The organism is Mediterraneibacter sp. HA8405 (assembly GCF_056148955.1).
This window is the reverse complement of sequence record NZ_CM148758.1, coordinates 1,843,560-1,901,230: the sequence shown is the minus strand read 5'-3', so window position 1 is coordinate 1,901,230 and position 57,671 is coordinate 1,843,560. Positions and strand designations below refer to the sequence as shown.

Here is a 57,671-nt window from a genome sequence, read left to right as displayed (position 1 = left end):
TCAGGCGACGCACTGAATGCCAGGCTGGAAACATACAACCGACTTCAGTCTGATTTTGAAGCCAAAAACGGATATGCCTGCGAAAGTGAAATTACAGGTGTTCTAAAAGGCCTGGGATTTTCCGAAGACGCCTTTTCCAAACAGACTGACACGCTTTCCGGCGGACAGAAAACGAGAGTTTCACTCGGTAAGCTGCTTTTGAAAAACCCGGATATCCTGCTTCTTGACGAGCCCACCAACCATCTGGATCTGAACTCCATTGCATGGCTGGAAAATTATCTGATGAATTATCCGGGAGCTGTTCTAATTGTCTCCCATGACCGCTATTTTCTGAACCGGGTCGCCACAAAAGTAATTGAAGTCGAACGCGGACACATTCAGATGTATATGGGAAATTATAAGGCTTATTCAGAAAAAAAGCAGATGCTGCGGGACGCCCGTCTGAAAGAATACCTGAACCAGCAGAGAGAAATCCGGCACCAGCAGGCCGTCATTGATAAACTCCGCTCCTTCAACCGGGAAAAGTCCATACGCCGGGCAGAAAGCCGGGAAAAAATGCTCAGTAAAATGACGCCGGTAGAAAAACCTCTGGAAACTTCCGGAGAAATGTTCTTTTCACTTGAACCCTCCTGCATAAGCGGAAATGATGTACTTTCCGTGGAAAATCTGTCAAAACAGTTTGACGGACAAACTCTTTTTCACGATGTCAGCTTTGATATCAAACGCGGAGAACATGTGGCGGTAATCGGTGATAACGGGACCGGAAAGACCACACTGTTAAAAATACTGAATCAGGTTATTCCTGCAGACAAAGGTTCGTTCACTCTGGGCGCAAAAGTAAATATCGGCTATTACGATCAGGAGCACCATGTACTTCATGACAATAAAACGATATTCCAGGAAATTTCCGACGACTATCCCACTCTTACAAATACGGAAATCCGCAATACCCTGGCAGCTTTTCAGTTCACCGGGGATGATGTTTTTAAGGAAATCTCTTCTCTGAGCGGAGGCGAAAAAGGCCGGGTTTCTCTGGCAAAGCTGATGCTCTCGGAAGCCAACTTTCTCATTCTGGACGAACCTACCAACCATCTGGATATTACATCAAAAGAGATCCTTGAAGAAGCTCTGAACAATTACAGCGGTACTGTACTCTATGTCTCTCACGACAGATACTTTATCAATCAGACCGCTTCCCGTATCCTGGAACTGGTAAACCAGACCTTTGTTAACTATATCGGGAATTATGATTATTATCTTGAAAAGAGAGAAGAACTGACCCGTGCTTATGCAGTTTCCTCCGTTGGCGGCAGAACGGGCTCTGCTCTTTCTCCGGCCGCTTCCTCTGTTGTGTCTGCAGACTCTGACAGCGCCTCCGCTCCGTCCGGTTCAAAACTCAGCTGGCAGGAACAGAAAGAACTGCAGGCAAAGGAAAGGAAAAGAAAAAACGATCTTAAAAAAACCGAAGAAGAAATCAGCCGGCTGGAAGAAAGAAATACCCAGATTGACTATGAACTGACACTGAAAGAAGTATACTCCAGCTCCGTAAAATGCCAGGAACTGGCACAGGAAAAAAGCGAAAACGAAGCCCGGCTGGAAGAACTGTACGAACGCTGGGCAGAGCTTGAAATTTGAATTTATCTGCGGCATGCGATTGAAAAAAGTCCGAAAATGTCAGAATACGAAGTGAGAATAAATCGTCCGTATTCCACCATTTTCTGTTCTTTTCCAATCGGCACTGCCACTGATAATTTCAAATTCAACAAACAAAAACAAAGACAGAACTATTTCGACTACGGCTGACTATTCATCCGATTTCCGCTTTTGAAACAGGAAAATACACCTGCTTTCAAACAGCAGCGCGGAATACAGTCTTGTGTCAGCCGATAAAGTTCTGGCTTCGTTTCTTCTTGTTTGAATTTGGAATTGTGAGTGGGAAAAACGCAGCCGGGAAGTCCGGGTATGGTGATGGAGAGCCGTAAAGCGGCGCCGGCACTTAGAGCGCGTCTTTTGCGCTCTTATGTACCGCTGCGCCGCGTTCCGAGCGAAAGCGTGCTCTCCGGCTCCATACCCGGACTCCCCGGCGGAAGTTATCCTCCTCACAATTCAAATTTACAGTCTCTTTGCGATCGCTTTGATGAATCCTTCGCTGTTTAATACGGTCGGATTTTCTATGGTTGTGATCAGTGCCAGGTCTTTTGTCATCTCTCCTGACTCAATTGTATCGATTGTGGCTTTTTCCAGGCGGTCTGCAAAATCGCACAGTTCCTGAATACCGTCCAGTTCTCCCCGTTTTCTGAGCGCGCCTGTCCATGCGAATATTGTTGCAACGGAATTTGTGGATGTTTCCTCTCCTTTCAGGTGTTTATAATAGTGACGCTGTACTGTTCCGTGGGCTGCTTCATACTCATAATATCCTTCCGGAGAAACAAGGACAGAGGTCATCATTGCGAGAGAACCGAAAGCAGAAGAAACCATATCGCTCATTACATCGCCGTCATAATTCTTGCATGCCCAGATATATCCTCCTTCTGATTTCATTACGCGGGCAACCGCGTCGTCAATCAGAGTATAGAAGTATTCGATTCCTGCAGCTTCAAATTTGTCAGCAAATTCCGCGTCATAAATCTCCTGGAAAATATCTTTAAATGTATGATCATACTTCTTGGAGATTGTGTCTTTTGTCGCGAACCAGAGATCCTGGTGGGTATCCAGGGCATATGTAAAGCAGCTTCTTGCAAAGCTTTCAATGGATTTGTTCAGGTTGTGCATTCCCTGAACGATTCCCGGTCCGTCAAACTCATGAACCAGCTCTTTTGTCTGAGAGCCGTCCTCTGCAGTATAAACAAGCTCCACTTTTCCGGCGCCCGGTATCTTCATCTCCGATCCCTTATATACATCACCATAAGCATGTCTTGCAATTGTGATCGGTTTCTTCCAGTTTTTAACACAGGGCTCAATACCTTTTACTACAATAGGAGCACGGAATACTGTTCCGTCAAGAATAGCACGAATTGTTCCGTTCGGGCTTTTCCACATTTCTTTCAGATCATACTCGTCCATACGTGCGGCATTCGGAGTGATCGTCGCGCATTTTACAGCCACTTTATACTTCTTTGTAGCCATAGCGGAATCAACCGTTACCTGATCGTTTGTTTCATTTCTATGCTCAAGACCGAGATCATAATACTCCGTCTTCAGGTCAATGTACGGTTCAAGAAGATTCTCTTTGATCATTTTCCAGAGAATTCTTGTCATTTCATCTCCATCCATCTCTACAAGAGGTGTTGTCATCTTAATTTTTTCCATTTTGCTGTCTCCTCCTAATTTTCGTTATAGCCCTGTTTTTTCAGATTCTGCATCACATGCATAATATGTTCGTTTGCCAGCTGCTCCGCCATATCCGCGTCACGTTCCCGGATCGCCCGGAGTATCTGGCGATGCTCCCGAATTGACTTTCGGGCTCTTTCCTCGGATACGACAGATGACACGCGGGCCATCTTTACATAATTATGGAAATCCGTCAGAACATGGCTTAAAATTCTGCTTCCGGACGCTTCATAAAGTATCGCATGAAACTGCCCATCCAGAACAGCGACCTGGGATGCATTGAATCCGGACTCTTTTTTTATCTGAAACTCAGATAAAAGAATTGCCTCTTCCAGCTTGTCCAGCTGCTCATCCGTAATATGCTCTGATGCCCATCTGGCACAAAGTCCTTCCAGCATAGAACGCATTGCATAAATATCCCATATATCCTTGCGGGATATACCGGTCACATAAGCTCCACGGTTCGGTATGATTGTTACCAGCCCCTCAAGCTCCAGCTGACGCAGCGCCTCTCTCACCGGAGTCCGGCTTACGCCCAGCTCTTTCCCCAGAGTGTTTTCTCTGAGTTCATCATGTTCCTTGTATCTGCCGTTTAGAATATCTTCCCGGATTTTCTGGAAAACACGGCTTCCAAGAGAATAATCCTGATGTTCTTCCATCTGATGCCCTCCCGCCGCAAAAGCATATAGCTCTGATACACATGTATAAATGCATTAACAAAACTACGTCTGTATAATTGTATACATTTATACACTTTTTGTCAATACAACCTTCCACGGGAGTTTTCTCGAAGCTTTCCGCCTGCCGTATCACACCGGACGAAAAACTTTATTATACTGCACTTCTGCTGCATGTTCCCGTGAATCAATCAAAAATATACCTGCCGGTCTGGTTCTCCTTACCGACAGGTATCCTTTTTTAAAGAATTCTAACCCGAAGCACGCCGTCCACTTCAGAAATTTTATTTTCCACTTCAGCCGGTACAGCTGCGTCAACGTCAATCATTGTATAAGCATATTCATTACGGCTTTTATTTGTCATCAGGGAAATATTAATCCCTTCTTCTGCCAGGATTCCCGTAAACTGTCCGAGCATCTTCGGGACATTCCTGTGAAGTACGGTAATTCTTGCGGCACTGCTCTTTTTGCCCATATCGCAGTCCGGATAATTAACGGAATGGTGAATATTTCCATTCTCAAGGAAATCTCTCAGCTCGGATGCCGCCATTTTCGCGCAGTTATCCTCAGATTCTTCCGTAGATGCACCCAGGTGCGGAATAACGATGGACCCTTTAACACCCACAATTTCTTTCGTCGGGAAATCTGTCACATAACAGCGCACTTTTCCGGAAACAAGAGCATCCACAATGTCCTCCTGATTCACAAGAATATCTCTGGCAAAATTGAGAATTACAACGCCTTTCTTCATAAGACCGATCGCGTTTTTGTCAATCATGCCTTTCGTATCTTCCGTAGCCGGCACATGAATTGTAATATAATCGCACTGATTATAAAGCTCATCTACCGTTTTTGCATGATGAATGTGTCTGGAAAGTTTCCACGCCGCATCCACCGACAGATAAGGATCATATCCGTACACGTCCATCCCAAGATTTACGGCTGCGTTTGCCACCAGAACTCCGATAGCGCCAAGGCCGATTACACCGAGTTTTTTGCCCTGAATCTCAGTTCCGGCAAAGGCCTTTTTCTTTTTCTCGGTAATCTTCGCGATATCACCGTCTTCCTCATATTCCTGTACCCAGTTAATACCGCCGATGATATCTCTTGCTGCCAGAAGCATTCCTGCAATTACAATTTCCTTTACACCGTTTGCATTTGCTCCCGGTGTATTAAATACGACAATTCCCTCTTCCGCACATCTGTCCAGAGGAATATTATTCACTCCGGCGCCGGCGCGGGCAATAAGCTTCAGATTCCGACCGAATTCCATATCATGCATTTTGGCGCTGCGCACCAATATGGCATCCGCTTCTTTTGCCTCATCTGTGTTTACATAATTTTCATCCAGCTGTCCCAGTCCTGCATGAGAGATCGGATTCAGACAATGATACTTAAACATTTTACAGATTCTCCTCTTCAAATTTTTTCATAAAGTCTACCAGCGCAACAACGCCTTCATAAGGCATTGCATTGTATATGCTGGCTCTCATGCCGCCTACTGTCCGGTGCCCTTTCAGATTTTCAAGACCTGCAGCCTTTGCCTCTTTGACAAATTTTGCGTCCAGATCGGCATCTCCTGTAATAAAAGGCACATTCATAAGAGAGCGGTCCTCCTTTTCAACTGTTCCCTTAAACAGTTTGCTCTGATCGAGGAAATCATAGAGAACTTTTGCCTTCTTTTCATTTCTCTCTTTCATTGCTTCAAGTCCGCCCAGAGACTTGATCCACTTGAACACTTTACCGCAGATATAAATGCCGTATGCCGGCGGTGTATTATACAGTGACTTCGCATCCGCGTGTGTTTTATATGTGAGCATGGTAGGCGTGCCCGGAAGCACATCCTCTGTAATCAGATCTTCCCGGATGATTACAATAACAACACCTGCCGGTCCGATATTCTTCTGCACACCGCCATAGATAAGTCCATATCTGGACACATCTACTGGTTCAGACAGGAAGCAGGAGGAAACATCCGCTACCAGAGTCTTTCCTTTTGTATTCGGAAGAGTTTTGAATTTTGTCCCATAAATTGTATTGTTCTCACAGATGTAAACATAGTCTGCATCCTCGGAAACAGGCAGATCTTTGCAGTCCGGAATATAGGAAAACGTACGGTCCTCAGAAGATGCTATTCTGTTGACTTTACCATATTTTTCTGCCTCTTTTGCCGCTTTTTTTGCCCACTGTCCTGTAATAATATAATCAGCAACCCTGTTTTTCATCAGATTCATGGGAATCATTGCGAACTGCTGGGAAGCTCCTCCCTGAAGGAAAAGCACTTTATAATTGTCAGGGATATTCATCAGATCTCTCAGATCCTGTTCTGCCGTTGTAATGATCTCTTCAAAAGCTTTTGAACGGTGGCTCATTTCCATCACAGACATCCCTGTCCCGTTGTAATCCAGCATTTCCGCAGCTGCTTCCTTCAGTACCTCTTCCGGAAGAACTGCGGGGCCCGCTGAAAAATTGTACACTCTGCTCATTTTAACTACCTCCTCAATTATATATATACAGCGGGATTTATCTCGCCATATCTTCTTCGTCAAATGCATCGCTGATAGATGCTCCCGGAGCAACCATGGGCCATACCTTATCATCACTGTCAATCTGACAGTCAATAACTACCGGTTTGTTCAGCGTCAGAGCCTCTTCCAGAGCCGCTCTGAATTCCTGCTGACTTGTCGCGCGGATTCCGACGGCGCCCATTGCCTCGGCCAGCTTTACAAAATCAACCGCGTCTCTGAGCACAGTTGCGGAATATCTTTCATCATAAAACAGATCCTGCCACTGACGCACCATACCAAGCACATGATTATTTACCACAACCTGAATAACCGGAATATTGTGTCTGACCGCCGTGGCAATCTCGTTCATATTCATGCGGAAACATCCGTCTCCTGCAATATTGATGACTGTTTTATCCGGGCATCCGGTCTTTGCGCCAAGCGCCGCTCCCAGACCATACCCCATTGTCCCGAGGCCGCCGGATGTAAGAAGGGTATGGGGCTTTGTATACTTATAGTACTGGGCCGCCCACATCTGATGCTGTCCTACTTCAGTTACTATAAGAGACTCTCCCTTTGTCTGGCGGTAAATTTCTTCTACTATAAACGGACCTGTCAGTCCTTCCGGATGATATTTCAGAGGATATTTTTCCTTATAATCTTCTACCTTTTCAAGCCATTCTCTGTGTTCCTGCTGATCCAGATTCTCATTCAGCAGTTTCAGCACATTTTTAATATCGCCTTCGATTCCCTGGGTGATAATAATATTTTTATTCATTTCCGCAGGATCAATATCAATCTGAAGAATTTTCGCGTTTTTAGCAAATGTCTCTGTATTTCCTGTCACACGGTCGCTGAATCTTGCGCCCACAACAATCAGAAGATCACACTCGCTGACACTGTAATTTGAAGCTTTTGTGCCGTGCATTCCCAGCATACCCGTGTAACGCGGATCCGTACCCGGAAAAGCACCTTTTCCCATAAGGGTATCTGTTACCGGCGCATCCACCTTTTCCACAAATTCAAATAATTCATCGCTGGCATCGGAAAGGACTGCGCCTCCTCCGACGAAGACCACCGGACGTCTGGAAGCACGTATCATGGACAGCGCGCTGTCAAGCTCCTCCCGGCTGATCTGTACCTCGGAGCGAGCAGGCTGTTCTGCCTCCTTATATTCATACTCGGTTACATTGGCAGTTACATCTTTCGGAATATCAATCAGAACCGGGCCAGGACGGCCGCTTTTCGCAATCCGGAATGCTTTCCGGATTGTATCTGCAAGATCAGATACATCCTTGACTATGAAATTATATTTTGTGATCGGCAATGTAATGCCTGTAATATCAATTTCCTGGAAGCTGTCTTTTCCAAGAAGAGATACTCCCACGTTACATGTAATCGCTACAATCGGAATGGAATCCATGTAAGCCGTGGCTATTCCTGTGACCAGGTTAGTTGCTCCCGGTCCGCTGGTTGCCAGGCATACACCGACTTTCCCAGTTGCACGCGCATAGCCGTCGGCAGCATGAGAAGCTCCCTGTTCATGGGATGTAAGAATATGCCGGATCTCATCTCTGTGTTTATATAATTCGTCATAAACATTAAGAATAGCTCCACCCGGATATCCGAATACAGTATCTACTCCCTGCTCCTTCAGGCACTCTATTACTATTTCTGCTCCATTTAACTGCATGGCGCCTTCCTCCCTGGTTATTTTGTTTCCTCTGTCTTTGGTATTTCCAGAATTGCCCCCCGGTTGCCTGATGTAACCATAGACGCATATCTGGCCAGATAACCGGTCTTAACCTTCGGCTCTCTGGGCTGCCATTTTGCTCTTCTGGCTGCCATTTCCTCGTCTGAAATATCAAGTTCCAGCTTCAGTTCAGGAATATTAATTTTGATTATATCCCCTTCTTCCACCAGCGCGATCGGTCCGCCTACAGCTGCTTCCGGAGATACATGGCCGATGGATGCTCCTCTGGAAGCGCCGCTGAATCTTCCATCCGTAATCAGAGCTACAGAAGATCCGAGACCGTACCCTGCAATTGCAGATGTAGGATTGAGCATCTCTCTCATGCCCGGGCCGCCTTTCGGTCCCTCATATCGGATCACGATTACATCACCCGGATTAATCTTTCCACTCTTGATCGCCTCTGTGGCTTCTTCATCGCTTTCAAATATTCTGGCAGGGCCCTCATGTACCAGCATTTCATCACAAACCGCAGATCTCTTTACTACACTTCCGTCCGGAGCCAGATTTCCCTTCAGAACTGCAAGGCCGCCGGTAGCAGAATATGGATTATCAATCGGACGGATTACTTCCGGATTCTTATTGATACATCCTTCTATATTTTCGCCGATCGTCTTTCCGGTAACCGTCATGCAGTCTGTATAAAGCAGTCCTTTTTTATTCAGTTCATTCATAACCGCATATACGCCGCCTGCCTCATTGAGATCCTCGATATATGTATGTCCGGCCGGAGCCAGATGACAGAGATTCGGTGTTTTTTCGCTGATGCTGTTGGCAAAGTCAATCTCAAAGTCCATACCGATTTCATGAGCAATGGCCGGGATATGAAGCATGCTGTTTGTAGAGCATCCCAACGCCATATCAACTGTAAGGGCATTCAGAATTGCCTTCTCTGTAATGATGTCTCTCGGACGAATATTCCTTCTCACCAGTTCCATTACCTGCATACCTGCATGTTTTGCCAGCTGAAGCCGCGCAGAATATACAGCCGGTATGGTTCCGTTTCCTTTCAGCCCCATTCCCAGAGCCTCTGTCAGGCAGTTCATGCTGTTTGCTGTATACATACCTGAGCAGGAACCGCATGTAGGGCAGGCTTTATTTTCAAATTCACAGAGTTCTTCGTCTGAAATCTTTCCTGCCGCATAGGAGCCTACTGCCTCAAACATACTGGAAAGACTGGTTTTCTGTCCTTTCACATGTCCTGCAAGCATAGGGCCCCCGCTGACAAAGATTGTCGGAATGTTCACCCTTGCCGCTGCCATCAGCAGTCCCGGAACATTTTTGTCACAGTTCGGTATCATAACAAGTCCGTCAAACTGATGAGCCAGCGCCAGTGCCTCAGTTGAGTCGGCAATCAGATCTCTTGTTACCAGAGAATATTTCATACCGATATGGCCCATGGCAATACCATCGCATACCGCAATTGCCGGAACCATAACCGGAGTTCCGCCTGCCATGGCAACCCCCATTTTTACCGCCTCTGTAATTTTATCCAGATTCATATGTCCGGGAATAATTTCACTGTAGGAGCTGACAACACCGATCAGCGGCCGGTCAAGTTCCTCCTGTGTCATACCCAGTGCATTAAACAAAGATCTGTGTGGCGCCTGCTGTACGCCTTTTGTAACTGTATCGCTTATCAAATCAAATCTCCTCACTTTCTGACTGAATTTTAGTTTTCAGATTCACTCTATTGAATTATTGAATATATTCACAGATCCTGTCGCCCATCTCAGATGTGCCGATCTGAATCTTTCCTTCTGACATAATATCAATCGTACGGTATCCGTCTTTCAGGACATCTTCCACTGCCTTTTCAATGGCATCTGCTTCTTTGTCCAGATCAAATGAATATCTCAGCATCATTGCAGCTGAAAGAATTGTAGCAATAGGATTTGCTATTCCTTTTCCCGCAATGTCCGGAGCAGATCCGCCGCTGGGCTCGTAAAGTCCGAACTTTGTCTCATTCAGGCTGGCAGACGCAAGCATTCCGATAGAACCGGTAACCATACTTGCCTCGTCAGAAAGAATATCCCCAAACATATTCTCCGTCAGGATCACATCAAACTGAGCCGGATCCTTCACCAACTGCATCGCACAGTTATCGACAAGCATATGCTCCAGCGTAACTTCCGGATAATCAGACGATACTTCTTCTACTACTTTTCTCCACAATCTGGAAGAATCCAGAACATTTGCCTTGTCTACACTGGTCACTTTTTTTCTTCGTTTCATGGCAATATCAAATGCTCTTATTGCGATTCTGCGTATCTCATTCTCATTGTATGTAAGCTCATCTTTCGCAGTCAGTACACCGTTCACTTCTTCCGTGCTCCTGCTTCCGAAATAAAGACCTCCTGTAAGTTCTCTCATAATCATCATGTCAAATCCCTGTTCGGCTATCTCTTCTTTCAGAGGGCAGGCGCCTTTGAGCTCATCGTAAAGAACCGCAGGACGAAGATTTGCGAAAAGGTTCAGCCCCTTCCTCAGAGCAAGAAGCCCTGCTTCCGGCCGTTTTGACGGTTCCAGCTGATACCAGGGAGAGGTCTTTGCATCTCCTCCGATGGATCCCATCAGAACCGCTTCACTTTCTTTTGCCAGCTTTAAAGTTTCCTCTGTAAGAGGAACGCCGTTTACATCAATAGAGGCTCCTCCCATCAGAAGCTGTGTATAAGAAAATGTATGTCCATACACTTCTCCGACCCGGTCCAGCACTTTCAACGCCTCGTTCACAATCTCCGGACCAATGCCGTCTCCCTTAATTACTCCGATTTTTAATTCCATCTTACCCCATCCCTTCGAATGAAAAATACTGATAGTCTTTATCATACCGCATTTCAGCTGTTGTTTCAAGTGTTTGCGGCAAAAATAGAGGGCGCTCTAAATTATATAAACTGTAAATATACCTATATACAAAAAATCCTGCAGCATCAAACTACAGGATTTTCTGATTCTTATTCCGCGTTCGGTTTCTCGATCTGAGCAATTGCAGATTTCTGCATCGGAATACGGCAGTTTTTATTATTTCCAAATTCTACAATTACATCATCGTCTGTAATGTCAATAATAACGCCATAAAATCCGCTTGTGGTCAGGGCTGTATCTCCAACTTCCATTGTGGAAAGCATAGCCTGAAGTCTCTTCTGCTCCTTCTTCTGAGGACGCATGAGAAGGAACCACATTCCTCCGATAATAATTGCATATACAGCAAGCAATCCTACCATTTGCATAATTAAACTTCCTCCTAACTATTTGTGTTCCGCCAATCTTCTCTCCGGCAGAAGCAAAAAGCCGGGAGACGATAAGAATACTATACACAATATCCTCTTATTGTTCAAGTATCTTTTTGGAAAAAACCGTCAGCTCATTATTGTCGGTCCGGCCATTGCGGAAAGTTTTTTCTTTTTATACGTCTGATACTCTCCGGCATCAATTGCGTCCCTGATTTCCTCCATCATCGTATTATAAAAATACAGATTATGAAGAACACACAGCCTCATGCCAAGCATCTCTTTTGCCTTGAGCAGATGCCGGATATATGCCCGGCTGTAACTTCGGCAGGCCGGACAGCCGCATCCTTCCTCGATGGGTCTGTCATCAAGCTCATACCTTGCATTAAATAGATTTAATTTCCCGTGATTTGTGTACACATGTCCGTGCCTTCCGTTCCGGGTGGGATATACACAATCAAAAAAGTCCACGCCCCGGTCTACAGCCTCCAGTATATTTGCCGGAGTTCCTACTCCCATAAGATAAGTAGGTTTATTTTCAGGCAGATAGCCGACTACCGCATCCAGAATCCGGTACATTTCTTCATGGCTTTCTCCTACCGCCAGGCCTCCGATTGCATAGCCGTCCAGATCAAGCTCTGTAATCTGCTGTGCATGAGCAATCCGGATATCTTCATAAATACCGCCCTGGTTAATCCCGAAAAGCATCTGGTGAGGATTAATCGTATCAGGCAGAGAATTAAGCCGGGCCATCTCATTTTTGCAGCGGGCAAGCCAGCGTGTTGTCCGCTCTACGGAATCCGACATATACTTTTTGTCCGCCACACTGGAGGGGCACTCGTCAAAAGCCATGGCAATCGTAGACGCCAGATTTGACTGTATCTGCATACTTTCCTCCGGTCCCATAAATATCTTTCTTCCGTCAACATGAGAGTGGAAATGAACGCCCTCTTCTTTGATTTTTCTGAGTGACGAAAGAGAAAACACCTGAAATCCGCCTGAATCCGTAAGTATTGGACGGTCCCAGTTCATAAACCTGTGAAGTCCTCCAAGTTTTTTTATTACTTCATCTCCCGGTCTGACATGAAGATGATAAGTATTGGAAAGCTCGACCTGGGTTTTAATCTGCCGCAGATCATCTGTGGAAACTGCCCCTTTGATTGCTGCGGCAGTTCCTACATTCATAAAAACCGGCGTTTCTATAGTGCCGTGTACTGTATGAAAACGTGCCCGTTTGGCCTTTCCATCTTTTTTCAGAAGTTCATATGTCATTTTATTATTTTTTACTCCTTCATATTTTTCAGAAATGTGCGTCTGTCCGGCGCACATATATATGAGGAAGCAGAATTCTGCTTCCTCACTACTCAGATTTTATTTTCCTGCAGTCATTTTTAATTATGAATAATAACCGGCGTACCTGCAGTTATCATCTCAAAAAGCTGTGATGCTTTGTCATACGGCATATTTACACATCCGTGGGAGCCATGTGACAAGTACCAGTCACCGCCGAACTGAGCCTGCCATGTGGCATCGTGGAAGCCATGTCCCTGATAGGTAAAAGGCATCCAGAAGGCCACCGGTGTTTCATAGGAAGGCTTGCCTGTAGCCGGATCAATCTCTCCTTTAAGCGTAGAGTCTCTTTCTGTATAAAGAATAGAATAAACACCTGTCGGAGTGTCCCTGTCATCCGCCGGAAGTCCGGTCACAACATCGGAAGTCAGGGCAACCGAACCGTCAACGATATACCACATCTTCTGCGCGGATATATCTACCTCGGCGTACGTAGTCCCCCAGTCCTGTTCAGAACGGGAAGCGGCAGTCTGCTTGTATTCCGGTTCTTTGGTCACAGTCTCTCCGTTTTTGATATTTTCAATCAGATTCTGTGTTTCCTCTGCCTCATTTACAATCCAGCCATATGTACCGCCGGATACTTCCGTCTGTTTGCCGTCCGGAGTTGTAATGCTTCTTGTCGTTCCTACGGTATCATATTTCTTGCCAAATTCACGCATCCATTCTGCTACAGCATCTTCATCGAAAGTAACATTCATATCATCATCGCAGCTGAGCCACTGAGAAATGAGTTCTTTGTCTACCACAACCTCCTCGTCCATTGTATATGTGATCTGTGCCTTTATATACTGATTCATTATATCACAGGCATTCTGAACTTCCTCAGATTCGGACGTATACTTCGGCATCGTATAGCATTCTTCATCCATCATATTCAGCGTATCCCTGAATTCCGTAATATACTGGACAGCCTTTTCTTTCAGCACTTCTGTATTTACAGCCGAACCGTAAACCTCCGGTTCAATCACATACTCTCTGCCGTTATATTTAGGATAAGCGGACACGGACTCCGTCTGATCTTTCGTAACAGCTTTGATGGACTGCAATTTTTCATTCAGCAGTGCTTCATCATAATTCACGCCAATTGATACATTTTCTTCAGATCTTATAAAAAATCCCGCAGGCCACAAGAGCGGATTCTGCGCATCCAGAGCATCCTGAATTTCCGAACTTTCAGCATATTCAAGTCCGATCTCAGAACCTTTTATCGTATTTCTGTCATTATTCTGTTCAACAATCGTAAGTTCATATCCGTCTACCTGCTGTTTAATATAATCTTCTACATCTGCAATAGTTTTTCCGGAAAAGTCTTTCCCGTTAATTGTTGTATTGATATAGAAATGACCGATAAAAAATGCAGATATTCCGAGATATATCAGCAGCAGGCCGCCGATAATACCTCCCGCGATAAAAAGTCCCTTCTTTCCGGATTTTCCGGATTCCCGTTTCTTTTTTCCGCGGCGCCGTCTGCGTCTTCTTTCCTTACCGGACAGGACTTCCTGTGCCTCTTCCTCATCATCTGACCAGGCGCCCTGTTCTGATGGAATTACATCATTATCTGCGGCATCTGCCTCAGGATTCTCTGCCCTGTCAGACTCCGGCACGCTGCCTTCATCGTTCTCATCAGGCTCGCTGCTCTCACTGCTTTCTGCAGCAGAAAGTACCGCTTCTGCAGGTATCTTGTCCGTTTTTTCTTCTTCCAAGTCCTTTTCTGTATGATCAGTATTGTTTCTGCTGTCTGGAATTTTTATTTCTTCAGAAGTTGTTCTGGAGTCTTTTTTGTTTTCATTACTCATTTATTAATCATCTCTCTCCTTTTTCAACATCTCGGCAACATTATATTACGAAAAACAGAAAAAGTACAGTGAATTCTTTTTGTTCAAATGTATCACAGTTTTCTATCCTCTTACTTGCGTCGATTCATGTCTTCCTATATAATGACTTTTATGCGGTAAAATTTCTTCTTTTTATCGGAATACAGCTGTAATAAAAAGCTTTTTGAAGGGAGACTTATAAAATGAGTGGATCATCATTTGGAAAACTGTTCCGGATTACAACCTGGGGCGAATCCCACGGAGCAGGAATTGGTGTTGTAATAGACGGGTGCCCGGCCGGGCTTGCTCTGGATGCAAATATAATTCAGACATTTCTTGACAGACGAAGACCCGGGCAGAGCAAATATACAACAAAGCGCAGTGAATCAGATACAGTAGAGATTCTCTCCGGTGTCTTTGAGGGGAAAACAACCGGTACCCCAATCTCTCTTCTGGTACGCAATCAGGACCAGAGATCCCGGGATTACGGCAATATAGCCCACACGTTCCGGCCGGGACATGCGGACTACGGATTTTTTGAAAAATACGGCATCCGGGATTACAGGGGCGGAGGGCGTTCTTCCGGCCGGGAAACGATCGGGCGTGTAGCTGCAGGAGCTGTGGCTTCTGCTTTTCTGAAAGAACTGGGAATTTCTGTCCGTGCTTATTCCAAATCAATCGGACCCTATACAGTTTCTGAAGAAGAATATTGTTTTTCTGAAATATTCGAAAACAGCTTCTATCTTCCAAATAATGCCATAGCTGAAAAAGCGGCCGAATACGTTTCCACTCTCATGTCTCAGTGTGATTCCTGCGGCGGAATTATAGAGTGTACGGCAGACGGCCTTCCTGCCGGCCTTGGAGAACCGGTATTTGACAAGCTTGACGCGCTTCTTTCCCAGGCAATTATGTCCATCGGAGCCGTGAAAGGAGTAGAAATCGGAGACGGTTTTCTCGCCGCCGCATCTGTCGGGAGCCGGAATAATGATCCTTTCTACATGGACGGCAAAAAAGTATGCAAAAAGACCAATCACGCCGGCGGTTCACTTGGCGGCTTAAGCGACGGCTCTCTCCTGATCCTGCGCGCTGCCGTGAAACCTACATCCTCCATTTCCCGGCCACAGGACACAGTAAATGAAGACGGAGAGAATACAGAAATTCTGGTCAAAGGACGTCACGATCCACTTATCGTCCCCCGGGCTGTAGTGGTAGTGGAGTCCATGACCGCCATAACTCTGGCCGATCTGCTGCTGCAAAACATGTGTTCACGCATAGAACACGTCAGAAAAATTTATACGGAGGAATAAAATGTCCAATAAACTGATCAATATTGTGGATATTACAAAATCTTTTGATGATACCATAGTACTTGACAAACTGAATCTTTATATACGCGAGAATGAATTCCTTACACTGCTGGGCCCCAGCGGCTGCGGGAAAACCACGCTTCTGCGTATCCTGGGAGGTTTTGAAACTCCTGATTCCGGGGATATTATCTTTGACGGGAAGAATATCAACAAGCTGCCGCCGAACCGCCGGCAGCTTAACACGGTTTTTCAGAAATACGCCCTGTTCTCCCATATGTCAATTGCCGAAAATATTGCTTTCGGTCTGAAAATCCGCGGCAAATCTCAGGCATATATCAGGGACAAAATAAAGTACGCGCTGAAGCTGGTTAATCTGGAAGGCTATGAAGAACGAACCCCGGATTCTCTCAGCGGCGGTCAGCAGCAGAGAATCGCCATAGCAAGAGCAATTGTCAACGAGCCGAAGGTTCTTCTTCTGGATGAACCGCTTGGCGCGCTGGATTTAAAACTCAGACAGGATATGCAGTATGAACTTATGCGGCTGAAAAACGAACTCGGCATTACGTTTGTTTATGTTACTCACGATCAGGAAGAAGCTCTTACCATGTCAGATACTATTGTTGTTATGAATCAGGGATATATCCAGCAGATCGGAACTCCTGAAGATATTTACAATGAACCGCAGAATGCTTTTGTGGCTGACTTTATCGGAGACAGTAATATTCTTCCTGCCACTATGGTTGAAGACAAGGTGGTTAAAATGCTTGGGGCGGTCTGGCAGTGCGTTGACGTAGGATTCGGACAAAACAAGGCAGTTGACGCCGTAATCCGCCCGGAGGACATTGACCTGGTATCCCCCGGCGAAGGAACCATTAACGGTGTGGTAACCAATCTGATTTTCAAAGGCGTTCACTACGAAATGGACATACTTGCGAACAACTACGAACTGCTTGTACACAGTACAGATATGTTTCCGGTCGGCACTGAAGTAGGCATCCGCGTGGATCCTTTTGATATTCAGATTATGAAGAAACCGGAATCAGAAGATGAGGAGGCAGCGGGAATTGAAAACTAGAAGATTGCTGGCCGGCCCCTATCTTTTCTGGGCCGTATCATTCATTATTATCCCTCTTCTGCTGATCGTATATTATGGTCTTACAGATACTGACGGAGCTTTTACACTTTTAAATCTTGCGAAAATGGCGGAACCCGAAAATCTCAAGTCACTGGGTCTGGCGCTTCTGCTTTCCCTGGTAAGCACACTGATCTGCCTGATACTCGCCTACCCTCTTGCCATGATTCTCTCAGAAAAAAACCTGAACCAGACAAGCTTCATTGTACTTATTTTTATTCTTCCCATGTGGATGAATTTTCTCCTGCGCACCCTGGCCTGGCAGACTCTGCTGGAAAAAAACGGAGTAATTAACAGTATTCTTGCATTTTTTCATCTGCCTGAACAGACTCTCATAAACACGCCGGCAGCCATTATTCTCGGAATGGTTTATAATTTTCTGCCCTTTATGGTACTGCCTGTATATAACGTGCTCTCCAAAATTGACGGAGATGTAATCTATGCGGCAAGAGATCTTGGCGCAAACAGCATTCAGACTTTCACTAAAATCATTCTGCCTCTGAGCGTGCCCGGAATAATAAGCGGTATAACCATGGTATTTGTTCCGTCTCTTACGACATTTGTTATTTCTGACCTGCTGGGCGGAAGCAAGATTCTCCTGATCGGAAATGTAATTGAGCAGGAATTCAAGCAGGGAAGCAACTGGAATGTAGGTTCCGGACTTTCTCTTGTTCTGATGATCTTTATAATTGCAAGCATGGCGCTGATTGCCAAATATGATAAGGAAGGGGAGGGAACAGCATTTTGATTAAAAGCGCTGCAAAAAAAGCTTATCTGGCGCTGATCTTTCTTATTCTCTATGCGCCGATTTTCACTCTGGTTATACTGTCTTTTAATAATACCAAAACCCGCTCCAGATGGGACGGATTTACCGGCAAGTGGTATATCCGGCTTTTTCAGAATGAGGATATTATGAACGCACTGTATACCACGCTGATTATTGCCCTTCTTTCCGCTCTGATTGCCACACTGATCGGAACAGCGGCTTCACTCGGCATTCAGGCCATGAAACCGCGTATGCGGACTCTTCTCATGGGAATTACGAATATCCCCATGCTGAATGCAGATATTGTAACAGGCATCTCTCTGATGCTTCTGTTCATTGCATTCCGCTTTACACTGGGATTTTCCACTATTCTGCTGGCTCATATTACATTTAACATCCCCTATGTGATATTAAGTGTAATGCCAAAGCTGAAGCAGACAAGCAAAAGCACCTATGAAGCAGCTCTTGATCTGGGAGCGTCTCCTGTCTATGCTTTTTTCAAGGTTGTGCTTCCGGATATAATGCCCGGAATTTTTTCCGGATTTCTGCTGGCTTTCACGATGTCTCTGGATGATTTTATCATCACCCACTTTACCAAAGGACCCGGCATAGATACTCTGTCCACCAAGATCTACAGTGAAGTCAGGAAGGGAATCAAACCGGAAATGTATGCTCTGTCTACAATTATGTTTGTAACAGTACTTCTTCTGCTGCTACTGATTAATATGTCTCCGCACAAGGCAGAAAAGCAGCGGACGAAACGAACCCGTTTCGGAGTTTTCCAGAAATTCAGCCGAATATTTTTCCAGCGGGTCGTTCCGGTTGCAATTATCAGTGTAATTATAGCCGGCGGCTTTATTTACGGCAATAACGGAGCAGTCTCCTCCGGCGAACAGGTGATTGTCTACAACTGGGGCGAGTATCTGGATCCTGATGTAATCGACCTGTTTGAAGAAGAAACCGGAATTCATGTTATATATGAAGAATATGAAACAAATGAAATCATGTACCCGAAAGTACAGTCGGGCGCAATTGCATATGACGTGGTCTGCCCCTCTGACTATATGGTTCAGCGCATGATCGAAAATAATCTTCTGGCAGAGATTAATTTTGATAACATTCCGAATATAAAATATATTGACAACATATATATGGATCTCTCCACACAGTTTGATGAAAGCAACAGATACAGTGTGCCTTACCTCTGGGGAACTGTAGGAATTCTTTACAATAGAACTATGGTAGATGAACCGGTAAACAGCTGGGGAATCCTCTGGGATGAAAAATATAAAGACAGCATACTGATGCAGGATAGTGTCCGCGACGCTTTTGGAGTTGCTCTGAAATATCTGGGCTATTCGCTGAATTCCACTGATCTGGATGAACTGGAAGAGGCAAAAAAACTGCTGATAGAACAGAAACCTCTGGTACAGGCATATGTGGTGGATCAGGTCAGAGATAAAATGATTGGAAACGAAGCAGCCATAGGAGTCATATATTCTGGTGAGGCGCTGTACTGTCAGGAAGAAAATCCGGATCTTGAATATGTCATTCCGAAAGAAGGATCCAATCTCTGGATTGATTCCTGGGTTATACCGAAAAATGCCCGTAACAAAGGAAATGCAGAGGCATTTATCAATTTCCTCTGCCGTCCGGATATTGCCAAAATGAATTTTGAATACATCACTTATTCTATTCCAAACAGTGCAGGCCAGGCGCTGATCGAAGACGACTGGATGCGCAACAGTACTATTGCATTCCCGGATATCTCTCAGCTTGAAAACTGTGAAACTTTCCGTTTCCTTGGGGATGAAAACGAAGTTATCTACAATGAACTCTGGCGGGAAGTCAAATCAAGCTGAAACTCCGGAAACTTACAGCAAAAAATTTCTGAAAAAAGAGCGAAACAGAACTATGTCTGTCCTGTTCGCTCTTTTCATTTATACTCTGAAGCATCCGCCGCCGATAAACTCTCTCAGAAGAGAATTGGTCGGCACATTTTCACTTCCGATTCCCACAAAATAATCGAAAAATTTCAGCAGGCGCTTTGCCTCAACATATTCCCGTGAATTCCGGTCCACACCGAAAAGCAACGGCTCTACATACTGCTTCAGAACTGCCAGTTCATATAAGAGCGATGAATTAAACATTACATCCGCATTTTCCTGATAAGGGAAAATATTTTCTTCTTCACCTCTGCGGACAGACGGCCACATGGCAATGGTCCGCATGGCCGATGCCCCTCGGGTTCTGGCGTCCCGGACAAGACGGCGGATCAGACGGCCGTCTGTGGAGGGAATCCGGTTATGCTCATCAATATTCAGCTGGGTAAGCGCGCTGATATATATTTTAAACTTATTCTCATCGTTTAACATTTCTGACAGCTTTGGATTCAGACAATGTATTCCTTCTATGATAAGAATATCATTATCACCCAGCTTTTTCGGATACATCTCATATTCTCTTCTCCCTGTTTTGAAATTAAAAACCGGAAGAAAGACTTCCTCTCCATTAAGCAGCCGGCCCATATCCTCATTAAATTTTTCTATATCAATTGCTTCAATACATTCAAAATTATAATTTCCTTCTTCATCTCTCGGCGTATGTTCCCGGTCTACAAAATAATTGTCCACAGCAATCGGATGGGGCCGGAAGCCATTGACCCGGAGCTGGATTCCAAGTCTGTGGGAAAAGGTCGTTTTTCCGGAAGAAGAAGGTCCTGCCACCAGTACAAACTTTACATTTCCCCGTTCTGCGATCTGCTTGGCAATCTCCCCGATTCTCCTCTCCTGATAAGCTTCCTGAACAAGCACAACTTCCCGCATATCATACCTGGTCACCATTTCATTCAGCGCTCCTACCGTATCAATCTCCTGTCTGTCTCCCCAGCGGACAGATTCTTTCAGCACGTGAAATAGTTTCGGAAGCGGCTCAAACGGCGGTACTTCTTCCGGATTCTCTCTGGACGGCATCTGAAGCACAAATCCTTCATCATATGGAATCAGTGAAAAATATTTCAGACAGCCGGTATCCGGCACCATATACCCATAATAATAATCTTCAAATTCATTGATACTGTAAATGTTAACTTTAGATACACGTCTGAATTCAAATAGCTTTTCCTTATCATACATTCCATGGCGGTGAAATCTTTCTACCGCTTCATCCGTATGAATAGAACGTTTCCGGATCGGAAGGGCCTCTTCTGACAGTTCTCGCATCCGCTGCGATACTTTTTCAAGAAATGCGGAATCTGTCTCCACATCGCCGTTTACTGTACAGTAGTAGCCGCTTCCGAGAGAGAAATGAATTCTCACTCTTTCAATTTTATCATGTCCTGCCGTATCATAGAGAGCTTTCACAAGAAGGAAACAAAGACTTCTTACATAAGTTGCGTGACCGATCTCATCCTCCGTCGTAACAAATGTAAGAGAACAGTCCTTCTGCAGCGTTTTTGTCAGCTCCTGCAGACGCAGCTGATCTACAAACACAAGCACTATCTGGTGGGCGTAACGTGACTGATACTCTTCTGCAATTTCCCTGTATGTTGTACCTTTGGCATACCTGCGCTTTTCTCCGTCTATCGTAACTGTACAGCTCTGAACTGTCATTTTGTCCCTCCTTATATGGAATAATTCTGATATTTTCCGGAAATGCCGGCTATTTACGGTATTACCTGGAAAGGATGAATAACCGGCGCTGTTTCTACTTCCAGTCCCGGAAGCTTATCCGCCAGGAACTGTCTCATATCATCCATAAAGATATATTCCGTTCCATAATGCCCTGCATCAATTACTGCCAGCCCCTGCGCTACGGCGTCCAGTCCTTCGTGATGACCGATATCTCCTGTAACAAGCACATCCGCTCCTTTTTCGATTGCAACAGGAATGGCTGATTTTCCCGAACCAGGCGATACAGCGATTCTGTACACCATCCGGCCCATGTCCCCGAACACCTTCAGGCTCCCCAGTTTCAGACTATGCCGGACATGGGCACAGCATTCTGAAAGCGTCATGGGTTTTTCCAGATTTCCGATTCTTCCGATCCCCTGTTCCACACCTTCCTCAGACGATGTAACATCAAGAACCTGTGCATCACGGATATCCAAAATATGTTCCGAGAGTTCCGCCATTCCAAGGACATCATAATTGGTATGCATAGCATAATAGGAAATATCGCTCTGGATCAGCCGTACAAGCCTGCGGCCGATAAACTCTTCATCCGTCACCTTTTTTATCGGAGAAAAAATAAGGGGATGATGTGTGATCAGCATATCCGCCCCTGCTTTTTCGGCGCATTCAATCACATGATCCGTGGCATCCAGCGCCAGATATATCCGATTCACTTCTTTCTCCGCCCTTCCGGCCAGAAGTCCGACATTATCAAAATCAAGTGCGGCGCCCCTCGGATAAGTTGCCTCAATTACCTGTATAATCTCTCTGCACAGCATAATAACTCAGTCCTTTCTCTGTACATTCCAGTTCCATTTCCACTTCTTTTCGTCTTTCCCTGATTCTCCCGGAATCCTTCTTTTCCAGCTGCGACAGAATCTGTTGTTTAATGCAGTGTTCCCGTTCTAAGAATTCATGGAGGACAGGATTCTGCCTTTCCAGAAGAAGTTTTCCGTACCGCAGTTCCACTTCGGTCCATGTCTGCTTTTGCGCCCTTTCCAACGGATTTTCTTTCGATTTTCCTTCTCCTTTTCTTCTGCATGGCGGCTTTACCTTCATCATGGGATAGTATTTTCCGTCATCCAGAACCATATTCTCTTCCAGAAACAAAAAACCTTCCTCTAAAAGAAAGGCTCTTACTTTTTCTACCTCTGACTGGGGCTGCAGAATACATTCTTCCAGATATTCGGTTACGCCGGCTCCTTCTTTCAGAATACGTATCATCAGGCCTCCGCCCATGCCTGCCAGAACCGCCGACTGGACTTCTCCCGGCTTCAGTGCGGAAAATCCGTCTGACAGCCGGGTTTCTATCTGATTCTCCAGTCTGTTGGCTTTGATATGTTCTGCCGCGCGCAGAAGAGGACCTTTATTTACATCTGCGGCAATGGCCCCCGGTATCCTGCCGGCTTTTACCAGACAGATCGGAACATATGCGTGATCTGTTCCGATATCCGCCATCCGGTATCCGCCGGTGACAAGTTCAGCTACCGCCTGAAGGCGGAAAGAGAGATCAGGAAACTGTTCCAATGCTTTCCGTCCCGTTCCACATTCCTGCTCAGTCAAGATAATCCCTCAGCTTTCTGCTTCTGCTCGGATGGCGGAGTTTGCGGAGCGCCTTCGCCTCGATCTGACGAATACGCTCTCTGGTTACATCAAATTCTCTGCCCACTTCTTCAAGCGTACGGGCACGTCCGTCATTCATGCCGAAACGAAGACGAAGCACTTTCTGTTCTCTTTCAGTAAGCGTATCCAGCACTTCATCCAGCTGTTCTTTCAGAAGCGTCTGGGCAGCCGCTTCCGCCGGCACCGGCACGTTGTCATCCTGTATAAAATCACCAAGATGGCTGTCCTCTTCCTCTCCGATCGGAGTTTCAAGAGAAACCGGCTCCTGTGAAATTTTGAGAATCTCGCGCACACGTTCTACGGGCATGTCCAGCTCTTTTGCAATTTCTTCCGGAAGAGGTTCCCTTCCCAGTTCCTGAAGGAGCTGTCTGGAAACCCTTATCAGTTTATTAATGGTTTCCACCATATGCACTGGAATACGGATTGTTCTTGCCTGATCCGCAATCGCTCTGGTAATCGCCTGACGGATCCACCATGTGGCATAGGTACTGAATTTATATCCTTTATGATAATCAAATTTTTCCACCGCTTTAATCAGACCCAGGTTTCCTTCCTGGATCAGATCAAGAAACAGCATGCCGCGGCCCACATAACGCTTTGCAATACTGACTACCAGACGGAGGTTTGCCTCAGCAAGCTCTTTTCTTGCCTCCTCATCGCCTTCCTCCATTCTCTTTGCCAGCTCTATCTCACGTTCTGCGCTCAGAAGGGGGACTTTTCCGATTTCCTTCAGATACATACGGACCGGGTCTTCAATGCTGACGCCTTCCGGTACAGACAGATCGATATTTTCCACATCAACGTCTTCCTCTTCGGCGATGATATCATCAATTTCAACTTCAATATCATCTGCCGCATCGCCGCTGATGCGCAGTACATCGATATTGTTTGCTTCCAGATAATCAAATACCTTCTCCATCTGATCAGTATTCAGTTCCATATCCGAAAAGAAATCATTGATTTCCTGAACATCCAGTATGCTCTTTTTCTTCTTCCCCAGCGCAACCAGTTCATTCATTCTTTCCAGAAACTTCTGCTGTGTGTTTTCTTCCATGTGTCCATCCTTCCTTCGCCGCGCATATACGCAGGCTATCTTGTTTTATTTTATCCTTAATCAATAGAAATATGCAGTTGTCTCAGCTCTTCCAGTTTCCGCTTTTCCTCCATCAGATGCTGAAGGCCGGCCATATCAGAAGGATCCAGTTCAAGAGTCTTCTGATCAATTCTGTGGGCTTTAACTCTGAGAATCGTTTCCCGCAGCGCCTGTTCTCTTTCTTCTTTTGTTTTCAGCTCCTTAATCCGTGTATGGAAAAGGGACGCCGCCTCCCTGTGCTCGTTCTCTTCCGTAAAATGATTCAGAATCCGGGCAGCATTCAGTTTCCCGTCCTTTCTCTGTTCGTACAGAAGCTCTGCTACCTTCCGGTAAATTTCTCCCGTAAAATCATCCGGACTGATATAACTGCTGATACAGTCAAAGACCTTTTCACTCTCGATCATCCAGGTAAGCAGCGCCTTCTGAGATGTGAGAATCCCGTTTTCTTTTGGTTTTTCATTTCCCGCGGCTCTTCTGGGCCGCTGTACCGGCCTGGCCATTCCGGAGTTTACAGCTGTCTTTGTAACCAGCTTCGTCAGACTCTCTTTACTGATCCTATACGTGGAGGCTACCGCCTCTATGTAATTATTGCGTTCCAGCTCGTCCTCAAACTCAAGAAGATGCCTTGCCGCCTCCCTGAAGAAATCGGTTTTCCCCTCTGGAGACGCCATGTCATAGTCATTCTCCAGTATTTCAAGACTGAAAAGAAAACCGTTTCTTGCATTCTGAATTCTTTTTTCGTATTCCTCTTTTCCCAGATTCTTAATAAATTCATCCGGGTCTTTATACGGTTCCATCCGGACAATCTTCGCCGATATTCCCGCATCCTTAAGTATGGGAAGCGCCCGCAGCGCCGCTTTCGTTCCTGCCTCATCACTGTCATAAGTCAGATAAACTTCCTTTACATAGCGCTTGATCAGAGAGGCATGACCGGTAGTAAGCGCGGTTCCAAGAGAAGCTACGGCATTTGTAAAACCTGCCTGATGCAGGGAAATCACATCCATATATCCCTCACACAGAAGAAAATATGGCTTTCTGGATGTCCTGGCGCGGTTTAATCCGTACAGATTCCGGCTTTTATCAAATACCGGAGTCTCCGGTGAATTCAGATATTTGGGCTTTCCATCACCCATCACTCTTCCGCCGAAGCCTATTACTCTGCTGTTAACATCCATAATCGGAAAGATTACCCTGTTCCAGAACTTGTCATAAACTCCCTGCCGTTCATCTGTGTTGATCAGTCCGGCCTGACGGATCAGTTCCTCACTGTATCCCTGTTTTCTGAGATATTTGTACAGATCATCGCTGTACTTATTGGAATATCCCAGACCGAACGCTGTAATTGTACTGTCCGACAGGCCTCTGTTTTTCAGATATGTATAAGCCTGTGCTCCTCGTTCTGATTTGAGCTGCACGTAAAAATATTTTGCCGCCTGTTTATTCACCTCAAGTATCGACGACTTTAAATCTGCTCTTTCTTTTGCCTCTTTTGAGTATTCCCGTTCCGGCAGAGCAATCCCCGCCCGGTCCGCCAGATACTTTACTGCTTCTATAAAAGAAAAGTTCTCATATTCCATAAGAAACGTAAATACATTTCCTCCCGCTCCGCAACCGAAACAATAATACATCTGTTTCTCTCTGCTCACGGAAAAGGAAGGGGATTTTTCATTGTGAAACGGACACAGCCCGAAATATGAACTTCCTTTTTTCTGCAGCCGGACATAACCGGATATTACATCTACTATATCATTTCTTGTTCTTATCTCTTCAATCAGTTCGTCTGAATAGTACATGTCTTCCTCCATGCTGTTTCCTCTATACTGGCTTCAAAGAACACCCTATATTATATATTCGACAAAACTTTTTTCTTTCCTTTTATTTTTTCCATGATTCCGGAATAAAATAATCCTGGAATTTTTTTACCGCATAGGAATCCGTCATCCCGGCTATATAATCGCACACGATCTGCTCTCTGCCGGATTCTCCCCGGGACAAAGCGTCCCTGAACTGCTGCGGAAGGATATCCGGATGCTTAACACAGTATTCAAAAAGCTGTTCAATCATATGTATCGCTTTTTCCTCTTCTCCCTTGGCCCGTGGATTTAAGTAGACATTTTCAAACATAAATCGTCTGAGATCGGACATCGCCCTGCCTACCTGACTCGACATCCGTATCTCAGGCTGATCCATACTGTTTATAATCACATCATGTACCATTTTATTAAGACGGGCCTTGCATGAACTGCCCAGCACTTCTCTTATATCTGCGGGAATATCTTCTTCCGTCAATATTCCTCCCCGTATAGCGTCATCCATGTCATGATTGATGTAAGCAATTTTATCAGACAGTCTAAGGACCTGTCCCTCCAGAGTATGAGGTGTGCCGGAAGTCTGATGGTTCAGTATACCGTCCCGGACTTCCCAGGTAAGATTCAGCCCCCGTCCTTCTTTTTCAATACAGTCCACAACACGAAGGCTCTGTTTCTGGTGCTGAAAATGATAAACATGATTCAGGGCCTTTTCACCGGCATGACCGAAAGGCGTATGCCCCAGGTCATGTCCCAGAGCAATCGCCTCTACCAGATCTTCATTAAGCCGCAGCGCCTTTGCAATGGTTCTGGCATTCTGAGAAACTTCCAGAGTATGAGTCATCCGTGTTCGGTAGTGATCGCCTTTCGGAAGGAGAAACACCTGGGTCTTCTGTTTCAGTCTGCGGAATGCTTTACAGTGCAGAATCCGGTCCCTGTCTCTCTGAAAGACGGGACGGATATCACACTGAGGTTCCTCCCTCTGCCGCCCTTTGGAATTCCTGCTTAACGTGGCATAAGGGCTTAAATATTCTACTTCCCGTTCCTCAAGCTGTTCCCTGATTGTCATTGCCATACCTATTTCTCCTTCAGACGTTCTTCTATCGCATCAACAACAGTTTTTAATACTTTTACTCTCGCATAATATTTATCATTGCCTTCTACTACAACCCACGGTGCATAATCAGTTGAAGTACGCAGGAGCATCTCATTAACCGCATCTTCATACTGATCCCATTTTTCCCGGTTTCTCCAGTCTTCATCCGTAATCTTCCATTGCTTTTCCGGGTTCTCCTGCCTCTCTTTAAAACGCCGTTCCTGTTCATCCTTGTCAATATGCATCCAGAATTTGATCACTATGGCTCCTGCGTCACAAAGATCCTTTTCCATATCATTGATCTCCTTGTAAGCTCTCTGCCACTCTTCCTTTGTGCAGAAGCCCTCTATACGTTCTACCATAACACGTCCGTACCAGGTGCGGTCAAAAATTGCCACATGTCCCGCTTTTGGCATTGTGCGCCAGAAACGCCACAGATAATGATGCGCTTTTTCTATGTCATTGGGTGATGCAGTAGGATTAACCGCATACCCGCGCGCATCCATTTTTGCGGTCAGGCGCTTAATAGCTCCGCCTTTTCCTCCCGCATCCCAGCCTTCGAATCCAAGCACAACCGGGATTCTTCTGCGGTAGAGTTCGCCGTGAAGTTTTTCTATCTTCTTCTGCAGCTTATCCAGCTTTGCTTCATATTCTTCTCTTGTATATTTCAGAGACAGATCTGCTTTGGAGAGAATGGACACCTGAAGCTCTCTGAGCTCTTTATCTGCTTCCCGGGCCACTTCTGAAACATTCATATGATCGTCTGTCTCCTGGTCGGCTGTATCTTTTTTCCTCTGCCGTTCCAGTTTTTCAATCTGATCTGCCATGGCCTTGACTACTGTGGTATAAATCTTTACAGTTGCGAATCTACGGTCCGTGGCCTCGATAATCGTCCAGGGCGCATAATCTGTGTCTGTTTTAAAAAGCATATCCTCCATCATCGCGGCATATTCGTTATATTTTGCATTTCTCTCAAGATCTCCCTGGGTCACACGCCATGCTGTTTCTTTGTTCTTCTGAAGCTTGTCAAAGCGCTTCTTCTGTTCCTTTTTACTGATATCCAGAAACAGTTTGATAATTACAGTGCCGTCATCTGTCAGCTGTTCTTCAAAAGAATTAATTGAATGAAATGCTTCCGGAAGTTCTTTCTCTTTTGTACGTTTTTCAAATCGGTCGATCAGTACTCTTCTGTACCAGCTGCCGTCATAAATAGCGATTCTCCCCTTTTCCGGAGTTTTGATCCAGAATCTCCAGAGGAACGGATGCATCCGCTCTTCTTCGGTTTCATTCTTGACTGGGTATACATGAAATCCTCTCGGATCCATACTCTGGATCAGCTTGCCGATCTGAAGCCCTTTTCCCGCCGCTCCGAATCCTTCAAATACAATCATAATGGGAATTTTAAGTGCTTTACATTCTCTTTGAAGCTGTCCGATTTTGGTTTCAAGCTGAGACATTTTTTCCTTGTACTCTTCTTTTGACAATTTTTTTAACAAGTCAACTTTTTCTAACATATTTCTCCCTCCGCTCTTCTTATTCAGATAGTATTAGCCTCTTCCAGTAAATTATTGTAATTATATCATATAAACAGTAAAAAAAAGAGAAATCCGTTAAAGAATTCCTCTTTTTTACGTTCTTTATGATTTTTTAATTCTGGCCTTCATCCAGCTGTTCCATCAAACGTACAACCAGCTCCTGATTTGTCATGTTCAGCCGCTCAAAAGCATTGCAAAAATCTTTGTTGCGCTCCAGACTTTTCTCAACTTCAATACGATACTCCTGCGTCATTCTGACATCAGACAACTTTAATATATAATCCGCTGAAACATGAAAGAACCTGGAAAGCTGAATCAGAAGATCCGCCGGAAGAGAATTTTCCCCGTTTTCTATCCGGCTGATCGTCTGTTGAGAGACATTGATTTTTCCTGCAAGATCTTCCTGTCTTAAGCCCCTTTCATTCCGAAGCTCCTTCACACGGTTATCCACTGTATACACACCCTTTAGTCATTTATACTTTATTGTACCGAATCTGCGGTTTAGTGCTATCCGTATTTCGGATTAAAGTATACTCATATATCGGGTGTATTATTACATACTTACCGAAGGGTGATAAAATATAACTGGTGATAGATATGATGTCAAACACAATCGGAAAAAATATCAAAAAACTACGCAGACAAAATGCGGTCAAACAGGATGTACTTGCATCCAGTCTTCACATGCGCAGACAAACCATCTCTTCATATGAACGCGGTATTACGCTCCCAAGTATTTTCACTCTGATTCGAATTGCAGATTTTTTTAACGTGACACTGGATGAACTCACCGGAAGAACAGAACTTGCTATTCAGAAAAAAGAGGATCTGCATTAATAGCAGATTATATGTAAAAAGAGGCTTGCCCGGCAAACGAGGCTCTCCTGCAAAATAAAAAAGCCCTGAAAATAATTCAAGGCTTTTTCTCAATGCGGAAGATGGGACTTGAACCCACACGACACGAATGTCACAAGATCCTTAGTCTTGCTCGTCTGCCAGTTCCGACACTTCCGCATTCTCTATTTCTGTGGCCGTCTTATCTCATGTGCTGACCACAAGTGATATAATACTATTCATAGTCCAAAATGTCAACTGATATTTCCGAAAAAATTAAAGTTCGAATATTGTTCTAATTTTTCTAAAATTTCCGAAAATTATATTAATACAAAAAAATGCGGCTGTGTCTGATATCAATGTTTTCAAACAGACACAGCCATATTATTTCTGACTTTTTCTATTTCAGACTATTCCATATTTCCCGGGAATTTCGGAATTCCGTCAAATCCTGCTTTCAGATCCTCATCTGTCGGGATATAATCGGTCATTTCTCCGTTATTATATTTCTCATATGCCACCATATCGAAATATCCGGTTCCTGTAAGGCCGAAGAGAATCGTCTTTTCCTCACCTGTCTCTTTACATTTCAGAGCCTCATCTATAGCCGCACGAATCGCATGGCTGCTCTCGGGTGCGGGCAGAATTCCCTCCACTCTTGCGAACTGTTCTGCCGCTTCAAATACAGCAGTCTGTTCTACAGAGCGCGCCTCCATATAACCATCAGCATACAGCTGAGACAGAACGGAACTCATTCCATGATAACGGAGACCTCCGGCATGATTGGCTGACGGAATAAACCCGCTTCCCAGAGTATACATCTTTGCAAGGGGACATACCATTCCGGTATCACAAAAATCGTATGCGTAAACACCTCTTGTAAGACTGGGGCAGGACGCCGGTTCTACTGCAATAAACTGATAATCAGCTTCCCCCCGCAGCTTCTGTCCCATGAATGGAGAAATGAGTCCGCCAAGATTAGAGCCGCCGCCAGCACATCCGATAATAATATCCGGCTTAATGCCGTATTTATCCATTGCTGTCTTTGTTTCCACACCAATCACGGACTGATGCAGGAGCACCTGGTTCAGGACGCTGCCAAGAACATATCTGTACCCTTCTGTATGGGTTGCCACTTCCACCGCCTCGGAAATTGCGCACCCCAGACTTCCTGTGGTACCCGGATGTTCAGCCAGTATCTTTCTTCCCACTTCCGTCGTATCTGACGGAGACGGCGTCACACTTGCTCCGTATGTCCGCATCACCTCGCGACGGAACGGTTTCTGTTCATAAGAGCATTTTACCATGTATACTTTACAGTCCAGATCCAGATATGCGCACGCCATGGAAAGGGCCGTTCCCCACTGGCCAGCACCAGTCTCAGTAGTTACACCTTTCAGTCCCTGCTCTTTCGCATAATATGCCTGAGCAATCGCAGAATTCAGTTTATGGCTTCCTGATGTATTATTTCCTTCAAACTTATAGTAAATCTTTGCCGGTGTCTGAAGCTTCTCTTCCAGACAATAAGCCCTTACAAGCGGTGACGGGCGGTACATTTTATAAAAATCACGGATCTTTTTCGGAATTTCAATATAGCGGTTATCATTATCCAGCTCCTGTTTTACCAGTTCATCACAGAAAACGGCTTCCAGCTCTTCTGCAGTCATAGGCTGCAGTGTGGCAGGATTCAAAAGCGGAGCAGGCTTATTTTTCATATCTGCCCGGACATTATACCACTCTTTCGGCATTTCACTTTCTTCAAGATAAATTTTGTAGGGAATTTTCTGTTCACTCATTTTTTCTTCTCCTTTCTTTCCGCGAGAGAAGCTGCCTTTCGGGTGCCTTTTTCAGTCGTCCGTCCGCTGTGCCAGCTCGATTCCGCCGCCCTGCGGCTCCTTCTCGCTGCAGAGCATCCGCTCTATACACGGAAGGAATAACCGCCAGCCGCAGGCCTGCCTGCGCTGTCGCTTTTTCCTTCCATGTGCACAGCGGACTTGAAAAACAAAAACTCCTGTCCCTTGCATTTTCTGCAGGGACAGGAGTTTATATTCATTCTCCTGCGGTGCCACCCGGCTTGATGTTATTATACATCCTCTCACGCATACCAACATATGCTTTCTTTGTTAACGGAGTCCAGTCTCCGGCTTACCTACTGTATTTTTCAGCTCGCCCTCAGAAGCCCATTCACCTTATGTCCGACATGCCGCAATTTCACCGCCTGCGGCTCTCTGCTAAGCATTCATTAAGATTACTTGCTCTTCTTCAACGGTTTAAAAAAACTTTATCACTCCTGAAAAAGAATGTCAATATCTGTTATGCACTTTTTCTGCAAAACACATAAAATCTTTCAATTCAATAAACCTGCCGTCATCCAGTACAGCACGTCCGCTCATTTTTCCGAACACCTGATGCTGATCGGACCGGATCGCCAGCCTGGATATAGATTCTGCTCTGTCAAGCACGGGAATAAATTCCATTTCAAACCGGCCGTCGTTGGAAGTAAAGGACCACGGACTCATATAATCCCCTTCCGGAATATGAAACTCAACATCATCCAGCTTATGACTTTTTCCATCATAATACAAAATATTTTCCGTTGCTGATGATGTATCCCCGGCCCCATAGCCGATATTGAACCCGAAAGTTCTGCCTCCCACAGTGCCGTTGCCCGAACTCCAGTACCAGGTGCTGTCATATGGCAGAACTCCTCTGCCCCAATCCAGCGTTCCATAATCCTGTTCCGGATCAAACCACCAGGTCATATCATCAAAGGCCATATATCCTTCTGCTCGCATACAGTTAATTTTCTGATTATAATAAAATGTCTTTTTCCCGGGCCATGTTGCGGCAATTGCCATCATGTCCATTTCCGGCCGCTCCAGAGACAGTTCACAATAAAACGGCTTCCCCTTCCAGAAATTTTTAAAGTCACAGGATATAAAATGCCTTCCTGCTTCTTTTCGGAATTCCAGGCGGAGTCTTTTATCTCTGCACACAATGGCTCCCACTTCAGAAGAAGCCGGCATTTTCATATTTCCCATAGGAAAAGGAATCAGAATTGTCTCCGTATGTTCCCACCCTTCTTTGAAGTTCAAAAGGGAAACAGACCTGAAGCCAACATGCCCTTCATCCGACAGCGTAAACCCGCAGGCATAATCCTGATTAAGGATAAGATAATAGTCTCTTTCTTTTATCCGGAACTTCGGCGAAACAATACGGCTTCTGTCATACTGCCAGACAGGATGCCTGGCCCATCCCGGCTCCTGAATTTTTCCTTCTTCGTTCAGTAGCGGCTGAAGTGAAGTCACCTCATGATTTCTCATATATTTATCACTCCCCGACAGCATGACTGTTTTACATGTGAAAACAACAAATCAAATTCTCAAAACTGTTCCCGCTCACATTCTTCAGCCATACTTAAAAATTAAGAAAAGCCCGAATCCCACCAGGGACCGGGCTTCTTTTCTTATTTTACTACGCAATCTTCTCTTTTGCAAGTGCTGCAAGAGTTGCGAATCCTTCTTTGTCATTTACTGCCAGTTCAGCCAGCATCTTTCTGTTCATTTCAACATCTGCCAGCTTCAGGCCGTGCATAAATTTGCTGTATGACAGTCCGTTCATTCTTGCTGCCGCGTTGATACGTGCAATCCAGAGCTGTCTCATCTGACGCTTGCGCTGTTTTCTTCCTGCGTAAGCTGAAGTAAGAGCTCTCATTACAGACTGTTTTGCTACTCTGTACTGTTTGGAACGGGCTCCTCTGTAGCCCTTTGCCAGTTTAAGTGTTCTGTTATGTTTCTTTTTAGCGTTCATTCCGCCTTTAATTCTTGCCATTTCTTAATCCTCCTATTATCAAAAAACCGATGTACTCATCCATTCAGACGTGCTGTTCGCAAAACAGCATCCGCTATGCCGCCTGTGTCCGTACCGCTTCTTTTACAGATACGGTAAAACCTTCTTCATGTTTTTTACATTTGTAGCATCTGTAATCGTAGACTGTCTGAGATTTCTTTTTCTCTTTGTAGACTTCTTTGTTAAGATATGGCTCTTGTAAGCTTTATTTCTTTTCAGTTTTCCTGTAGCTGTTTTTTTGAAGCGTTTTGCCGCCGCTCTATTTGTTTTGATTTTTGGCATGATAATTTCCTCCTTTATTGTGCCGCCTTCCGGTTCTTCATTTCGAAGTATTTCTTTAACGTTTTACAGTTAAGACCATACTCATATTTCTGCCTTCCAGCTTCGCAGGCTTTTCTACAACCGCGACATCTGCAAGCAGTTCTGCAAAATCATCGAGAATATGTCTGCTCTGCTGTACGTGAGCCATCTCCCTTCCGCGGAAACGAAGTGTGATTTTGACTTTATTTCCTTTGGAAATAAATTTTCTGGCATTGTTTACCTTTGTATTCAGATCGTTTGTATCAATATTCGGTGACAGACGCACTTCCTTGATCTCAACAGTCTTCTGCTTTTTCTTTGCTTCTTTTTCTTTTCTGGACTGTTCATATCTGAATTTGCCGTAGTCAATGATCTTGCACACAGGCGGTTTTGCCGCAGGCGCAATCTTTACAAGATCAAGTTCTGCCTCCTGGGCAATCTTCAGCGCCTCCCGGGCGGACATGATGCCTAACTGTTCCCCATCCTCGCCGATCAGACGAACTTCTCTGTCTCTGATCTGCTCGTTAATCATTAAATCGCTAATTGTAGTATACCTCCGTCAATGAATTTCCTTAAGGTTTCTTATGCGAAAACACAAAAAAACGAGTGAATACCATATCCACCCGACAATCAATAACACTGCTTCCAAACCACAGAAGCCGATTCATCAATATCAGACCAATAGTCACCCGATTGTGCTATGGTGAGAGTGGATACTCTACTTTGTTTTTTGCCTTACGCAAAGTTGAATATACCACACTCACCATTTATTGTCAATAATAATTTTATTTTTACAAAAAGATTTTCTGGTCTTTCAGATCTCCCCTCTTCTTGCCGGCATTACCTGTGGCTTCCCAGGCAGAATACCGCTACCACGCCTGGACCTGTATGGCTTCCGATTACCGTTCCGATATTGTTAATCAGAATGTTATGGATTCCCATTTTTTCACGTACAAGTCTTGCAACATATTCCGCGTCCTCAATACAGTCCCCGTGGGTGATCATTATAATGTCATTATCCCAGCCCTCTGCCTGTTTCACGGCCATATCCACGATTTTATTCAGAGATCTCTTCCGCCCCCGCTCTTTTCCGATCACCTGAAGTTTCCCTTCGTTATCCATATGTATGATCGGTTTGATCTGTACCAGAGTGCCGATCACAGCTGTTGTCTTTGACACCCGTCCGCCTCTGTGAAGATGGTTCAGATCATCCACTGTAACATTATGACAGATGTGAAGTTTATTTTCCTCTACCCACTCTGCCAGCTGATCTATGGTCATGCCCTCTGCTTTTCTTTTCAGAGCATGATGAAGAAGAAGACCTTCTCCCAGGCAGGCACAGAGAGTATCAATCACGATCACTTTTGCCTCCGGATATTTTTCGGACAGCATCGCTCCGGCTACACGCATACTGTTCAGCGTACCGCTTAATCCCGAAGAAAAACCGAGATGGATAATATCTTTTCCCTCTTTCAAAAATGGTTCCAGCATGTCGGCGGCTTCCTCCGGATTCACCTGAGAAGTTGTGGACATCTTCCCCTCGCGGAGTTTCGCAAAAAATTCTTTTGCGGAAAGTCCATGCATATCTGTATATGTCTGTCCATCGATCGTATACCTGAGCGGAATAACCGGCACATTTCTTTCTTCCAGCCATTCCGGTGGCAGATCCACGGTGCTGTTTACTGTGATCACATAATCTCTCATAATTAAAAATCCTCCCGAACAAATGCTCCTTCTATTTGCACTGCAGCGCCGAAAAATGCCGACGCTGCTTCTATGCTTTTTATATCATATCATTTTTCCTGTTTATAGGCAAAAGCTTTTTTCGAGAAGATATTTCGTTTTCCGTTCCTTTCCGCCGACATGACCGGGCAGACATTACGTTTCATCAATTCATCTTTACATTCATATAATTTCTTCCGGACAGGGTTTTATTGAAAATAAGAAAACAAAGAACCAGTATACATCCCGCTATAAATCCTGTCAGATTAAAAAGCGCGGTAAGTATAAGGAGCAGAAGACGCATGAATTTCAGCGCGTAGCCCAGTTCAAAGTTTGGCTGTGTATAATTTGCCACAGCTACAAATGCCATGTATAGCATTACTTCGGAGTTAAACCAGCCGGACTGCACCGAAAACTCTCCCATAACAATACCTGCAATCACACTGAGCGGTGTGCTGAGCATGGTCGGAGTATTCATGGCCGCAAGCCTGAGACCGTCAATGGAAAGTTCCAGGATCAGGAACTGAAAAATCAGAGGTATATTAACTGCATCTCTCACTGCTACAAAGGAAAAGACTTCCGGGAGCCATTCCAGGTTCTGCATAAAAAGGAGATACAGAGGCGTAAAAAATACCGTCGCGATGGTTATCAGAATCCTTGTTGTTTTCAGATATACGCCTGTCACGGTCGGAAAATAATAGTCGTTTGCCTCCTCTATCATATCCAGAATGGATGTGGGCAGAATCATTGCAGAAGGAGAATTATCCACCAGGATGACCACTTTGCCTTCCAGAAGGCAGGCGGCAGCTGTGTCCGGGCGTTCCGTATATTTGAATTTGGGGAACGGATTGAACCATTTTCTTTTAAAGAGGGCTTCCGCAAGGCTCTGCTGATTCATCCGCAGATCTCCCAGCCGCAGGCTTTCAATTCTTTTTTTCAGATTATCCAGCAGTTCTTTGTCCACCCGGTCTGACATATAGCAGAGCGCAATATCCGTGCGCGACGCCTGCCCTGCCTCCGCCATCTCCATAATCAGATGAGGATCCCGGATTCTCCGGCGCATCAGAGCAGTGTTAAATACAATTGTCTCTACAAATCCGTCTCTTGAACCTCTGAGTGACTTGTCTTTGTCCGGCTCATCCACGCTTCGGGCCGGATAAGTACGGCAGTCAATACAGATGCATTCTTTGTACCCGTCAATAAAAAGACAGGTTGTACCTGAGAGCACATTTCGAATTACCTGGTCAAAATCTTCCAGAATATCAACCTCTACATACGGCACGTGCTTCTGCACAAAGTCATCCACATCATCCGGCATATCCCGTTCTGTAACAGAGAGAAATGAATCCATGATCTTCAGCATTGCCTCATCTTTCATAAATCCGTCGATAAAATAGAACACGGCATTCTTTCCGCCGATTATTATCTCTCTCCGGATAACGTCAAAACTCTCTTTCACCGGAAGGATTTCGTTCATATATGCTATATTTTCCTCAAAAGATATACTGAGTTTTTTTGTATCTTTTTCAACCATAGAACACATTCCCCTTTTCCGCCGCCGGGGACGCGCCGGCAGCTGCTGTTTTTCCGCGCGTCCGCAAAAAGCTGCTGTTTCTATGGCTAGACTGCCCCTGTTTCCGCAAAAATATACGGCCGCAGTACAAAATCCGCCACAGGCAGATCCGTATCCGGCCGTAAATTCTTTTTATCGTTTCATTAAATCCGGGGGGTTGTGATCAGTCCAGATACCCGGCTTTTTTCATCTTTTCAAGCACCTGCTGCTGACGCTGATACGCCAGTTCCGCGCTTGCCATAGGATTGTAATTACTGGGCGCATTGGGAATGCCGGCCAGAAGCGTACACTCATCAAATGTCATTTCAGACGGCTCTTTTCCGAAATAAGCTCTGCAGGCATCTCCGACGCACTGATACCCGTTTCCGAAATAAATCGAGTTCACATACAGCTCCAGAATCTTATCCTTGTCCAGTTCCGCTTCGATTTTAAATGCCATAAACATTTCAGCCACTTTGCGAACCAGTCTTTTTTCCTGTGTAAAGTACTGGTTCTTGGCGAGCTGCTGCGTTATGGTACTTCCTCCTTCCACGTACTCCCCTGCTCTGATATCATTGAGCAGCGCTCTCCCGATGGCAATGGGATCAATACCCGGATGTTCATAAAACCTTTTGTCCTCCACCGCAAGCACGGCATCTATGTAAGTCTGTGGCAGTTCATCCAGAGAAGTATAATTGTCAATTGACTCAATCTGCCGGGCCATCTCCTCCACGCTTTTCCCCGACAGCGCTTCCCGATATTCCCTGTATCCCTGAAACAAAAGAATGCCTCCCGCAATAAGAAGGCATAATAAAATGAAAGAACACAGCCGTTTTATCCATTTCATCATAAGCAGATACCTCCGTTCTTCTACAGTGTAACGAACCGGGCTGTATTCTTCCACAATATATTCTTACATTTTCTTTTTCTGTCTTACATTTCTGTAAGACACGGCGCGGCCTCTCCTATCCGTTCTGCCCGGTTGTGCTGCCGAAGCCGCCGTTTCTTATACTCTGTGTACAGTCATCCAGAGTAATCCCGTACTCTGTAAAGATCCCCTGCATAAAACCGTTTCCGGCTTTAATCTCAACCGTTTTTCCTTCTCTGGAATCATTGGTAAGTTTTGCGAATATATGTCCTTCATTATCTGAATAATAATAGTCGCTGTCTATAATACCGACTGTATTATTCAGCTGAAGTCTGTATTTAAAGCCCAGGCCGCTTCTCGGATAACACTTCAGCACCCACTCCGGCTCCATCCAGACGCGGATTCCGGTAGGTATTTTAACTGTCTCACCCGGCTTGAGAATAATGGCCGCCGGCGCAAAAAAGTCATAACCCGCACTTCCGGCAGTTGCCCGCTTCGGCAGACAGATTCCGTCATAGATCTGCTCGATCACTCCGGGCCGCTGTGTTCCGAATGCATCAGTCCATCCTTCCATAAACTGTTCCAGACTGACCTTTTCAAATTTTGCCACTCTTTTCATGCCTTTTTCTCCTTCTAAAACGGCGTCCCGTACAGGTCGTACGGAGTTACCTGATATACGTAATAATTCAGCCAGTTCGTATACAGATTGTTCGCGTGTGCTCTCCATGTAAGAACCGGTTTGTTCTCCGGGTCGTCATCCGGATAATAATTCTCCGGGATCTGCGGATTCAGACCTTTTCCCATATCTCTTTTATACTCTGAATCCAGTGTCATCCTGTCATATTCCGGATGCCCCATCACAAAAATCTGTCTCCCTGCTTCTGCCATGCACAGAAATACGCCTGCCTGCCGTGAATCTGCCAGAATTGTAATCCTTTCATCTGCCTCCAGCAATTCCTGGGGAACTTCGGTATGTCTGGAATGCGGCGCCATAAACACATCGTCAAAGCCTCTTACAAGAGGAATTTTCCTGTTTCTGACCCGATGGCGGTATACACCGGAAAGTTTTTTCGGCAGATCCTTCTTGCCGATTCCGTAATGATAGTACAGTCCTGCCTGAGCGCCCCAGCACAGGTGAAGGGTAGACATTACGTTTGTCGTTGTCCACTCCATAATCTCTTTTAATTCTTCCCAGTAATCCACCTCTTCAAACGGCATCTGCTCTACCGGAGCGCCGGTAATGATAAATCCGTCAAACTTTTTATTCCGCAGACTGTCAAATGGTTCATAAAATTTGTAGATATGGCTGGTTGAAGTGTTTCTGGACACATGGCTTGTCACCCGTACAAATGTCACATCTACCTGCAGAGGCGTATTCGACAGAGATCTGAGGATCTGAAGTTCTGTATCTTCTTTCAGCGGCATCAGATTAAGAAGTCCGATACTGATCGGGCGGATATCCTGGTGGGCCGCCCGGTATTCATCCATTACAAATATATTTTCCTGTTCCAGTATCTCCTTTACCGGGAGATCATTTTGTACTCGAATTGGCATATGTATTTCCCCTTTATTGTGTCTTTTCCCGCAGAAATGCTCATCCTGACCGCTTATTCCAGTCAGATTGCCCTGCACTGCCGGTCCGCAGAGACGGCGGACCGTTTACACAGTACTTGTCAAATGATTATAACGCGATTCCCGTCCGGTAGTCAATAAAGAGCCAAAATAAAATCCGGGCAGGAAACCCGGATTTCATTCTTTTTTCTGTTCCGGACTCTTTCTGCAGTCCGATTAACAGCACTTGAAAGTAGCACACTCTGTAGCGCTGCTTGTTCTGGCGTCTCCGCCTTCCACACTGATCTTTCCAGCCTGGCATTTACAGCTTTCGTTATACATGCACTCTGTAGCCTTGCAGTCTACACAGGCACAGTCAGAAGCCATCTCAAGTGAATTGGCATAGCTTCCTTCCTTTCTTTCCTGAAAACTGTCACAGCTTGTTTCTCCGGCACTTTTTGCTGTTTCCCCGCCAACCTGAATTCGGTCAAGACTGCAGAGAAAATCATTGTTGTGTACACAGGTCTGTACCGTACATTTTAATTCCGGCATAATATTACCTCCTCTTTTTCAAAATTCAGCTTTATTATGCCCGGTTTTCCGAAAAGATATTCTTTTTTATTGTATCAGTACGGTCTCTCTGTCCGGGTGTTCTCCTGACCAGCCTGCCTGGGGCATGGTTGCCAGACGGTAGATATCCTCTTTTTCTATTTCAAATGAATAAAGGTCCAGATTCTCCTTCATGCGCTCTGCAGTCGATGCTTTAGGAATCGGCATAACCCCGCGTTCCACAGCATATTTCAGACAGATCCTGGCCGGGGACACCCCGTATTTTTCAGCCAGGGATGTCACAAGAGGTTCTTCCATTACACGCCTTCGTCCGATCGGACTCCAGGCCTGTACAAGTATTCCATGTTCTTTACAGTAATTAACCGCTGCCTCCTGGCTGTATCCGGGATGGAACTCCAGCTGATCTGACACAGGCTTTATTCTGCAGTTTTCCAGAAGATTTTCAATATGATGCGGCAGAAAATTGCTCAGTCCGATGGCCCGTACCTTTCCTGCTTCATAAAGTTCTTCCAGCGCCTGCCACGTCTCTATATCCAGACGTTTCCAGTCCTCATATCCCGGCTCTGGAAGCGGCCAGTGAATCAGATAAAGATCCAGATAATCTGTTTTCAGCCGTTCCAGACTCCTCTCAAAAGCATCTTTTGCATTCTGATACCCCATCTCTGTTTTCCAGAGTTTGGAAGTAATAAAAAATTCCTCCCGGGGGATCCCGCTTTTCTCAATTGCTTCCGCCAGATACCCTTCCGTCTCATAAAACGAGGCAGTATCAAAACAGCGGTATCCCGCCTCTATCGCAGTGGATATTACCTCTGCGCTTTTTCCGTCGGCTGCTTTATATGTACCAAATCCTGCAGCCGGAATCTTTACTCCATTGGAAAGTGTGTAAAATGTCTGTTTTTCCATAGTATCTCCTTTTCATCTTTTTCCGCGGCGTCTGTGAGAGATAAAAAAATGCAGCAGCGCAAAAAACTCTCTCACAAGATAATTCAACTGATAAACCGGATTGGATGAAGCCGGCACCGTGCAGATATGCTCATACCCTTCTTCCTTTGCAATCAGAGAAGCACGGTATATGTGAAAACCATTTGTTACGATTCCTATTTTTTCTCTTTTCACATCTGCACAGGCTCTGCTGAACCGAAAATTCTCCCGAGTTGATGTGGATTTGTCCTCTCTGAAAATCCGGCTTTTCTCAACGCCCTTTTTCAGCAAATACTCCGCCATTGCGTCTGCTTCCGTAATCTCTTCGCCCGGGCCCTGTCCCCCTGATACGATTACCCTTGTCTCCGAAAAAGCCTGAAGATATCCCACCGCTCTGTCCAGTCTTCGTTTCAGAGAATCGCTTATCTCCCTTCCCCTGACCTGAGCTCCCAGTACAATAATGCAGTCAGCTTTTTCTTTTCCACCGGAAGTCATTGCCCACAGAATCCGTATTTCCACGCAGAAAAACAGAATCCATGCTGCGGCTGAGGCAGCCGCAGCCGCTTTCCCCGCCACAGAAAAAGGCGGCACACATCCGAGTACCAGATGTACGCCGCCTGCCGCCAGCCAGAATCCCGCGAAAGTGGACGTAAATTTGCGGGAATAAACGGCGAGAATAAAATAATATAATACACAAAAAGCTGCAACAGCAAAGAAAACAACTCTCATTTAAGCATTTCTTCCGCAGCACTTTTTGTATTTCTTCCCGCTTCCGCAGGGACATGGATCATTTCTTCCGATCTTTTTCCCTTTGCGGACAGTGCCGGACTCCTTCTGTTCACGATATAGTCTTCTTCTTGTCTCCTCGTCAAAGATGCGCTCCCACTGGGGCAGCTCATACAGCCAGTCCGCCTTCGCGTCAACCATGTTCTTATAAAGCTTTTCCTTATCAAAGCCCAGGCTTACTTCTGTATCTTCTGTCATCGTTTCTATCGGATTCGGCGTTTTCAGACTGTCATTGATACCGTCAAGGAATCCTGTCATAGTCATAATATCCTGGCCATATTTTTCCGCCAGTTCTCTGACTGTTCCCTTTACCTCAGTATCCGGGTCTTCCAGAAGCTGCTCATAGATGTTCTTCTCAATATTAAAATACACAGACCAGAACTTTTCCAGCTGCTCTCGTGACTTCTTTTCATCATAGGCTATGGCATGCCACTGATCCAGTAAACTCTTTTCGCTCATTGTATATTGCTCCTTTATTTTAATTTGTCCATATCAGGCAGAAAGTATTGCTCTGCCCGCCTGTTCATTATATACTAATTTGTGTTTGCCGTAAACCTTTAATTCAGGTATACTATAGCTGTAAAAGCCGGGTGTTTTTTCGAAAACACGGCTGTATGCCGGTTTCGTTTTCCCGAGTTTCGGCTATTCAGAAACAAAAGAAAGGATTTATCATGCAAAAGCTGAAACGTATATTTGCTCTTATCGGAGCAGTTCTTCTTGTAGTGTTATATGTCTGTACTCTCATCTTTGCCCTGATCGGCGCTCCCTGGGCAGATGTGATGCTGAAAGCATCCATAGGCGCAACCATACTGATCCCCGTACTTCTGTACGGTATGATCCTCATGGCACGGGTTCTGAAAAAAGATGACGACCAGGCGGACGATTCATCAGACATACAATAAATCCGCAAGGTGCAGGACGGCCTCCTCAATAGGCTGTCCTTCTTTTTTTGTATGTTCCGTTGGATTTATCGCCTGTCTTTTTTTCAGGTATTCTTCCATCGAAATAATGTCCCTGGTTTTCTCTTTGCTGTCATGACGCATAAAAATACCTCCTTTTTATCAAATCTCAGCTTTATATTATATTTTCGATGTTTATAGAATATTCCTGAAATGTGTCTTTCTGATGGCATATTTCTAAATTTTATCTTATGAAATCATAAAAAAAGCCTCTGCATACTTCCATCTCAGGAAATACGCAGAGACATTATTCTTTACAGATATTCTGTTCTACCGGCTGCGGAAGATAATATCATCCCTTCCCGGACCATTGCTGATCATTGTAATCGGATATCCGATCTCTTTTTCAATAAATTCAATATAATTACGACAGTTTTCAGGCAGCTCCTCATACTTCTTTATGCCGCGGATATCACATTTCCATCCCGGAAGGGTCTTGAACACCGGTTTTGCTTTCTCAAGAAGATGCGTAACCGGGAAATCCGTAGTTACCTTTCCGTCAATTTCATACCCGATACATACCGGGATCTCATCCAGGTAGCCAAGTACGTCCAGAACCGTAAACGCAACATCTGTTGTTCCCTGCATTCTGCAGCCGTACTTAGAAGCGACACAGTCGAACCAGCCCATACGTCTGGGACGTCCTGTTGTAGCGCCGAATTCTCCGCCGTCTCCGCCGCGTTTTCTCAGTTCATCCGCCTCAGCGCCAAAAATTTCACTGACGAAAGCGCCTGCTCCCACAGCACTGGAATATGCCTTGCAGACTGTTATGATCTGTCTGATCTCATAAGGAGGAATACCGGCTCCGATTGCGCCGTAAGCAGCCAGTGTGGAGGAAGAAGTAACCATCGGATAAATTCCGTGATCCGGATCCTTCAGTGATCCCAGCTGTCCCTCCAAAAGGATATTTTTCCCTTCTTTCAGCGCATTGTGAAGATACAGAGATACGTCACATACATACGGAGCAATCATCTCCCTGTAACCCGTAAGTTCTTTATATAAATCATCCGGATTAATCAGCGGTTTGTGATACAGATGCTCAAGCAGCACATTTTTCTGTTCTGCAATGCGTACAGATTTTTCTCTGAGCAGGTCATCATCAAACAGCTCACTTACCTGAAAGCCGATCTTTGCATATTTATCAGAATAAAACGGAGCGATACCGGACTTTGTAGAACCGAAAGATTTTTTTCCAAGCCTTTCCTCTTCATAAGCGTCAAAATTCTTGTGATAGGACATTACAATCTGAGCTCTGTCTGATACAAGAATCTTCGGCTTTGGAACTCCCCGGTCAACAATAGACTGGATCTCTTTGAAAAGAACCGGAATATCCAGAGCAACACCGTTGCCGATTATGCTGGTCGTATGATCATAAAACACTCCGGACGGCAGTGTATGCAGCGCAAATTTGCCATAGTTATTTACGATTGTATGGCCCGCATTTGCTCCGCCCTGGAACCGGACGATGATATCCGCCTCTTTTCCAAGCATATCTGTGATTTTGCCTTTCCCCTCATCGCCCCAATTTGCACCAACTACTGCTTTTACCATTTCAAACCCTCCTGCGTACTGCAATTATGAATATTACAGGCCGGTTTCCTCTCCGGCCGCCGTAAGAATTATACTATAATTTTCCCTTTCTGTAAAATGTTATTTCTTTTTTATTGTATTTAAAATGAAAAAGTATTACAATAAAAAACAGATTCGGGATGTCCTCTTTTAGTACCAGAGAGGGTCATCATCTTACAGAAAGGAGACGTTAATATTGAAGAAATTTTTAAAATGGTTCAGTATCCTTGCCGCAGCCGGTACAGCGATTGGCCTTGTGATCGCGTATTTCTGCAAAAGCAGCGCCGATTCAGGCGACGGGGACGGCTCTGAATTTACTGAAGATGAAGATTTTGATCTGGATGCGGATCTGAAGCCTGCTTCTGACCGTGAATATGTATCTCTTAACAAAAACGGCGAAGACGAATCTGAAAATGCCGAATAAGAACAGCAAAAGGAGTGCTCATGCACTCCTTTTTTATGTCCAGGCTTCTGCCAGAAGAGCTGCCGCCCTGTGGATATTCTCTTCTTTCATGTTCGCATACCCCAGAAGGATAACAGCATCTCTCTGCTGTTTCTTATCTCCGCGCTCCCCCACATAATACCCGGACAGTCCGTAGACTTTCACATTTTTTTCCGCAGCGGCGGCAATCAGCTCCTCCTCCGTTTGCCCATTATGAAAATGAAGAAGAAGATGAACTCCCGCATTTTCCCCGGAGACAGTAAAGTCCGCCTGTATTTCTTTCAGGCAGGAAAGAAGTACATCGTGCCGATTCTTATAAAGGGCGCGGGTCTTATTAAGGTGTCTCTCGAAATAGCCCTCCTCAATAAACTTCTGAAGAATAAGCTGATCCACTTTGGAAACCGTGGAACTGATAAAACTGCATCTTTTCTCATATCTGTGCAGCAGCGGTTCCGGCAGCACCATATAACTCATACGGATCGAGGGAGCAATGGATTTGGAGAATGTTCCCACATAAATCACTTTCCCACAGGCATCGTATCCCTGCAGCGCCGGAATCGGTTTTCCTTTATAACGGAATTCACTGTCATAGTCATCCTCTATGATATAGCGGTTCTTTTCTTCATTTGCCCACTTCAGCAGCTCCATGCGCCGCCCCAGCGGCATAACAACACCAAGCGGATACTGATGAGACGGCATAACAAACGCAATGTCGGCTCCTGTTTTTTCCAGTTCATCCACACGCATTCCTTTTTCGTCCAGATCAACCGTACGCACTTCATAGGCCAGATTCTCAAAAAGCCGGTAAGCCTGTCTGTATGTTGGATTTTCAAGAGCAACCCTGTGCCCTTGCCCCATAACCGCCGCAAGCAGCATAAGGAGATAGTCACTTCCCGCTCCCACAATGATCTGCTCAGGAGTACAGTTAACTCCTCTGGCCTGATGCAGATAACTGCAGATCGCGTTCCGAAGTCCATACTCTCCCCTGGGATCACCAAGGCGGAATAACTCCGCCCTATCATCAATCAGACACTCTCTGGAAAGTCGGCGCCAGATATTATATGGAAAACTTTTCAGATCTACTCCATTCGGAGTAAAATCATAATCGAATTTCTTATGATCAAAATTTTTCTTTTCCGACTTTACCGGATCCAGCTCCGTCAACTGATACAGCCCGTCCAGCCGGGCTGCATAATATCCCCGACAGGCACGCGCCTCAATATAGCCCTCGGACAAAAGCTGTTCGTAAGCCATTTCCACCGTGCTTCTGCTCACTTCCAGATGTCTGCAGAGAGCGCGGGTAGAAGGCAGTTTCTCGCCGCTTGCAATACGTCCTTCCTGAATTTCCCTCTTTATATAGCGATAAATCTGCTCATACAGAGGCATCTTTGATTTTGACTGCAAATGAATAGTCAGTTCATACATATTTTTGCTTTATTTCGGCAGCCGGAAAGAGCTTTTCAGTGATACGATCCGATTAAATACAAGATGATCCGGTCTGGAGTCCTTTGCGTCAATGCAGTAATACCCGTTGCGCACAAACTGATAGCTGTCATATGCCTCAGCCCCTTCAAAACTGGGTTCTACATATGCGTCTTTTATTACCTTGAGCGAATCCGGATTCAGGTTCAGAGATCCGTCTTCTTTGTTGTAAACTCCCTTTTCCTCATCGATCAGATTCTCATACAGACGTACCTCCGCCTTCTGAGCAAAAGGAGCAGGAACCCAGTGTATGGTTCCTTTTACTTTTCTGCCTGTAAATCCGCTTCCTGCTTTTGTCTCCGGATCATAGGTACAGTGTACCTCCGTAACTCTTCCTTCCTCATCTTTAACAAAACTTACACATTTTACAAAATATGCATGCATCAGACGGACTTCATTGCCCGGGAACAGCCGGAAGTATTTTTTCGGCGGTTCCTCCATAAAATCCTCTCTCTCAATGTAGAGCTCTCTGCAGAACGGAACTTTCCGGGTACCCAGCTCTTCATTTTCCAGATTGTTTGCTACATCCAGATACTCTGTCCGGCCTTCTGGATAATTGTCAATTACAAGTTTAATCGGATCAAGAACAGCCATCATTCTCGACTTTTTCATTTTCAGGTCTTCCCTGATACAGTACTCAAGCATGGCATAATCAACAGAGCTCTGTGCTTTTGAGACCCCGCACAGGTCAATAAACATTTTTATGGATTCAGGAGTGAATCCCCGTCTTCTGAGTGCCGCGATAGACACTAGTCTGGGATCATCCCATCCATCTACAATGCCGTCTTCCACAAGTTTTTTAATATATCTTTTTCCTGTTACCACATTAGTCAGATAAAGCTTTGCAAATTCAATCTGTCTTGGCGGCTGCTCAAATTCACACTCACGTACAACCCAGTCATAAAGAGGCCGGTGATCCTCAAATTCAAGTGTACAGATTGAATGTGTGATTCCTTCTATCGCATCCTCGATCGGATGAGCAAAATCGTACATAGGATAAATGCACCACTTATCTCCTGTATTGTGATGGGACATATGAGCCACACGGTATATGACCGGATCTCTCATATTTATGTTCGGAGACGTCATATCGATTTTCGCCCGGAGTACTTTTTCCCCATCCTTATATTTTCCTTCTTTCATCTCTTCAAACAGAGCAAGGTTCTCCTCTACTGTACGGTTCCGGTACGGACTTTCTTTGCCCGGTTCCTTCAGAGTACCACGATATTCTCTCATCTCTTCCGCAGACAGATCACAGACAAAAGCCTTTCCTTTTTTGATCAGTTTCACCGCGCACTCATACATCTGGTCAAAATAATCAGATGCAAAATACAGATGATCACCCCAGTCCGCGCCAAGCCACTGAATGTCTTCTTTGATAGAATCTACAAACTCCATCTTCTCTTTCGTCGGATTGGTATCGTCGAAACGCATATGAAAAGTTCCGCCATACTCCTGGGCAAGCCCGTAATTCAGAAGAATAGACTTTGCGTGTCCGATATGCAGATATCCGTTAGGCTCAGGCGGAAAACGGGTGCACACATGATCGTATACACCTTCCGCCAGATCCTTATCTATTTCCTGTTCTATAAAATTCTTTGAAACAGTTTCGTTTTCCATTGTTTCCTCCTCTGTCACTCATTTCATTCATTCAGGTTATATTACCATAAAATCTATAGCTCCACAAGAGTCCGATTCGCCTTTCAAACCGCTGACTGTTCGCCTTTCAAACCGCTGACGCTATGTTTTCAAGCTCATATTCTTCCCAATATATTCCTCATTAATCCTCTGTGTCCCCGGCAGAAATACGTTCTTTCAGAAGAAGAAAAGCCTGCACAATAATAGCCGCGTGATCCACGGCGATTCCGCCGCCCTCACTTACAGAATATTTTTTCTCACGAATCAGTCCTTTCCTCTCTGTCCTTTTCACAACAGCACTAAGGGAAATCTCTTTCTCCCTGTTCTCCACTTTCAGAGCATAGATGACCTCTCTGTATTCCCCTGTTTCCCTGCGGGATATCTCATCCACATGAATTACGCACCAGGCCGCGTCAGCCGCATCATCACCGGCCTGCACCTTCACCCGGCTTTCCTCTGTCAGCGCCATGTAGGCAGTTGTAATTACCCTGGCCCTGGGGTCTCTGTTCCAGTCTCCGTAGCACGCGAACTGTTCCACAGCCAGACCCTGCACTCCTGTTTCTTCCTCCAGTTCCCGGCGGGCTGTCTCCTCCAGATTTTCTTCCAGGTTAATAAAGCCTCCGGGGAGCGCCCAGAAACCGATACTTGGATGGTTTTTCCTTTTTATGAGAAGAACTTTAAATGCAGTATCCTTCGACACGGGTTGACCGCTGTGTGAAAAGACAACAGCGTCTGTCGTGCAGCAGGGAGTACGGTATTTGTAAGGATCATATTCTTCCAGAAACTGCTCCAGTGTTTTTCCATCGGAATTTTTCTCTCCCGTTCCGTAAAATGGTGTCAGATCTTTCAGAAACGACGGCATAATCTTAATCTCCCTTCTTTAAAAGCGGATATCGGAACCTTTTGCCGGTCCGGCAGAACATCCGGCTGAAATAAACATTTGGAAATCAGCCGCTTTACTTCTGCACAAAATATTTCCCGACATTTGAAAGCAGTCTGGCAAAGCACAGACACAGCCTGGGATCCGCATCCGGATTATTTGCTCTTATATCATAGTCCTGTACGCCGATAAACATTGTGTGCGAGGCTTTCCAGTCCCGTTCCAGGACCGGAACAATATCTTCCATATCATCACAGCCGATACAGATAAAGATTTCAATATTATTTTTCATTGTATCAAAATATCTGTAGAAATCCGGAAGCTCTCCCTGCTCCATAACTGTGATAAAGTCCATCAGCTTTTCCAGTGCGTCTCTTAAGTTTACCAGTTCTTCTCTTTGTATTTTCATAGCCCCAACCTCGGATGATACCGCTGGGAAAACACCTTTATATTCCTACAGTATAGCACAGCCATAATCCGGCCGCGCCGGGATAAAAGCCTCAATTTATTGCATTTTTCTATTGACAACAGACTAATTTGTAGTGTATATTATGTGTTGCGTGTGAAATGCAACGCATAAGCTGTCTTGGCGCAGTCGGTAGCGCGTCGCCTTGGTAAGGCGGAGGTCGGGGGTTCAAGTCCCCTAGACAGCTTGTTATATTTTTCTAAGAATTCCCCGATTTTTCGGGGTTTTTCTTATTTTATCCATCTTATGAGATTCGAATCTAATTATTTTCTGGTCCCTTGTGATCCCGTTTTCAAATCCATTTAATAATAAAGCATTTCTCACTCTATCATCTAATTCAGTTGTATCATCCATGCTATAGATATAGTGTTTTAATGTAGTCGTTTCATCCACATGTCCCAACAACTTCCCTATATCTGAAACAGAAACGCCATTGCTGTATAAACGTGATGCATACGTTTTTCTTATTTTGTGCGGACTCCTTTTGGGAATATTTACAGTTTCGCATCCTCTCTCAAGTACCACCTTTACAGCATGCTCTGTTATAACTTTTTCTGGCCGATAAAACAAATAGTCTTGAAACTGATTGCCAGTATTTCTATTTATAGTCTTTATGTTCTCTATATATTCCAAAGCTTTTGGTGTTAAAGGAATCCATCTATCACCGCATTCACTTTTCGTATAATCTGATATTATCCATCCCAGACTTTTGATATTATTAAGATTTTCTGTGTCATGTTCTTGTGTCAACTGCCTATGAATATGTATTCTGCCATTTAAAATATCAGATTCACTTATGGCTAACACTTCTCCTATTCTTGCACCAATCTCAAAGTCCAATAATATGATCCATGGTATTAAATATGTATCATTTACTTCTGCCTTATGCAGCATTTCAGCCGTCAAAAGTAATTGCTCGTTTTGTGTAAACACCTCTTTTTCACTTGATTTTTTACGTGTGGGAACAATATTCTTCCTATTTACCTTGCTCGTCCTATATGGACTCTTATTAATGTAATCGGCATCAACAGCATATTCGAATGTCTGTTTCATAATACCACACATATTACGGAAACATTTATCTTTCGGATTATAAGTACTTGCAATATAATTGAGAAAATCATCTACATCAATTTTAGTTATTTGCATAAATGGCTTCTCAACAAAAGCTGTATATGGTACATAAAACTTTTCCCAGTCAACCATCATGCGCCTAACAGTTCCAGATTGAACTTGCGTCTTTTTGTGTTCCATATATTCATAGAACAATTCAGCAAATGTCATATTCATCCTTGCTGAGTTTTTGTCTGCATAATCTCTTTGAATATAGTATTTATAAACTACGTCCTCAATATCCGATTTCTTTTTGCGTTTTACTTTTTTACGGCCAGACTTTTTCGAATCATCTGGAATATGGCAATACCAAGTTTGCTCAGATTGACTATACCAGATACATTTACCGTACTTTTTCAATACCTCTTTTCTTTTATTCATCTCTGTCTGCTCTCGCACATATGACACATCAATTATATTATTTTCGATTGCATACTGCAAGGTTTCATTATCTAATTTTGTATTTATGCTACATACATTCCTCTCTTTCCAAAATAGAAATTAATAAGGCTCACCAGCCCATCCGGTGAGCCACTACACAATTTACGAGTTACATTTATTTTGATAACATCTCTTTTGTATGAGAGATGGCCGCATCCATCCAATTCATATGTTCCACAAATCTGCGGCTACTTTCCCTCCGTTTTCTTTCCTCTTCTTCTGCCTCTTTTCTCTTACGCTCTGCTTCTTGTTTCTGTTTATATCTGTCCAGCATGGCATTGGCAAAATCAAGAGTTTCCTGCTGCCTGTTTTGCTCTTCTATTTGATCAGATTCTTTTTTTAACTCACGCCTGAATTTTTCTTGTTCTTTCCGTTTATTTTCAGCATTAATGTTATCTCTTATCCGCATCGCTGAAGCAAGCATCCTATCCTCTTTTTTCTTCATCGCTTTATCTAACAAATCTCCGTATCGACTATATGTTTTATCCATAATATGTAATCCTCCTCAAATTAATCTGTAATCTCTACTTTCCAGTTCAGCATCACCTGATATGCTTTATCAGGAATCTGACCTTTATATTGTTCAGCCATATCCTGAATCAGATCTTCTTTATATACTTTGTATCTTTTAAAAGCCTCTTCTGGATTATTAAACGTACCGAGTTTAATACTTTTGCCCATAAAAGAAACTTCAGCTCGGTATTTATTTTTAGAAGTATCAAAAGATACACCTATAGGTAAGTCGCCTCTACATTTATCTCTGGCAATAAATAATGTATTAATCTCATGTGGGACAAAAACAACATATGCAGGATCATATATCTTATTCTCTTTGAATAAAATATCCTTATCTAAATCGAGTTGTGTTTCTCCGTATTTATTCTTGTCATACCATACTTTAAAATTACTGTAATTCAGCCATTCCTCACAAACCGAGCATTCTTTATATTGTGACTGGCGTTCGTGAAATTTATTGTTATAACACCTGTGCATCATGTCATGCCATCTAAGATATGATTCAGATGTACAATCAATATCTTCACTCCCATGATATCCAACGCCACACATAATAGGCTTCATGCACCGCCTACTCCAATCATCCGGTTTGAATTTAATATCATTCATCACCTTTAAAATATATTCTTCAGAATCATAACCAGTTTTCATAAAATGCGCTTTTACAATTCTGTATTGTTCTTTTGTAAGCGGATACAGATGTTTGTAATAATTATCTTCCTTGTTGTATCCTTTGTGCCATATGAAACTGGCATTTCTTTTATCATGGTTTACAACAAATGTTTCGACTACGGCTTGCGCAGCATATAAGAATGAACTTTTATAAATCCATTTGTCATTTTCATATACATTTTTTCGGGCAGTATAATATATTCCATAATTATCTTTTTCCTTTAGTAATTTATACTCACCATCAGCATATAAATGGATTGCTCTGCCATAATTGGAAATCCATACATCTTTATAATCCATCAGCCTCACAAAAATTTCATCTTCTGCTACTAAATCTATATGTGAGATCAAATCTTTATCTAAAATACGTTCTGGTTTTATGGGCTTGTATCTGCGATCCAGTATAATCTCTATTCTATCAGTCAGCTTATTAAGCCGCTCTATTTTCTGTAAATATCGACATTTATTGCACGTAGATATTCTATAAGGCTTTTTACCTTTTGGCCTATTTTCTTGAAATTTTTCTATCGGCAATTCCTCGCCGCATACTTTGCATATTCTTGTTTCTACTTCTGTATTCATTGATCAATCAACATTACTCCTTTCGTCACACATAATAAAAGAGACGATAATCATACCGCCTCTTGCTCCAAATTACTTATGTATATTAGCGGGCACCATCCCGGTATGCCCTCCGGTTCTTTATCTATACTCAGCTTACCAATATCATCTATTCTATTATCGTTGTCGCAATAATAAATCTGATGATTAATGGCATAGCATTTGAGATATTTACAGTTTTTACAATTCATCGTCACCCTCCAACATTTTATTGATATAATCTTCCACTGCATCAAAGGTATCTATCATAATTAACTTCTTTTTATTATTTTCAATTCTGTATAAATGGACTTTTGCAAGTTCCGTGTATACTGCTTTGCCCTTAACTTTTATTCGATACCCATTTTTATACACTCCTGTGTCACGTAACAACTGTTCCATGCCTTCAATACGCTTATTTCGGTACTCAATTAATAATTGAAAATACGGCTTTGCATTTAATCTTGTACTTTTCTTTGCATTATAGTATTGATTTAAGAAATCTCTTACCGTATTCATAAATTCTGTATACTGATTATAGTATTCTGGCGGATTAATACCTTTCCTGTGTTTATTTTTCGATAGAACAAGCTGTTCGCAAAACATAATAGGGCATCTTCCTTGCTCACCAATCCTAAAATCATTCGCCCATAGATTGAGCCATGTGGCATAGATATCTTTATTTGTAAAAGGACACCGTTTCTTCCTATGGATATTTTTTATGTATCCGATAACAAACTTCTTTTCTTCTGCATCTTTAATATTTACGCTCATTCATTGTCCTCCAAAATCATTATTTTTATCTTCATTACTACTATTCTCCATTTTCTCTACAGGAATATTTGCACACGCTTCTTTTATCTGCTTACCAAACTTAATTTTAGGTTTGTACTGTGCCGGAGCATCATACAACACATTGTCATGGGGATTCTGTACTTTTCGCGCTTGATATAATTTCGGTTCAATCTTAAAGTATCCAAAGCATCTTACAGTATCACCTTCTGCCAGTATTTCAGTGATTACCTGAAAGAACGCCCTCAATACAGTTCTCACGATAATATAGCTGTATAATTTCTTGTGGATTGATTTATAGCCGCCCTTGTGACATTCGAAACCAATCCGTTCATTGTCTTGTCGTAGCTTTTGAGATACAACCTTGTACAAGTCTTGTATGTCATAGGTTTTGTTTATTTTTATCACCTCGATTCTTTGCAACATTGGGTAATTATGGTAATATTAATGTGTTATAAAGACTGCAAATACAAATAATAAGATAAGAGTTTCGTCTACTCATCGTGTCTTATTGGCTCACTTAATGATTGCATATGTTTATTGACTTGATAATCAAAAAATTTATTGTCAATGTACAAATAACATTTAAAAATTGTTATTAGTATTTTCTGCTTTAGTGTTAGTTTAATTTTAATCAATCCTTTCAGTGGAGAATTAGTATGAAAGTATTAGATATATTTAATGTTTATGAAGAATACAAAAAAAGGTACTCGGATGTTGATTATCCGAGACTAACCGAAGACAATCTTTCATATGCAAATGATGTTAATTTTTGGTTTGAATTTTCCGGGAAAGAATTATACGCCAACAATTATAATCTCGTAATTTGCATGAAAGCATTTTGTCTAAAAGATGAATATATTACATCGATACTTTTCCATGAATTTACACATTTACACGATTCTATTATTTTGAAATCCCTGCCGTATGACGAATTTCAAAATATTATGGCTTCTTATTCAGAAATAAATGCTGCCTATGTAGAATTTGAGTATTTGTTTTCAAGTAAGAGTATATCCACAGAAACAAAAATGAGACATCTCGACCGTGTAATCAATATAGGCAATTGGTTTCAAAAAGAGTTGCGTCGAATTCAACGTATATGGAGGAATATGGAATTCGAATCAATTTCTGAATTTATGGATGAACTGAAATTGCTATGTTATTTCATTGGTAAATATACATACTTGCATTCCAGAATTCCATCGATTAATCTTACTATTGAATCTCCTTTCCAACCTGAAATCAATGCAATGATAGAAAAATATAAATGCAGAGATTATTCATTGTTCACCGAGTTTGATCAAATTATTAAAAAATATCAAACACATCACAATACAGAATTGGCAAAAGAATTTACAGCATTAACAAACGGTGCGATATCTATTGAAGAACTTTTAGAGTATACAGGTCAAGTCAACAAAAATCTTTGATGTATACTTTATTGTTTTTTCAGAATTATTAATACCCAGTAGATCCACCACAAAATCTACTGGGTATTTTTCAAATCTCATATACTGCAAGTAGAACATTTACTTATTACAGCGTTCTCGTTATACCCATATATCTGGCATCTTTTTTAAACTCTTTCGCGGTATATCGATAAGCCTCCTCGCACATCTTTTTAACGCCAGGGAAGGTTTCTTTTGTGATATCTCCATTAACAGTAAGCAGGCTCTCATAGTTATTATTTACAGTAACTTCTCCACTTCCACTGCGGTCAACATTATTGATAGTTTCCATAACCTCATTCGTGTGATCCGCAAGTGTAAACAGATTATCCGTCATATGTTTTGGAACCACAGCATCACCGTAACGGAACATCTCATAGATGTCTCCGCCGCGTTTAATACGTAACTCCTTACCAAGCTCATCTACTCTAGCAATCTCAACTGAGTTGGTAATCCCCTTAGTTCCAGCTGCATATCCTTTAAGCTGACTTAACTTAACCCATCCGAGATCACCATATTTACCATCCGCTGACTTAATATGAACGTCAAAGCCACCAGTATTTCTACCATTTCCGCCATATTTAGATGCGGAGTAAGCATCAATAATAACACCATTTTTTACACCAGAATAACGATTCCCTGCCGGACTTTTTCCATAAGAATCATAATAGTACCATCCGGTAAGAGTCGCTTTATCACCGACTCTTGGTTTGCCATCGCCACCAGATGTAGATGCGCTTGGTTTTGTCGGCTTTGGTTTTGCTGTTACAGTAACAGAACAGCTTGCAGAAATTCCGCTACCATCCTGTGCAGTACATGTAATTTTTGCGCTACCTGCCTTAACAGCCTTTACAACACCATTACTAACCGTTGCAACTTTTGTATTTGAAGACGACCATTTTACAGATTTATTCGCTGCGTCTGTAGGGCGAATATTGGCTTTGATTGTAGAGCTTTTCCCTTCTTGGAGTGAGAGAGAGGTGGGTTTCAATGTAATCTGTGCTACCGGTCTGTTTGTGGTGTTCGGCTCTTTCTCTATTTCAGCTTGGATTTTATCATTATTGGCTTGGTTTGACCCAGACTGAATCGCACCTGTGTTAATGTTCGTAAAATCACTGGGGTTATAATCCGGAGCAATTGTATTACTTGCATCTACCTGAGACTGAGCGCCTTGCTGTGTACCTATATTGTCAATTACTTGTTGGAAATCATCTGATGGTACAAGACCCGTATCAGAGATGATTTGGTTGATTTTTGAATATACGTCCTTATAATTATTAAGAACGTTATTGAGCATGTTAGAAACTACTTCTTCCTGCTTGTCTGCATTGTAAGTAATCTCATTCAGAGTGTCATTTAAAGCGTCATTCAGGTCATTGCTGAGTCCATCAAGACCACTTTGTCTTACGTCATAAGCCCGATCTTCCTGGCTACTTTGCAATTCTTCCTCAAGTTCTGCTAATTGGGCTTCAAGACGTTTTCTCTCTGCGATACTGGACTGATTTGTGCTCCCCGAGAGGGCGTTAATCTGGGCTTGAATTTGATTAATTTCTTTAGTCTGATTCCTGATGGACTTTGCGTAATCAGAATTTTTCTTACGAATATCCATCAATTCTTCCTGCTTTGAGATAGAATCCTGAACTACTTCATTCTCTTTTTCAAGCATTTCAGTGTATAAATCAATAAGAGAATTTTTATAGTCTTCGACATCGCCAACAGAATTCCTTATAGATTCAAGAAAACTTTGCTGCTGCTCTCGAAATTCGTCCGTAGAAATATTTCCCGCGTCCAAATCCTGCTCAAGTTTCTCTAAAGCGGTGGAATAATCCTTGATCTGTTGCTTCGCGTTATTCATTGCAGCACTGATCAATGCGATATTAGTAACGCCAGACTCAGTTAATCCGCCATTCTCATCAATAAATGATTCATCTTTAAGCCAGCCTCTCACCTGATCCATCTCATTTCTGAGATTTTCCGCAGCTTCCATTCCATCAAAGAACGGCTGCCATCTTACTTCCCAGATTTTATCTTTGAGGTCTTCAATATCTCCTAGCAGTCCATAGATTTCATCGTCAATATCTGCAATCTGGTCAGCATATTCGTCATACTTCGCAGAGCCAACATCATAAATTGCTTGTTGCTTTAATAGTTGCTCACGCTTCTTGTACAGCTCATCAATCTGTTCATTCGCAAGCTCAAGTGGGCGCTGATAATCCTCTTCTGTAATAGTTTCACCACGGGCTTCTTTCAGTTCAAGTGAATTGTCCAGAGTAGTGCTGATACGGTCGAGATTATCTATGATATCTTGATACTTTTTCAGAGTTGCTTCTATGAGAGCATCTTGTGCCTCGGCAATTTGACTCATAGCAGAGTAGAACTCGTTCGATCCTTCTTTTATAACTCCGGCAAGAACCTGTTTATCCAGTTCAGCAGTCAGCTTATTAACGGCATCCTGAAGAGTAGAAATGTCTGTTAGATAACCAAACTCATCACTATAATTCGTCCGGTTTTCAAAGTATTGTTCAATATTATCAAGTTTCTCTGTAGCAAGATCTAAAAGCTGACTCTGATAGTCGGCTATTGTGTCTTGTACGTCAAGCGCTTTCTCATAATACTCCTGGTATTTTTTTATCTGATCAGCAAGATTTTCGTCTGTGATTGTCGTAATATCTATAGCACCATTCTGTACTCGTTTCTTCCACGTATCACTTAGATCAACATTTTCTGCTTCTTTCATATATCTATTATAGGCAGACTGCAGAGTAGTGAGATCCTTTCGAATCGTACTCATAGCCTTATCAGATGCAGCAGATTGTTTAGACAGATCATATGAATACGGCTCTATAGAATCTGTAAGTTTTTGAATGCTACGATCCATACGATCAAGAAGAGTCTCTATAGAGTCAACAATTTCTTCAAATTTATCTGCCGCTTCCTCGGCTGATTTAGATGCTTTTTCGGAAGACTTAGAGGAAGATTTTGAAGAAGAGGATTTTTTGGAGGAGCTG

Annotated in this window: 53 protein-coding genes, 2 tRNA genes and 1 other annotated feature (2 of these 56 cut by a window edge); of the genes, 10 read left to right on the top strand and 45 right to left on the bottom strand. The window is 43.8% G+C overall.

Annotated elements, in window-relative coordinates; translation table 11 throughout:
- Nucleotides 1–1,635, top strand: the 3' portion of a protein-coding gene (gene abc-f, locus AC0QUU_RS08885) for a ribosomal protection-like ABC-F family protein (RefSeq protein WP_474542198.1). 330 nt of this gene lie to the left of the window's left edge; 1,635 of the gene's 1,965 nt are visible here — the last part of the coding sequence; its start codon lies off the left edge, out of view; its stop codon occupies nucleotides 1,633–1,635.
- Nucleotides 1,636–2,112: 477 nt separating this feature from the next.
- Here the strand turns inward: abc-f and AC0QUU_RS08880 are convergent, their stop codons facing one another.
- The 10 genes from AC0QUU_RS08880 to AC0QUU_RS08835 form a co-directional block, all read right to left on the bottom strand.
- On the bottom strand, nucleotides 2,113–3,309 hold the full coding sequence (locus AC0QUU_RS08880; RefSeq protein WP_474542196.1) for an NADP-dependent isocitrate dehydrogenase: 1,197 nt from the start codon (nucleotides 3,307–3,309) through the stop codon (nucleotides 2,113–2,115).
- Nucleotides 3,310–3,323: 14 nt separating this feature from the next.
- Nucleotides 3,324–3,989, bottom strand: a complete 666-nt coding sequence (locus AC0QUU_RS08875) for a GntR family transcriptional regulator (protein ID WP_474542194.1) — start codon at nucleotides 3,987–3,989, stop codon at nucleotides 3,324–3,326.
- Nucleotides 3,990–4,248: 259 nt separating this feature from the next.
- On the bottom strand, nucleotides 4,249–5,409 hold the full coding sequence (locus AC0QUU_RS08870; RefSeq protein ID WP_474542192.1) for a phosphoglycerate dehydrogenase: 1,161 nt from the start codon (nucleotides 5,407–5,409) through the stop codon (nucleotides 4,249–4,251).
- Between the two features lies 1 nt (nucleotide 5,410).
- Entirely contained in the window at nucleotides 5,411–6,493 is a 1,083-nt protein-coding gene (gene serC / locus AC0QUU_RS08865; RefSeq protein ID WP_474542190.1) for a 3-phosphoserine/phosphohydroxythreonine transaminase, read from the bottom strand.
- 37 nt (nucleotides 6,494–6,530) lie between these two features.
- The gene (gene ilvB, locus AC0QUU_RS08860) at nucleotides 6,531–8,207 is read right to left on the bottom strand and encodes a biosynthetic-type acetolactate synthase large subunit (protein WP_474542189.1); all 1,677 of its coding nucleotides are present in this window, start codon (nucleotides 8,205–8,207) and stop codon (nucleotides 6,531–6,533) included.
- Nucleotides 8,208–8,224: 17 nt separating this feature from the next.
- Complete coding sequence (gene ilvD / locus AC0QUU_RS08855; RefSeq protein ID WP_474542188.1) at nucleotides 8,225–9,907, bottom strand: dihydroxy-acid dehydratase; 1,683 nt, start codon at nucleotides 9,905–9,907, stop codon at nucleotides 8,225–8,227.
- A 55-nt stretch (nucleotides 9,908–9,962) separates the two neighbouring features.
- Nucleotides 9,963–11,048, bottom strand: coding sequence for a 3-isopropylmalate dehydrogenase (leuB, locus tag AC0QUU_RS08850; protein WP_474542185.1), 1,086 nt, complete (start codon nucleotides 11,046–11,048; stop codon nucleotides 9,963–9,965).
- 170 nt (nucleotides 11,049–11,218) lie between these two features.
- A complete protein-coding gene (yajC, locus tag AC0QUU_RS08845) occupies nucleotides 11,219–11,494 on the bottom strand; it encodes a preprotein translocase subunit YajC (protein ID WP_474542183.1) in 276 nt (91 codons plus the stop codon).
- A 129-nt stretch (nucleotides 11,495–11,623) separates the two neighbouring features.
- Entirely contained in the window at nucleotides 11,624–12,766 is a 1,143-nt protein-coding gene (tgt, locus tag AC0QUU_RS08840) for a tRNA guanosine(34) transglycosylase Tgt (RefSeq protein WP_474542181.1), read from the bottom strand.
- Between the two features lie 119 nt (nucleotides 12,767–12,885).
- Nucleotides 12,886–14,640: a L,D-transpeptidase family protein gene (locus AC0QUU_RS08835; RefSeq protein WP_474542179.1), complete on the bottom strand. Its 1,755-nt coding sequence runs from the start codon at nucleotides 14,638–14,640 to the stop codon at nucleotides 12,886–12,888.
- A gap of 221 nt (nucleotides 14,641–14,861) precedes the next feature.
- On the opposite strand from AC0QUU_RS08835, the gene aroC reads away from it, so the two are divergent.
- The 4 genes from aroC to AC0QUU_RS08815 are packed head-to-tail and all read left to right on the top strand — an operon-like array spanning nucleotide 14,862 to nucleotide 19,725.
- Nucleotides 14,862–15,965, top strand: coding sequence for a chorismate synthase (gene aroC, locus AC0QUU_RS08830; RefSeq protein WP_474542178.1), 1,104 nt, complete (start codon nucleotides 14,862–14,864; stop codon nucleotides 15,963–15,965).
- Nucleotide 15,966: 1 nt separating this feature from the next.
- Complete coding sequence (locus AC0QUU_RS08825) at nucleotides 15,967–17,040, top strand: ABC transporter ATP-binding protein (RefSeq protein ID WP_474542177.1); 1,074 nt, start codon at nucleotides 15,967–15,969, stop codon at nucleotides 17,038–17,040.
- Nucleotides 17,030–17,845 carry an ABC transporter permease gene (locus AC0QUU_RS08820; RefSeq protein WP_474542175.1) on the top strand — a complete coding sequence of 272 codons (816 nt, stop codon included), beginning with the start codon at nucleotides 17,030–17,032 and terminating at the stop codon, nucleotides 17,843–17,845. The genes AC0QUU_RS08825 and AC0QUU_RS08820 overlap by 11 nt, the downstream gene beginning before the upstream one ends.
- The gene (locus tag AC0QUU_RS08815; protein ID WP_474542174.1) at nucleotides 17,842–19,725 is read left to right on the top strand and encodes an extracellular solute-binding protein; all 1,884 of its coding nucleotides are present in this window, start codon (nucleotides 17,842–17,844) and stop codon (nucleotides 19,723–19,725) included. The genes AC0QUU_RS08820 and AC0QUU_RS08815 overlap by 4 nt, the downstream gene beginning before the upstream one ends.
- 78 nt (nucleotides 19,726–19,803) lie before the next feature.
- Here the strand turns inward: AC0QUU_RS08815 and AC0QUU_RS08810 are convergent, their stop codons facing one another.
- The 8 genes from AC0QUU_RS08810 to AC0QUU_RS08775 form a co-directional block, all read right to left on the bottom strand.
- Nucleotides 19,804–21,474: a uridine kinase family protein gene (locus tag AC0QUU_RS08810; protein WP_474542173.1), complete on the bottom strand. Its 1,671-nt coding sequence runs from the start codon at nucleotides 21,472–21,474 to the stop codon at nucleotides 19,804–19,806.
- Between the two features lie 53 nt (nucleotides 21,475–21,527).
- A complete protein-coding gene (locus AC0QUU_RS08805) occupies nucleotides 21,528–22,313 on the bottom strand; it encodes a Nif3-like dinuclear metal center hexameric protein (RefSeq protein ID WP_474542171.1) in 786 nt (261 codons plus the stop codon).
- Nucleotides 22,282–22,992 carry a tRNA (adenine(22)-N(1))-methyltransferase gene (locus AC0QUU_RS08800; RefSeq protein ID WP_474545550.1) on the bottom strand — a complete coding sequence of 237 codons (711 nt, stop codon included), beginning with the start codon at nucleotides 22,990–22,992 and terminating at the stop codon, nucleotides 22,282–22,284. Before AC0QUU_RS08800 ends, AC0QUU_RS08805 begins: the two co-directional genes overlap by 32 nt.
- Before the next feature lie 97 nt (nucleotides 22,993–23,089).
- Nucleotides 23,090–24,211 carry an RNA polymerase sigma factor RpoD gene (gene rpoD / locus AC0QUU_RS08795; protein ID WP_474542169.1) on the bottom strand — a complete coding sequence of 374 codons (1,122 nt, stop codon included), beginning with the start codon at nucleotides 24,209–24,211 and terminating at the stop codon, nucleotides 23,090–23,092.
- Between the two features lie 56 nt (nucleotides 24,212–24,267).
- Nucleotides 24,268–26,043 carry a DNA primase gene (gene dnaG, locus AC0QUU_RS08790; protein ID WP_474542168.1) on the bottom strand — a complete coding sequence of 592 codons (1,776 nt, stop codon included), beginning with the start codon at nucleotides 26,041–26,043 and terminating at the stop codon, nucleotides 24,268–24,270.
- A gap of 82 nt (nucleotides 26,044–26,125) precedes the next feature.
- Nucleotides 26,126–27,127 carry a deoxyguanosinetriphosphate triphosphohydrolase gene (locus AC0QUU_RS08785; protein WP_474545549.1) on the bottom strand — a complete coding sequence of 334 codons (1,002 nt, stop codon included), beginning with the start codon at nucleotides 27,125–27,127 and terminating at the stop codon, nucleotides 26,126–26,128.
- 8 nt (nucleotides 27,128–27,135) lie between these two features.
- Complete coding sequence (gene pap / locus AC0QUU_RS08780; RefSeq protein ID WP_474542166.1) at nucleotides 27,136–28,668, bottom strand: polyphosphate:AMP phosphotransferase; 1,533 nt, start codon at nucleotides 28,666–28,668, stop codon at nucleotides 27,136–27,138.
- A gap of 133 nt (nucleotides 28,669–28,801) precedes the next feature.
- A complete protein-coding gene (locus tag AC0QUU_RS08775) occupies nucleotides 28,802–29,149 on the bottom strand; it encodes a helix-turn-helix domain-containing protein (protein WP_474542164.1) in 348 nt (115 codons plus the stop codon).
- Between the two features lie 137 nt (nucleotides 29,150–29,286).
- On the opposite strand from AC0QUU_RS08775, the gene AC0QUU_RS08770 reads away from it, so the two are divergent.
- Complete coding sequence (locus AC0QUU_RS08770) at nucleotides 29,287–29,526, top strand: helix-turn-helix domain-containing protein (protein ID WP_474542163.1); 240 nt, start codon at nucleotides 29,287–29,289, stop codon at nucleotides 29,524–29,526.
- Between the two features lie 93 nt (nucleotides 29,527–29,619).
- Here AC0QUU_RS08770 and AC0QUU_RS08765 read toward each other — a convergent pair.
- The 15 genes from AC0QUU_RS08765 to AC0QUU_RS08695 form a co-directional block, all read right to left on the bottom strand.
- A tRNA-Leu gene (locus tag AC0QUU_RS08765) sits at nucleotides 29,620–29,703 on the bottom strand.
- Nucleotides 29,704–29,933: 230 nt separating this feature from the next.
- On the bottom strand, nucleotides 29,934–31,319 hold the full coding sequence (locus AC0QUU_RS08760) for a TrpB-like pyridoxal phosphate-dependent enzyme (protein WP_474542162.1): 1,386 nt from the start codon (nucleotides 31,317–31,319) through the stop codon (nucleotides 29,934–29,936).
- 232 nt (nucleotides 31,320–31,551) lie between these two features.
- Nucleotides 31,552–31,798: a binding site (T-box leader), on the bottom strand.
- 28 nt (nucleotides 31,799–31,826) lie between these two features.
- Nucleotides 31,827–32,846 (bottom strand): DUF2804 domain-containing protein, encoded by a 1,020-nt coding sequence (locus AC0QUU_RS08755; RefSeq protein WP_474542161.1) that lies wholly within the window; start codon nucleotides 32,844–32,846, stop codon nucleotides 31,827–31,829.
- Between the two features lie 151 nt (nucleotides 32,847–32,997).
- On the bottom strand, nucleotides 32,998–33,354 hold the full coding sequence (rplT, locus tag AC0QUU_RS08750) for a 50S ribosomal protein L20 (RefSeq protein ID WP_474542160.1): 357 nt from the start codon (nucleotides 33,352–33,354) through the stop codon (nucleotides 32,998–33,000).
- Nucleotides 33,355–33,456: 102 nt separating this feature from the next.
- Nucleotides 33,457–33,654: a 50S ribosomal protein L35 gene (gene rpmI, locus AC0QUU_RS08745; RefSeq protein ID WP_427806457.1), complete on the bottom strand. Its 198-nt coding sequence runs from the start codon at nucleotides 33,652–33,654 to the stop codon at nucleotides 33,457–33,459.
- Between the two features lie 55 nt (nucleotides 33,655–33,709).
- Nucleotides 33,710–34,204: a translation initiation factor IF-3 gene (gene infC / locus AC0QUU_RS08740; RefSeq protein WP_474542159.1), complete on the bottom strand. Its 495-nt coding sequence runs from the start codon at nucleotides 34,202–34,204 to the stop codon at nucleotides 33,710–33,712.
- Between the two features lie 308 nt (nucleotides 34,205–34,512).
- On the bottom strand, nucleotides 34,513–35,376 hold the full coding sequence (locus AC0QUU_RS08735) for a DegV family protein (protein WP_474542158.1): 864 nt from the start codon (nucleotides 35,374–35,376) through the stop codon (nucleotides 34,513–34,515).
- 184 nt (nucleotides 35,377–35,560) lie between these two features.
- The gene (locus AC0QUU_RS08730) at nucleotides 35,561–36,928 is read right to left on the bottom strand and encodes a spore germination protein (RefSeq protein WP_474542157.1); all 1,368 of its coding nucleotides are present in this window, start codon (nucleotides 36,926–36,928) and stop codon (nucleotides 35,561–35,563) included.
- A 202-nt stretch (nucleotides 36,929–37,130) separates the two neighbouring features.
- Nucleotides 37,131–37,793 (bottom strand): biosynthetic peptidoglycan transglycosylase, encoded by a 663-nt coding sequence (locus AC0QUU_RS08725; RefSeq protein ID WP_474545548.1) that lies wholly within the window; start codon nucleotides 37,791–37,793, stop codon nucleotides 37,131–37,133.
- Between the two features lie 118 nt (nucleotides 37,794–37,911).
- Nucleotides 37,912–38,433, bottom strand: coding sequence for a dCTP deaminase/dUTPase family protein (locus AC0QUU_RS08720; protein WP_474542156.1), 522 nt, complete (start codon nucleotides 38,431–38,433; stop codon nucleotides 37,912–37,914).
- A 14-nt stretch (nucleotides 38,434–38,447) separates the two neighbouring features.
- The gene (metA, locus tag AC0QUU_RS08715) at nucleotides 38,448–39,368 is read right to left on the bottom strand and encodes a homoserine O-acetyltransferase MetA (protein WP_474542155.1); all 921 of its coding nucleotides are present in this window, start codon (nucleotides 39,366–39,368) and stop codon (nucleotides 38,448–38,450) included.
- A 234-nt stretch (nucleotides 39,369–39,602) separates the two neighbouring features.
- Entirely contained in the window at nucleotides 39,603–39,917 is a 315-nt protein-coding gene (locus AC0QUU_RS08710; RefSeq protein WP_474542154.1) for a DUF1540 domain-containing protein, read from the bottom strand.
- A 66-nt stretch (nucleotides 39,918–39,983) separates the two neighbouring features.
- Nucleotides 39,984–40,838, bottom strand: coding sequence for an aldo/keto reductase (locus tag AC0QUU_RS08705; protein ID WP_474542153.1), 855 nt, complete (start codon nucleotides 40,836–40,838; stop codon nucleotides 39,984–39,986).
- Between the two features lie 12 nt (nucleotides 40,839–40,850).
- Nucleotides 40,851–41,585 (bottom strand): YdcF family protein, encoded by a 735-nt coding sequence (locus AC0QUU_RS08700; protein ID WP_474542152.1) that lies wholly within the window; start codon nucleotides 41,583–41,585, stop codon nucleotides 40,851–40,853.
- On the bottom strand, nucleotides 41,586–42,101 hold the full coding sequence (locus AC0QUU_RS08695; protein WP_474542151.1) for an SEC-C metal-binding domain-containing protein: 516 nt from the start codon (nucleotides 42,099–42,101) through the stop codon (nucleotides 41,586–41,588).
- Between the two features lie 212 nt (nucleotides 42,102–42,313).
- On the opposite strand from AC0QUU_RS08695, the gene AC0QUU_RS08690 reads away from it, so the two are divergent.
- A complete protein-coding gene (locus AC0QUU_RS08690; RefSeq protein ID WP_474542150.1) occupies nucleotides 42,314–42,544 on the top strand; it encodes a hypothetical protein in 231 nt (76 codons plus the stop codon).
- On the opposite strand, the gene AC0QUU_RS08685 is transcribed toward AC0QUU_RS08690, so the two are convergent.
- Together AC0QUU_RS08685 and AC0QUU_RS08680 are read right to left on the bottom strand one after the other, a co-directional pair.
- Nucleotides 42,530–42,685 (bottom strand): hypothetical protein, encoded by a 156-nt coding sequence (locus tag AC0QUU_RS08685; protein ID WP_474542149.1) that lies wholly within the window; start codon nucleotides 42,683–42,685, stop codon nucleotides 42,530–42,532. The two genes, AC0QUU_RS08690 and AC0QUU_RS08685, sit on opposite strands and share 15 nt — an antisense overlap.
- 186 nt (nucleotides 42,686–42,871) lie before the next feature.
- On the bottom strand, nucleotides 42,872–44,152 hold the full coding sequence (locus tag AC0QUU_RS08680) for an adenylosuccinate synthase (RefSeq protein ID WP_474542147.1): 1,281 nt from the start codon (nucleotides 44,150–44,152) through the stop codon (nucleotides 42,872–42,874).
- Between the two features lie 214 nt (nucleotides 44,153–44,366).
- Between AC0QUU_RS08680 and AC0QUU_RS08675 the strand changes: the two genes are divergently transcribed.
- Nucleotides 44,367–44,594: a hypothetical protein gene (locus tag AC0QUU_RS08675; RefSeq protein WP_474542145.1), complete on the top strand. Its 228-nt coding sequence runs from the start codon at nucleotides 44,367–44,369 to the stop codon at nucleotides 44,592–44,594.
- Between the two features lie 33 nt (nucleotides 44,595–44,627).
- Here the strand turns inward: AC0QUU_RS08675 and pdxR are convergent, their stop codons facing one another.
- The 4 genes from pdxR to AC0QUU_RS08655 all read right to left on the bottom strand — a co-directional run bounded on the left by pdxR (nucleotide 44,628) and on the right by AC0QUU_RS08655 (nucleotide 49,021).
- Nucleotides 44,628–46,037 (bottom strand): MocR-like pyridoxine biosynthesis transcription factor PdxR, encoded by a 1,410-nt coding sequence (gene pdxR / locus AC0QUU_RS08670; RefSeq protein ID WP_474542143.1) that lies wholly within the window; start codon nucleotides 46,035–46,037, stop codon nucleotides 44,628–44,630.
- Between the two features lie 9 nt (nucleotides 46,038–46,046).
- On the bottom strand, nucleotides 46,047–47,714 hold the full coding sequence (locus AC0QUU_RS08665; RefSeq protein WP_474542142.1) for a glutamine--tRNA ligase/YqeY domain fusion protein: 1,668 nt from the start codon (nucleotides 47,712–47,714) through the stop codon (nucleotides 46,047–46,049).
- Nucleotides 47,715–47,874: 160 nt separating this feature from the next.
- Nucleotides 47,875–48,594: an NUDIX domain-containing protein gene (locus tag AC0QUU_RS08660; protein ID WP_474542140.1), complete on the bottom strand. Its 720-nt coding sequence runs from the start codon at nucleotides 48,592–48,594 to the stop codon at nucleotides 47,875–47,877.
- Between the two features lie 94 nt (nucleotides 48,595–48,688).
- Complete coding sequence (locus AC0QUU_RS08655; protein ID WP_474542139.1) at nucleotides 48,689–49,021, bottom strand: hypothetical protein; 333 nt, start codon at nucleotides 49,019–49,021, stop codon at nucleotides 48,689–48,691.
- A gap of 171 nt (nucleotides 49,022–49,192) precedes the next feature.
- Between AC0QUU_RS08655 and AC0QUU_RS08650 the strand changes: the two genes are divergently transcribed.
- Nucleotides 49,193–49,265 (top strand) — tRNA-Thr (locus tag AC0QUU_RS08650).
- Nucleotides 49,266–49,267: 2 nt separating this feature from the next.
- Here AC0QUU_RS08650 and AC0QUU_RS08645 read toward each other — a convergent pair.
- The 5 genes from AC0QUU_RS08645 to AC0QUU_RS08625 all read right to left on the bottom strand — a co-directional run bounded on the left by AC0QUU_RS08645 (nucleotide 49,268) and on the right by AC0QUU_RS08625 (nucleotide 53,620).
- Complete coding sequence (locus AC0QUU_RS08645; protein WP_474542138.1) at nucleotides 49,268–50,572, bottom strand: tyrosine-type recombinase/integrase; 1,305 nt, start codon at nucleotides 50,570–50,572, stop codon at nucleotides 49,268–49,270.
- A 175-nt stretch (nucleotides 50,573–50,747) separates the two neighbouring features.
- Entirely contained in the window at nucleotides 50,748–51,122 is a 375-nt protein-coding gene (locus AC0QUU_RS08640; protein WP_474542137.1) for a hypothetical protein, read from the bottom strand.
- A gap of 20 nt (nucleotides 51,123–51,142) precedes the next feature.
- Entirely contained in the window at nucleotides 51,143–52,402 is a 1,260-nt protein-coding gene (locus AC0QUU_RS08635) for a hypothetical protein (protein ID WP_474542136.1), read from the bottom strand.
- A gap of 219 nt (nucleotides 52,403–52,621) precedes the next feature.
- Nucleotides 52,622–53,194, bottom strand: coding sequence for a hypothetical protein (locus tag AC0QUU_RS08630; protein WP_474542135.1), 573 nt, complete (start codon nucleotides 53,192–53,194; stop codon nucleotides 52,622–52,624).
- The gene (locus AC0QUU_RS08625; protein WP_474542133.1) at nucleotides 53,195–53,620 is read right to left on the bottom strand and encodes an HU family DNA-binding protein; all 426 of its coding nucleotides are present in this window, start codon (nucleotides 53,618–53,620) and stop codon (nucleotides 53,195–53,197) included.
- Nucleotides 53,621–53,871: 251 nt separating this feature from the next.
- Here AC0QUU_RS08625 and AC0QUU_RS08620 point away from each other — a divergent pair, with 251 nt between their 5' ends.
- Nucleotides 53,872–54,645, top strand: a complete 774-nt coding sequence (locus AC0QUU_RS08620; protein WP_474542131.1) for a hypothetical protein — start codon at nucleotides 53,872–53,874, stop codon at nucleotides 54,643–54,645.
- A 106-nt stretch (nucleotides 54,646–54,751) separates the two neighbouring features.
- Here the strand turns inward: AC0QUU_RS08620 and AC0QUU_RS08615 are convergent, their stop codons facing one another.
- Nucleotides 54,752–57,671 carry the 3' portion of a phage tail tape measure protein gene (locus AC0QUU_RS08615; protein ID WP_474542130.1) on the bottom strand. 5,006 nt of this gene lie beyond the right edge of the window, so the window shows 2,920 of its 7,926 coding nt (coding positions 5,007–7,926); its start codon lies off the right edge, out of view — the gene reads right to left on this strand; it ends in the stop codon at nucleotides 54,752–54,754.

What these genes read in the sequence shown, in the direction of transcription:
- AC0QUU_RS08880 (WP_474542196.1), bottom strand. Translation starts at nt 3,309, where the DNA reads ATGGAAAAAATTAAGATGACAACACCTCTTGTAGAGATGGATGGAGAT.
- AC0QUU_RS08875 (WP_474542194.1), bottom strand. Translation starts at nt 3,989, where the DNA reads ATGGAAGAACATCAGGATTATTCTCTTGGAAGCCGTGTTTTCCAGAAA.
- AC0QUU_RS08870 (WP_474542192.1), bottom strand. Translation starts at nt 5,409, where the DNA reads ATGTTTAAGTATCATTGTCTGAATCCGATCTCTCATGCAGGACTGGGA.
- serC (WP_474542190.1), bottom strand. Translation starts at nt 6,493, where the DNA reads ATGAGCAGAGTGTACAATTTTTCAGCGGGCCCCGCAGTTCTTCCGGAA.
- ilvB (WP_474542189.1), bottom strand. Translation starts at nt 8,207, where the DNA reads ATGCAGTTAAATGGAGCAGAAATAGTAATAGAGTGCCTGAAGGAGCAG.
- leuB (WP_474542185.1), bottom strand. Translation starts at nt 11,048, where the DNA reads ATGGAATTAAAAATCGGAGTAATTAAGGGAGACGGCATTGGTCCGGAG.
- yajC (WP_474542183.1), bottom strand. Translation starts at nt 11,494, where the DNA reads ATGCAAATGGTAGGATTGCTTGCTGTATATGCAATTATTATCGGAGGA.
- tgt (WP_474542181.1), bottom strand. Translation starts at nt 12,766, where the DNA reads ATGACATATGAACTTCTGAAAAAAGATGGAAAGGCCAAACGGGCACGT.
- AC0QUU_RS08835 (WP_474542179.1), bottom strand. Translation starts at nt 14,640, where the DNA reads ATGAGTAATGAAAACAAAAAAGACTCCAGAACAACTTCTGAAGAAATA.
- aroC (WP_474542178.1), top strand. Translation starts at nt 14,862, where the DNA reads ATGAGTGGATCATCATTTGGAAAACTGTTCCGGATTACAACCTGGGGC.
- AC0QUU_RS08825 (WP_474542177.1), top strand. Translation starts at nt 15,967, where the DNA reads ATGTCCAATAAACTGATCAATATTGTGGATATTACAAAATCTTTTGAT.
- AC0QUU_RS08810 (WP_474542173.1), bottom strand. Translation starts at nt 21,474, where the DNA reads ATGACAGTTCAGAGCTGTACAGTTACGATAGACGGAGAAAAGCGCAGG.
- AC0QUU_RS08805 (WP_474542171.1), bottom strand. Translation starts at nt 22,313, where the DNA reads ATGCTGTGCAGAGAGATTATACAGGTAATTGAGGCAACTTATCCGAGG.
- AC0QUU_RS08800 (WP_474545550.1), bottom strand. Translation starts at nt 22,992, where the DNA reads ATGGCGGATATCGGAACAGATCACGCATATGTTCCGATCTGTCTGGTA.
- rpoD (WP_474542169.1), bottom strand. Translation starts at nt 24,211, where the DNA reads ATGGAAGAAAACACACAGCAGAAGTTTCTGGAAAGAATGAATGAACTG.
- dnaG (WP_474542168.1), bottom strand. Translation starts at nt 26,043, where the DNA reads ATGTACTATTCAGACGAACTGATTGAAGAGATAAGAACAAGAAATGAT.
- AC0QUU_RS08785 (WP_474545549.1), bottom strand. Translation starts at nt 27,127, where the DNA reads ATGACAATCAGGGAACAGCTTGAGGAACGGGAAGTAGAATATTTAAGC.
- pap (WP_474542166.1), bottom strand. Translation starts at nt 28,668, where the DNA reads ATGTTAGAAAAAGTTGACTTGTTAAAAAAATTGTCAAAAGAAGAGTAC.
- AC0QUU_RS08770 (WP_474542163.1), top strand. Translation starts at nt 29,287, where the DNA reads ATGATGTCAAACACAATCGGAAAAAATATCAAAAAACTACGCAGACAA.
- AC0QUU_RS08760 (WP_474542162.1), bottom strand. Translation starts at nt 31,319, where the DNA reads ATGAGTGAACAGAAAATTCCCTACAAAATTTATCTTGAAGAAAGTGAA.
- AC0QUU_RS08755 (WP_474542161.1), bottom strand. Translation starts at nt 32,846, where the DNA reads ATGAGAAATCATGAGGTGACTTCACTTCAGCCGCTACTGAACGAAGAA.
- rplT (WP_474542160.1), bottom strand. Translation starts at nt 33,354, where the DNA reads ATGGCAAGAATTAAAGGCGGAATGAACGCTAAAAAGAAACATAACAGA.
- rpmI (WP_427806457.1), bottom strand. Translation starts at nt 33,654, where the DNA reads ATGCCAAAAATCAAAACAAATAGAGCGGCGGCAAAACGCTTCAAAAAA.
- infC (WP_474542159.1), bottom strand. Translation starts at nt 34,204, where the DNA reads ATGATTAACGAGCAGATCAGAGACAGAGAAGTTCGTCTGATCGGCGAG.
- AC0QUU_RS08735 (WP_474542158.1), bottom strand. Translation starts at nt 35,376, where the DNA reads ATGAGAGATTATGTGATCACAGTAAACAGCACCGTGGATCTGCCACCG.
- AC0QUU_RS08730 (WP_474542157.1), bottom strand. Translation starts at nt 36,928, where the DNA reads ATGGTTGAAAAAGATACAAAAAAACTCAGTATATCTTTTGAGGAAAAT.
- AC0QUU_RS08725 (WP_474545548.1), bottom strand. Translation starts at nt 37,793, where the DNA reads ATGAAATGGATAAAACGGCTGTGTTCTTTCATTTTATTATGCCTTCTT.
- AC0QUU_RS08720 (WP_474542156.1), bottom strand. Translation starts at nt 38,433, where the DNA reads ATGAAAAGAGTGGCAAAATTTGAAAAGGTCAGTCTGGAACAGTTTATG.
- metA (WP_474542155.1), bottom strand. Translation starts at nt 39,368, where the DNA reads ATGCCAATTCGAGTACAAAATGATCTCCCGGTAAAGGAGATACTGGAA.
- AC0QUU_RS08710 (WP_474542154.1), bottom strand. Translation starts at nt 39,917, where the DNA reads ATGCCGGAATTAAAATGTACGGTACAGACCTGTGTACACAACAATGAT.
- AC0QUU_RS08705 (WP_474542153.1), bottom strand. Translation starts at nt 40,838, where the DNA reads ATGGAAAAACAGACATTTTACACACTTTCCAATGGAGTAAAGATTCCG.
- AC0QUU_RS08700 (WP_474542152.1), bottom strand. Translation starts at nt 41,585, where the DNA reads ATGAGAGTTGTTTTCTTTGCTGTTGCAGCTTTTTGTGTATTATATTAT.
- AC0QUU_RS08695 (WP_474542151.1), bottom strand. Translation starts at nt 42,101, where the DNA reads ATGAGCGAAAAGAGTTTACTGGATCAGTGGCATGCCATAGCCTATGAT.
- AC0QUU_RS08690 (WP_474542150.1), top strand. Translation starts at nt 42,314, where the DNA reads ATGCAAAAGCTGAAACGTATATTTGCTCTTATCGGAGCAGTTCTTCTT.
- AC0QUU_RS08685 (WP_474542149.1), bottom strand. Translation starts at nt 42,685, where the DNA reads ATGCGTCATGACAGCAAAGAGAAAACCAGGGACATTATTTCGATGGAA.
- AC0QUU_RS08680 (WP_474542147.1), bottom strand. Translation starts at nt 44,152, where the DNA reads ATGGTAAAAGCAGTAGTTGGTGCAAATTGGGGCGATGAGGGGAAAGGC.
- pdxR (WP_474542143.1), bottom strand. Translation starts at nt 46,037, where the DNA reads ATGTATGAACTGACTATTCATTTGCAGTCAAAATCAAAGATGCCTCTG.
- AC0QUU_RS08665 (WP_474542142.1), bottom strand. Translation starts at nt 47,714, where the DNA reads ATGGAAAACGAAACTGTTTCAAAGAATTTTATAGAACAGGAAATAGAT.
- AC0QUU_RS08660 (WP_474542140.1), bottom strand. Translation starts at nt 48,594, where the DNA reads ATGCCGTCGTTTCTGAAAGATCTGACACCATTTTACGGAACGGGAGAG.
- AC0QUU_RS08655 (WP_474542139.1), bottom strand. Translation starts at nt 49,021, where the DNA reads ATGAAAATACAAAGAGAAGAACTGGTAAACTTAAGAGACGCACTGGAA.
- AC0QUU_RS08645 (WP_474542138.1), bottom strand. Translation starts at nt 50,572, where the DNA reads ATGAATAAAAGAAAAGAGGTATTGAAAAAGTACGGTAAATGTATCTGG.
- AC0QUU_RS08640 (WP_474542137.1), bottom strand. Translation starts at nt 51,122, where the DNA reads ATGGATAAAACATATAGTCGATACGGAGATTTGTTAGATAAAGCGATG.
- AC0QUU_RS08635 (WP_474542136.1), bottom strand. Translation starts at nt 52,402, where the DNA reads ATGAATACAGAAGTAGAAACAAGAATATGCAAAGTATGCGGCGAGGAA.
- AC0QUU_RS08630 (WP_474542135.1), bottom strand. Translation starts at nt 53,194, where the DNA reads ATGAGCGTAAATATTAAAGATGCAGAAGAAAAGAAGTTTGTTATCGGA.
- AC0QUU_RS08620 (WP_474542131.1), top strand. Translation starts at nt 53,872, where the DNA reads ATGAAAGTATTAGATATATTTAATGTTTATGAAGAATACAAAAAAAGG.